Source organism: Lewinella sp. (assembly GCF_050633125.1).
In the GTDB taxonomy this organism is placed as follows: Bacteria; Bacteroidota; Bacteroidia; order Chitinophagales; family Saprospiraceae; genus Lewinella.
On record NZ_JBOEFX010000100.1, the window covers coordinates 4,964 to 62,634 of the forward strand.

Below are 57,671 nucleotides of genomic sequence, written 5' to 3' on the forward strand. Positions count from 1 at the left end.
CAGAGTTTGTTCCTGAGTTTCCAGTAAGGGTAATAGCTCCAGGTTCTAGCATATCAGCTACACCGTCACCTACACAGAAGTTGAAAGGCCCGCCCGCAAGCATTCCACCTTCCTGGCCACCATTACTGTTTATTTCTATAAAGTTAGCAGATAGGGAGTAGCAGCCAGAAGCTAGTTCTGTTTGACTAAGTATATCGCCTACCTCGGCGGTGATTGAACCAATGAGGCTAAAAGTGTAAACCCGTAGTCCATCGCCCAGCCCCGAGAAGTCGATTGTATTGGCGTAATCAATGTGAACGATAACATCATCAGCATTGACAACGACAAAAGCATGAGGTAAACCTGCTGGTTTACCTTTGAAACGAATGAGGATGGGCTCGCTGCCATCATCACAAAAAGAAGCCTCGTAGCCAGGGGCTACGCTGATTTGTCCTGGAAAACACGGAAATTGGGCCTGGACACTCCAAGAAAGGAGTAAGGCGAACCCCATGAATAGTAGTCTTGAAAACATCATTTTTAGGTTTGGTGAAATTATAGGTTTGGTTTTACACAAAACGGAGCATAGGTCAGGCTAACAAATACTTGACGGAAGTAAGTATTTGCAGGCTCTTTGTACGCCCAAGAAATATTTAGATCAGGTGTAGAAAAAGAATAATGCCTGAAAAAGCTTTCAGAACCAATTCTTTCTTGCTGCGAAATAAGCGTATAGCTATCACAGAAGTATCACAGTAACCTTGCTATAGTATAACATGGCTACAATTACTGGGGAAATGTAGGTATTGCCGTATTATTTTAGGCTTTTTTGTCGTTTGCAAAACAAAGTTTTATAAAAAGGTGGATTATTAATGCGTTGCCTAATTATTATCGTTGAAACAAGAAAAGTCTTACTTTTGTGGTGCCCAAATTTCAGGCTTCTGAAAACCTGAAGTTTATAACCACTGTTTAATAGCTGGGCCTTATGTGGCTCAACTAACCAAGTAACCAAATTCAAAGTAACCGTTTTATGGCGCAGGTAGAATTGATAATGCCCAAAATGGGGGAGAGCATCATGGAAGCTACCATCCTCAATTGGGTCAAGAAAGAAGGCGATCAGGTAGAGATGGACGAGACGATCCTGGAGATTGCTACGGATAAAGTAGACTCTGAGGTTCCTAGTCCGGTTGCCGGTACGATCAGTAAGATCATGTTTCAGGTAGATGATGTTGTAGAGATCGGTAAAGTCATTGCGATCATTGCAACAGAAGGCGAGAACGCTACACCGCAAGCCAGTCCTAGTGTTGCAGAAGCTGCTCCTGCTAGTACTCCTGCATCATCTAATGGTGCAAGTACTAAGGTAGCCGCCCCCGCACCTGATTCCACTCCTCAACCCGCTACTGCTACAGTGAGCGTTAGTTCTGGAGATCGATTTTACAGTCCGTTGGTGCGTAATATTGCCAAAGAAGAAGGTGTTTCACAAGCAGAACTAGATGTCTTACCCGGTACCGGCAAAGAAGGACGGGTAACAAAAAAAGATATGCTGGCTTATTTGGAGAACCGCTCTTCTGCTCCGGCAGCTGTTGCTACTCCTCAGCCTGCTACTGCCAAGTCCACTTCACCTGCTATTGATCAACCGATTGCTAGCCCTATGGTGGATGCCTCTGGAAGTGGTAATGTAGAGATCATTGAAATGGATCGGATGCGCCGTCTGATCGCTGATCACATGGTGAGCTCCAAGCATACCTCTCCGCACGTAACCTCTTTCGTAGAGGCAGATGTAACCAATATCGTCAATTGGAGGGAGAAGAACAAGCACGCTTTCCAGCAGAAATTCGGAGAGAAAATCACCTTTACGCCACTTTTCATCGAAGCAATCGTACGGGCAATTCATGATTTCCCGATGATCAATGTTTCGGTAGATGGAAAGAATATTATCCGCAAAAAGAATATCAATATTGGTATGGCTGCGGCGCTGCCTACGGGCAATCTCATTGTACCTGTTATAAAAAATGCGGATCACCTTAGCCTTATCGGACTCACCAAAGCGGTAAATGACCTCGCTAACCGAGCACGGGGTAATAAGCTGAAACCAGAAGACATTCAGGACGGTACTTTCACAGTGACCAATGTAGGTACTTTCGGCAACGTTATGGGTACGCCTATCATCAATCAGCCTCAGGCCGCGATTATGGCCGTAGGTGCTATCCGTAAGCGCCCGGCGGTAGTAGAGACAGAATTTGGCGACCTCATCGCCGTGCGGCACATGATGTTCTTGTCTATGTCTTACGATCACCGTGTAGTAGACGGGATGTTAGGTGGCTCCTTCATCCGCAGAGTAGGAGACTACCTGGAGGCGTTTGACGCGAATAGAAGCTTGTAATAGTGTAAAAGTTGGACGGGTGTAAGCGTGTAAAGGTTAATAACCCTTACACCTTTACACTTACCCAACTCTTACACCTTCGCTTGGTCATCTCAGCATAATGCTAATCAAGCCCAGCAGGCAGCCGAGGACAAGCCAGAAACGGAGGTCCCCCAGAAGTTGGTTTTCTTTCATATCAACATCCTTTTAATGTTTGTTCATCTCTTGTATACCAAAAAGGATGCCAACACAATTTTTTATAATATGTTATGACGAAGGCCGTTGCATTACCCAAGGTTGAGCTTCATGTACACCTGGACTGTTCACTCAGCTTTGAGGTCGTAAAGCGGTTACTTCCCGGAATAGATGTTGCCACCTACAAAAAACAGTTTACAAGTGGTGGCAAATGCACCGACTTGAAAGCCTACATAGAGTTGGCCATCAGTGCCATTAAGCTGATGCAAACGAAAGAAAGCTTGATCTTGGTGACCAACGATTTAGTGATGCAGTTGGTTGATGATCAAGTGATTTATGCCGAAATAAGATTTGCCCCTTTACAACACCTGGAACAGGGGTTAAGCCCGGAAGTAGTAGTAGCAACGGTCTGTGAAGCGCTGGCGAAGGCTAATCAAAACCATCGAATAAAAGCTAACCTGATAGTCTGTACGCTACGTCATTATTCGGAAGAGGAAAGCATGGCCACCGTTAAGTTAGCAGAAGCTTTTCGCAATCAAGGTGTAGTTGGCTTCGATCTTGCTGCCGACGAAGCGGGTTATCCCATCGACGCTCATCGGGAGGCTTTTGCTTATGCTAAAGAAAATAATATCCCTTGTACTGCTCACGCTGGTGAAGCCTGTGGCGCAGAGAGTGTAAGTGAAACCTTACAAGTATTACGCCCTCAGCGCATTGGGCACGGCGTACGTAGTGTAGAGGATAAGGAGGTCGTACAAGCATTACTTACCCAGGATATTCATCTCGAAGTTTGTCCGAGCAGCAATGTGGTCACCAGTGTAGTTGATTCGCTAAAAGACCATCCTGTCGACCAACTTTATCGCCAAGGGATATCGCTGAGCATCAATACCGATGGCCGTGCATTGGTTGATGTTGATTTGGCCCACGAATATAAGCAGTTGACGCAGATTTTTGGCTGGGAAAAAGCACATTTCCTACAGTGTAACCTGGAAGCAATACGGCATGCTTTTATCTCTGAAGCAGAGAAGGAGGGGTTGCGTGAGCAAATTTTAGAGGCGTACGGTGAATGAGTTTTTGAATCGTCAAAGGGCACTTAAGAAAAATCGCGGTTTATTTTCTGCGCAATACTAAGGCATTTAACCCTCCCGCAAGAAGTTCCACAACAAGCCTAGCGCCCTACTGCTCGCATACTGAATGTTCTTTTCCCTGTCTTTGGTGCCATGCAACAAGAAAGTCTCTGTTTTTTCATGATTCCCTACAGCGAGCCAAATGGTGCCAACCGGCTTGTCGGGGGTGCCCCCACCTGGGCCAGCAATCCCGGAAATCGCAAGCGCTACGTCTACATTCAACGCTTTTAAAGCACCTGCTACCATTTCTATGACAGTTTGTTCACTTACCGCGCCGTGATCATTGAGAGTTGTAGGACTCACGCCCAAGAGGTTTTCTTTTACCTTATTATCATAGGCGACGATACTCCCTTGGAAATAAGCCGAGGCACCGGAGATAGAGGTGATACGATGGGCCACATAGCCGCCTGTACAACTTTCTGCTGTGGCCATCGTGAGACCTTTTTCCAAAAGCAAACGACCTACTTCTGCCTCAATGGTAGTGGTGTCTTCACCGAATACAAAACCCTGAAGACGCTCGAGAAAAGCATCGCCATAAGTTTGCAAATCGATTTGTAGTTGCTCGGCATCGTCTGCGCGCCCTGTAAGGCGTAGTCTTACTTGCCCTAAACTGGGTAGGTATGCCAGGCTGAGGTGAGAAGGTAGTTGATCTTCCAGGTCTTCGATTTGGGCAGCCAGGCGGGATTCTCCTTCGCCTATCGTCAGGATGGTACGATGGGCAATAGGCCTAATTTTGTGTCGCTTACGCAAACGAGGGATAACCTCATGGGTAAGCAGGTATTCCATCTCGAAGGGAACACCAGGCATAGAGACAACGATCTTGTCGTCTTGCTCCATCCACATACCGGGGGCAGTGCCCATTTTATTGGTGAGTAGCAGCGCATTTTCTGGCATGTAGCACTGCTCACGATGAGCTGGTGTAGTGCTGCGGCCTAATCGTTGAAAAAAGTATTCGATCCGCTCCCAGGTAACTTCACTAAAGGCCATCTCTACGCCGAAGTAGGTCGCTAAAGCCTTTTTTGTTACATCGTCTTTGGTGGGCCCTAGGCCTCCTGTCATCAACACAATATCACTGTGATCTAGCGCTTGTTTAAGATTGTCGATGATTTCAGGAAGCGTATCCGCAATGGTTAACTTGCGGAAGACTTCCATACCATGCAAGTTGAGCTCGCGGGCCATGAAGGCGGAGTTCGTGTCGATAACCTGACCAATCAAAAGCTCATCACCAATAGTGAGAATGGTAATTTTAGGCATAAAGGGTAGTTTATAAGAATGCGACTTCTTTGAGATCAAAGTACTGAACATGCGTTTCCGGCATTTGGATCGCCAATTTACCGGTTTCTTGTACACCAATGATTTGTCCTGTGAAAATTCGTCCAGAATCAACCTCTTGGAATGGATGCCATTCTTGGTAGCGATATAGGTTTTGAAGGTAGTCAGCACGGATGATTGCCGGATTGCTTTTGAGCTGTAGATAACGTGCTTCCAATCGTTGAAAGAGAAGGTGTTGAACTTCTTCCCTAACTACCTTTTTGCCAAGGTATTCCTGTAAGGAGCCTGGTCTTGGAAGCGCGTCAGGGAAGTTCATTTCGTTGATATTCAGCCCTATACCCACGACGCTGGATTGTAGCAATAATCCAGAAAGGCTGTTCTGAATAAGGATGCCTGCTAGCTTTTTGTCAGCCAGGTAAACATCATTGGGCCATTTAACAAATGCTTTCGCACCGGCGAAATGGCTGATGGTGTCTGCAACAGCCAGTGCTACCGCCTGAGAGAGTGAAAATTGCTGTCGCGCAGCCAGCCAACGGGGCCGGAGAATGACACTCAGAAGCAGGTTTTTGCCAGGGCTGGCGTACCAGCTACTGCCAATTTGTCCTCTGCCGGCAGTCTGATAGTCCGCTGATATGACAGTTCCTTCACTTGGTGTGGTTTTTGCTACTTCTTCTAATGCAAGAGCATTGGTTGAATGAACCTCCGTAAAGTGGTGGACAACATTTCCGACGAAAAGGGTGTTGAATTTCAACTAAAGGGATTTTTTTTGCTAGCTTTATTGTTGTAAAAGTAATGTACCGTTACGATAATAAATAAACTATTCAATAATTTGAGTCAAGCCGTTCGATTAAACCAGCAAATTAGCTGGACCCAAGAGGAACTAAATGATATAGTCATTGACGCGATCCAGGATATCAAAGGTAAGCATATCGTCAAGTTGGATTTACGTCGTATAGAGGATGCTCCTACTGATTTCTTTATCATTTGCGAAGGAGATTCCAATACTCAAGTAAAAGCTATTGCGGATAATGTATCCATGCGACTCAAAGAAGAGTTGGGGACTTTTCCTTCTAACGTAGAAGGGGTAGGAGCCAGTAATTGGGTTTGCCTGGATTATTTTAATACGGTGATACACGTCTTTTATCGAGAGACTCGCGCATTCTATGAGTTAGAAGACTTGTGGGGTGATGCGCAGTTTACGGAGTACGAAACACTTTAAAGTCTTCCCAAAAAGCCCCTGTGACGGGTATACAGCTCTTTTTGTCGATTGACGTTAACGATTTTCCTACTTACGCGTTAAAGTTAAGGAGTAGGAAATCAAAGAAAACTATTTGCCAAGAATGGAAAACGAAAATAAAGGCAATCCAAATGAAGGTGGGCCGAAGTTTAGCTCTTATTGGATTTACGCAATAATTGCGGTATTTCTGCTGGGGTTGAATTTTTACACGATGTCGGAAGGCAGCCGTGAGCCTATCCAATATGATCGGTTGGAGGAAATGATAGCAGACAATGCTATAGAGGATATCATTGTGGTAACCAACCTCAAGCAGGCTCAGATTTATCTTAAGGAAAGTAAACTTACCGAGGAGCGCTATAAAGATGCTGCACAAGGTAGCTTTAGCCGCGATCGCTTTCACTACCGTATGGTCATTGGATCTACGGATCAATTCAGCGATGATTTAAAAGAAATTCAAGAGGCCGAGGGCATTCCGCGCGAAGATTGGATACGCCCTACCTTTGAAACTCGCCAGGATTACATTGGGAATATTCTTAGCTGGTTATTGCCGATTGTAGTGATTGTTGCGATCTGGATTTTCATCATGCGCCGCGTGGGCGGTGGTGGTGCAGGACCGGGCTCTCAGATTTTCAATATCGGAAAATCAAAAGCTACTCTGTTCGATCAGAATAGCAAGGTCAATATCACTTTTGCAGATGTTGCCGGCCTTGATGAGGCGAAAGAAGAGGTGATGGAAATTGTTGATTTCCTAAAGAACCCGAAAAAATATACCGTCTTGGGAGGTAAAATCCCCAAAGGCGTATTACTGGTAGGCCCTCCGGGAACAGGTAAAACCCTTTTGGCGAAAGCTGTAGCTGGAGAAGCAGCCGTGCCTTTCTTTTCGATTTCCGGATCGGATTTCGTAGAAATGTTTGTCGGTGTTGGTGCTTCCCGTGTACGTGACTTGTTCAAGCAAGCCCGCGAAAAAGCACCGTGTATCGTCTTTATTGATGAGATCGATGCGATTGGTCGTGCCCGTGGCCGTGGAGGAATGCAAGGTGGTAACGATGAACGGGAGAACACCCTGAATCAGCTATTGGTGGAAATGGATGGCTTTAGTACCGACAAAGGAGTTATCCTAATGGCGGCAACCAACCGTCCGGATGTTCTTGATACGGCATTGCTGCGGCCTGGTCGCTTTGATCGCCAGATTGGTATTGATCGCCCGGATATCAAAGGCCGGGAAGCTATCTTCAAGGTACACCTCAAGACCATAAAAACTGCTCCGGAGATAAACCCTGCTGTCTTGGCTGAAATGACACCTGGTTTTGCTGGAGCTGAAATTGCCAATGTCTGTAACGAAGCAGCCTTGATTGCCGCTCGACACGAGAAGGTGGCTGTTGAGTTGGAGGATTTCAATTACGCTTTGGATAAAGTTATTGGTGGATTAGAAAAGAAAAACAAACTTATTCCACCAGACGAGAAAAAAATAATTGCTTATCACGAAGCTGGCCATGCCCTTTGTGGATGGTATCTGCCTCACGCAATGCCTTTGGTTAAAGTTACAATTGTACCCCGAGGAGTAGCTGCACTAGGTTATGCGCAGTACCTGCCTAAAGAACGTTACATTACACGTACAGAGCAGATGCTGGACCAGATGTGTATGACTTTTGGTGGCCGTGCAGCGGAGGAAGTCGTGTTCAAGAAAATTAGCACTGGTGCCCAAAATGATTTGGACAAAGTGACGAAGATGGCCTATGATATGACGACCATCTACGGGATGAACCCGAAAGTTGGTCAAGTGAGTTTCTATGGTATGTCCAAAGACGCTTACCAAAGGCCCTACAGTGATGATACGGCTACCCTCATTGATGATGAGGTACGTAAACTCTTAGATTCTCAATACGAACGTGCCCAAAGTTTACTCCATGAGCATCGCGATAAGCTCGAACTGCTGGCTCACGAGTTACTTGACAAGGAGGTTTTATTGAAAAGTGACCTTGAAAAGCTAATTGGGCCACGCCCAAGCGATGCTGATGAAACGGAGGCACAAGAATGGGTAGGTGTTATCGATAATGCAAATTCTACGGAGTTGCCAGATCAAACTCCACCTCCGCCTCTGCCTCCGACAGGAGAGGACATTTAATATTGTCAGAGAATCACCTCAGACGAGTGGTTACTCAACTAAGTATTGGCTGTAAAAAGATTTTTTATCATCTTTGCAGCATATAAAGTTAACCACTAAACAGATTGACCATGTCTGACGAAATAAAAAACGTAGGTAGCAAAGGCTATTTCTTCTTATTCATGTTTATCACATTTTTACTGTTTATCGTACTTGTGGTAAGTATTTATAACTACAACTTTAAGTTTTTGAACTAATTTTTTAGCTCAAAACAACCTGCTCCGAGCAGGGAATATAAATGGGGTCATTGTTGCAATTTGCAGCAATGACCCCATTTTTTAATGAATGCCTTGTTTTTAAAAGACCTTACGCTTTGTGGCAAGTATCCTTATTTACACATTGTACATCGTCTCAATCTCTTTGGCGAACTTCTCCAGGATAACTCTCCTTTTTAGCTTCATCGTAGGCGTTAATTCTGCAGTAGAACCATCTTCCTTGGTCGCATCCCATGTTGTTGGAAGGAGCGTGAATTTCTTGATTTGTTCGATCTTGCTAAAGCGAGGATTCATACTGTCAATAATCTGTTGATAGTGGGCTATGACCTTACTATTGCTCACCGCGTCCTGAAGGTTGGTCCATTTGATGCCATTGTTTTCGCAATAGTTTTCTAAAGCTTCCGGAGAAGGCACAATAAGCGCCGAGACAAATTTCCGTTTGTCACCAACGACCATCATTTGTTCGATGAGGAAGTCTTCTTTACAGAGACTTTCTATCGGGGCAGGGGCCACGTATTTTCCTCCGGAGGTTTTGAGAAGTTCTTTTTTACGATCCGTGATTTTAACAAACTTATTTCCCTTGGCGCTGGTCACCCAAGTGCCAACATCGCCGGTCCGGAACCAGCGTTCTCCGTCAACCTCTTCGATGACTTTTGCGGTTTCATCAGGCTTGTTGTAATAACCCATCATGATATTAGGGCCTTTGGCCATGATTTCTCCTTCTCCTTCCCGGTAGTCTCCTGAAGTATCAATGCGGATTTCCACATCAGGGAAAGGCATACCCACGGTTCCCATATAGGCCCCGTCGGCTTCGTAGCGATTAAAAGTAAGCCCCGGAGAGGTTTCTGTAAGGCCATAAGCTTCGCGTATGGGAATGCCCGCAGCAGAGAATACTCGCATGATTTTTACTGGACAGGGGGCAGCGCCTGTGAGAATGCCTTTTACTCGTCCGCCCAGGGCTTCCCGCCATTTGCTGAAGATGAGTTTGTCTGCAATACCCCATTGCATCCCCGTTAAACCACTGAATTGTTTGTCATAATCGTAGGTGTCGGTTAGGCCAAGTGCCCAAAAGAAAAGTGTTTTTTTGAGGCCGGTAAGATCTAGCCCTTTGTTATAAATTTTTTCGTACACTTTTTCTAAAAGACGAGGTACTGTGGTGAAAAAGTGAGGTTTGATAGCTTGCAGATCCCCCGTTTCGCCACCCAGATTGTCTGTGCCGGTAAAGACAACGTTGATCCCGTTATAGACAAAAGAATAGGAGGCCGTCCGTTCAAAAATATGGCAGAGCGGTAGGAAGCTCAGTGCAATTTCTCCGGTGTTGATTGGTAAGTATGCTTTAACGGCCTTTACATTACTGACGATATTGTTGTGCGAAAGCATAACCCCCTTCGGGTTGCCGGTAGTACCACTGGTATAGATAATAGTGGCCATTTCTTCGGGTTGAATGGCAGCTTTACGCTGTTCGACCTCTTCTTGTCCTTCTTCTGTGAAAATATCCTCCCAGTAAGGGCGCCCTTCTTGCCGATCCAGGGTGTATATGTTTTCCAAGGTGGAAACATTAGGCTTAGCCGAAGCTACTTTATCGTAAAGGTCGCCTTCGCCAGCGAAGCAGAGTTTGACCCCAGCGTCATTGAAAATGTATTCGTATTCCACCGGACTGATAGTAGGATAAACAGGTACATTGATGGCACCGATCTGTTGTAAACCAATATCCATGATGGTCCATTCCGGTCTGTTTTTATAAACAACCAGTGCTATTTTATCACCGGGTTGTATTCCCAATGCGATTAGGCCACGGCTTACCTTATTGGCCTTTTCAATGACTTCGTCCGTACTGTAGTAGACCCATTCTCCACTGGCTTTACGACCACCTATTGCTTTCGCCTGCGGGAAATGTTCTTTTTGATAATGGATAAAGTCAAATAATCTAGTGGGCTCCATGTTCACTGTTTAGAATTTTGATAAAAACATACGACTATCGAAATAGTTGGAATATTAGTCTGGCGAAAATAACTAAAAGCAAATAAAAGTAGGAGATATGGGTTAGAAATCCTTTTTCATTAGCTTTAAAACTTTTTCAAATTTACTAAATCGATGCCCGGCACCGGGAAACCATTGTACGTGAGATTGGGTAAATTGTTCGGGTATTTGTTGGTGATCAAGTACTTCGTCATCATTGGCCAAGAAGAAATAAAGCAGTTTTTGATTTTGCTGATGATCGGCCTCCGATTTCATTTTTTCCAGTATTGTCAGATAATCTCGCTTAAAGTGATATGCACGACCTTGTGTCCATGTTTTAAAAACACCAATTCCTCGATCATCAAGTGTAATGTGTGGCTTTAAAGAAGGGTTGAAAAGTAAAGCCTTTAGCTGATGAAGAGCGCTGTAATAATAGGCATAAAACCCTCCTAAAGAGGTGCCCACCAATAGCGGAGGTTCGTTGCAATTGGCAATACAGGATTCAATAACTTCCTGTACTCTCAAGGGATGAGCAGGTAGGTCTGGCGCATGTACGTTGGCCGTCGGGAAGTGCTTTCGGAGGGCTGTAGCCTTCCAGCCTTCTCCGTCACTATTAAAACCATGTAGGTAGATAATATCCATGAAGGTGATTTTTGTCACTAAGGTCACGGCAAAGATCATTACATTTCCTCACTTTTTGTTACAAATGCGTGACACGGAATCTGGCTTGCTTTTTTACCTTTGCCCAAGTCGTTGAAGGCCTTACTTTATGCTGCTACAATACAAAATTCTTACTGTAACTCATCGCCATACGAACCTTAGTCGTATTGGTGATTTTTCATTGCCTGCTGATAACCAGGAGGTAATGGGTAGTTTGTTACAAGGACTCAAACAGCAGTTTCAGTTGGATGAGCTTTTTTATGTAGCTACGTGTAACCGAGTATTGTTTCTGTTTGTCACAGAAAAAAGCCTTGATGAGCATTTTGTTGAGCACTTTTTTCAATCGATAAACCCATCTTTGGAGACTAAGGCGATCAAAGAAAGTGTGCGAGGGTTTGAAGGAATGCCAGCAGTAGAGCATTTTCAGCAAGTAGGCTGTTCTATTGATTCGCTAGTTGTAGGCGAGCGCCAGATATTAGGCCAGCTTAGAGAAGCTTTTGACCAAGCTAAGAAGCGTGGCCATATAGGAGATTATTTGCGGTTATTGTTTCAGCGTATGGTCGCTGCATCTAAAGATGTTTACTCCAATACCCGTATCGGAGAAAAGCCGGTTTCCATTGCTTCGTTAGCTGTGCGCAAGATGCTAAGCTCCCACCTAAGTGCAAACTCAAGAATAGTTGTTATTGGTGCTGGCCAGACAAATACCCTGGTAAGTAAGTTTTTGCTTAAGCATGATTTCAAAAATGTAGTGGTATTTAATCGAAGTCTGGTGAAAGCCGAAAAGCTGGCGAAAAAATTTGCTGGCGAAGCTTTCCCATTGACAGAATTAATCAATTACCGGGAAGGTTTTGATTGCCTAATCGTCTGTACAGGAGCGAAAGAACCTATCCTTAATAACGTCATTTATACCAGTCTACTTAACGGAGAGGACGCCAATGGTAAAGTCATTGTTGATTTGGCTATTCCTCATAATACCGACCCGGAAATTTTCAGAACTTATCCCGAGAGCCTTTATATCGAAATAGAAGGCCTACGACAGTTGGCTGATGAGAATCGTTCCTTTCGGGAAAAAGAACTCGCTACCGCTGAGCAACGATTGCAACACCATATCGAAGCTTTTCCACTCAATCTACAACAGCGGCAACTGGAAATAGCTATGCGTGAAGTTCCTTCTGCTATCAAAGCGGTGCGTGTAAAAGCCGTTAATGAAATCTTTCGTAAGGATATCGAACAGATGGACGATAGTTCTCGTGCCCTCCTTGAAGAAGTCTTGAGCTACATGGAGAAGAAATGTATAGGTATCCCTATGCGTGTTGCACGCGAAACGCTGATTAACTAAAAATCTTAGAATTAGAGCTGTTAGTATTAGCCACGAAGGCGCTAAACACAGGGTAGAAAGAACCGCTATGCTTAACACCTCCATGACTAGTGGTTTGTCAAGTTCAAAAGTTTTGGTTGCCCAAAGTACCTTTGATTTGATAGACGATTAGGTATTCCTTACTTCAATGTAAAGGCTACCCGTGCAAACAAGAAGCGGCCACCAAAGCTAAATTGGGGCGAGCGACGAGAGTACACAAAGCGTCCATCCGACTGGAAACTAGGATCAGCCTCGTCTGGATAAACATCCAACAAGTTGTTAGCACCAACAGTAAAGTTGAGGTTGTTCGCAACTTCATAACCTAATGATAAATCAGTAATGACTTTGCCTGCATTGTAAGGATCAATACTTTTGTCCGTCTGATTTAGATCAGCATCAAAGATATTAGCATTGGTCGCCTCGGTAGTTTCTCCGAAGTACGTATTACGCAGGTAAACAGTCAATTTGTTCAGCGTTAAAGTATTACCTAAGCTAACTTTTACGCGAGGGACAGCTTGCTCCAGATAAATACGGCTGGTTTGATCAAAGTAAGTGTCTACCAATCCTTTTTCTCTTAGTAAGTCTGATGCATTGATGCCATCTTCCTGATCCCAAGTGGTCTTCGAGATAGTAGCAGCAAGATCACTTCGCAATGTTTTTCCTCCAGTACCAAGGCTAGCAGAATGTGCAATGACAATATCAATACCCTGTGAAGTGGTGTTGATTGCATTGGCAAAGAAAGCAGCCTGTGTAGCACCAGCTTGGTTGAAGATAGACTGAAGTTCAGCATCACCACCAGGGCCAAACTGCCCTGTCAGGATCACACGATCATCAATACCTACCTGGTAAGCATCAATAGTAAAACGAAGGCTGGCTACAGGAACCTTGGCGGTGAAACCAAGACTTACACTTTGTGAAGTCTCTTCCTTCAATTCAGGAATGCCCAGCAACTTGGCTGCACGGGAGGTGTTGGCAAAAATACCTACTTCCTGCGGAACAGAAACACCATCCACCAAGTTGAAGATAGTAGAAGTACGACTAAAGTGAATCTGGTGTAAAGAAGGTGCACGGAAGCCAGAGCTGGTACCCGCACGGATGGCAAAGTTGTCGCTAACCTTGTAGCGTCCTGTTAATTTGTAATTGAACGTAGAACCAAAGTCAGAGTAGTTCTCAAAACGTACTGCACCACCAAGAAGGAATGCTTCACTCAGGTCAAATTCTGTATCCAGGTACAGCGCCGCACTAGAACGATTGGCATCCACAGCATTGGTAGGAAGGAATCCTGCAAAACACTGGGCACCAGAAGGACGGTTACGACCAAAATAATCCAGCACCAATAGCTCGTCTGGTGTAGCTGGAGTTACCAGGTTGCCATTTTGATCGTAGTTGCCGTAAGATTGTTCAGAACCAGCAGTTACATTATAGTTTTCGAGGCGATATTCTCCTCCAAAAGCAACATTAATGCCTTTACCCGCTGCACCATCAAAATACTGAGAAAGATCAAAATTAGAGGTAGATTGGGAAAAGCTATGACCACCAGCATCGAATTCAGTTGGAGAACTACTCCCTAACGTAGCATTGTGAGTATCGGTTATGTTGTAAAGAAATTCATTGTAGCCATACACGGTGCTAAAGTCAGCATTCCAATCACCAACCATTCCCCGCAAACCTACACCAAAACTACGATCAATGATATTAGAATTAATCTTGGGCACAGTACCATCAGCGTAGATGGAGGTAGTAGTACGATTTTGAGAAGGAAGACGATAGAAGCAGCCAGAACAACCCCGGCGGTAGCCTACGCCTGCAAAGCTGTAGAGCTCGGCATTGTCGCCAACAGGAAGCTCCATGTTCGCAAAGAAATTACCACCACGTACTTCCGACTGACCGACCAGCATATTGTAGTCACTACGTTCTTGATTTCTTGCACCTAACTCTTGAGTGGTTGCATCAAAATCGAGGACACCTGCTAAACCACTGATGTCGGTGAGATCATTTAGTGCCTGCAGGGTTCCACCGTCAAGGTAACTTACGTCTTGTGCGTAGGTCTGGATTTGCTCTAGCGTTAGGTTGCTTATGTCAGCGCCATCGGCAGCGGCTACTCGCTCAATGCCATTGTAGGCATTAAAGATTTGGCCAGAGAATTCCTGCATTCTGCTCGTCTTTCCCCGATAGTTGAATTCACCACTGAAGTTGATAAAACCACCCTCAGTGCCTAAAGGTAAACCGTAGTTCATCCCCAAGTTAACTACTTCACCATCCGCACTTTTGGTTTCGCCACCAAAAGGTCCGATACCATCAGAAAAATTAGCACCAGTAGTAAGGCTAAGTGCCAATTGGTTGACATCCTCACGTAGTTTTACATTGATAACACCCGCAATAGCATCTGTTCCATACTGTGCTGCCGCACCATCACGAAGAATTTCAATCTTCTCAATGGCTGAAGCGGGAATAGCGTTCAAGTCAGTACCTACATTACCACGACCAAAAGTACCATTCACGTTCACAAGGGAAGTTGTGTGACGTCTTTTGCCATTAACCAATACCAAAACCTGGTCTGGCCCCAGGCCACGTAGAGAGGCTGGGTCAATGTGGTCAGTACCATCCGAAATGGTCTGTGTGTTAGAAGAAAAAGAAGGCGCCGTCTGACTCAATAGTTGATTGATGCTCACCTGTGGTGCTTTCGAAGCCAACTCGCTTACATTAATCACATCAACAGGCACCGCAGATTCAAGGTTGGTACGGTTAGATGCCCGGGTGCCAGTAACGACCACTTCGTCGATCAGTACACCACCTGCAAGGTTGAAATCAGCCGTAGCTGTTCCTCCTGCTGCAACAGTCACCTGCTTGGTTTGGGTAGAATAACCTACGTAGCTTGCTACAACCTTATAAGTTCCAGGGTCTACGGTAATGCTGTATTTGCCATCAAAGTCAGTTACTGCACCTTTTAAAGTGCCATCAAGTCCGACCGAAACACCATATAAAGGCTCGTCTCCATCAACGATAGTGCCGCTGATGGTGCCTTGTTGGGCAAAACTTATGACAGAAAAAGCCATAAGTGAGAGAAGTAGATAAAACGGTTTCATAACTAATTGATTTAGTGAATAATAAGTTTGTACTAATTATAGTAACGTCACCAGCTAAGCTGGCAACTCAAAAGACAGTGTGTACCCCAGACGCCAAATTGCTGAACGTAGCGGCTGTATTGAAAGACGCCATTGTTCGTGTTTGCACTGTGTTGATGCCGATCTGGGTAAATGTTGAAAATGTTCCGGGCGTGAAGCCCGCAGTTAATGTTTTGCCGAGCTTGCCAGCTTAGCGATAGGTCAGTGATCCATTTGGCACGAAAAGTCTGATCACGACTAGCTGGTTGTTGAGAATCGTAATTGACGACCCAGTTGTCTGGCGACCCGTCGTTAGGATGGTGGTAGGTGACCGCACCGAAGCGGGTGTTTTGTATACTGAACTGCCAGTTTTTAACGGTCCAATTGGCCTGCGTAATGATCTTGCTATCGGGTTGGGCGTGCTCTAGACGGGCGCGATCTTCTCGATTAAAAAGGACTGTTTCCAGGCCCGCTAATCCTTCTGGGAGTGTTATTTTAGTCAGGCGGGTTCGGTTTAAGCTTGCAGCAAGACGTACTTTTAGAATACCAGTTTCCCAATGCCAGCTGCGAACCAGGCCCAGATCCAAACCATAAGTCGTTGTAGCAATAGCATTAGAGAAAAATTGTACCCGATCAAGTCCATTGGCATCGAGCATAGCTGCTAACATTGGGTGGTTTTGCCCAGTGAGCTGACTGCCCAGTACAATTCGATTTTGAATATCTACCCGATACCCAGTGAGGCTTACTGTTCCTCGATCTTGAATAGGCCAGGAGACTTGTAAGGAGGAATTGTAAGAACGCTCTGCCCGTAACTGGCCAACACCGAGTGCACGCGTCAAAGGGTGTTCACTGTTGAGTTGAGCGATCTCTGCACCTACTAGTTTGTCTTCCTGTGGTACAAATTGTAAACTTTGACTACTGAAGTAAGCTTGTGCCAATGAAGGAGGGCGTAGGCCCGTGTTTAGTGCTGCACGAATTTTAGGACCATTATTCAGACGATAAGTGAGGGCTGCTTTTCCCGTTAGGAAACTGCCATTGTCAATCCAGGATTCACCGCGCAACGCCAATGCATAATGCCAGCGTGGATTTATATATTGGTGAAAAAGAAGATAGGCCGACCAAGAGCTACGCCAGACACGGGCTGTGTTTTCGGGGCGATAACCAGGAAAAACCTGGATGCCTCCTTCTTGTGGATCTTCTGTGTCGGTATTGTAGTTTTTCCAACTCCACTCTTCACCGGCGGCTTGGTGGAAGAATTCGTTACGCCATTGAATGCCTACTTGCCAAGCAGATTGCTTGTCTGCACTAGTTCGGCTGGCATCACATTTGGTAATCAGCTGGCTATACAGCAGGCTTCCGGCCCTGGCGCTAGTAGGCGACTTGAGCCCGAGAGAAGCATTGTTGGAGTTCTTAATTAGGAAGTTGACTTGATTGAGGCCAACGTTTTGATTTATGTCCACCTGCCATACACCCAAATGTCGTCGCCAACCGCTGAGCCAGGAAGCATCCATGATGCGTGGATGGATTTCTGGTGAAAACCCCCAAGGATACAGGCCAGATTGTTTGTGCTGCTGGTAGGGGAAACGATAGAATCCCCGAGCAGTTCCTGTACGGAAATTGGCGCCGCCAAATTGATAAAACTGCCCATGGTTGCCAATTTCTCGTTCATGGCGAACGAAAAAGCCATAGTTGCGAATGGCTGCGCTGCCTACTTCCATAACGCGTTGCCCTGAAAATCCGGTCTGAGAAAAAAACGCTGCTACCGAATCCGGATGTTGATCACGGCTGTCACCAAAAATACTGCCGTTGTAGTTACCGGAACGATTGACAGAACTCCGTGCATCGACGCGCCAACTCAGATGGATGAAGTCCCGTGGTGTTTGCCGAATTTGCCAATGACCATTGATCCCTGTCTGGAAACCATCACCAGCAGTGGTAATGCCACTCATAAAATGTACAGATGAGGGAGCAATGCTGTCTTTAAGGACAACATTGATAACTCCTGCAATGGCATCAGATCCATACTGAGCGGTGGCGCCATCAGGTAATATCTCTACGCGTTCAATGGCCGATAAAGGAATGGTGTTTAGGTCTGTAGCTACGCTGCCCCGACCGATGGTGTTGTTGACGTTGACGAGGGCGGAACTGTGCCGTCGTTGCCCATTAATCAATACGACCAATTGGTCAGAACCCAGACCTCGGAGGGTTGCTGGATCAATATGATCTGTACCATCACTGAGGGTTTGGTAGGTTGAATGAAAGGAAGGGGCCGCGTATTGCAGTAATTGCCCCAAGTCAGTAAGCAGGAGATTGCCCATTTCTTCTGGTCCCAATTGTTCCGCATCTGTATTGGGAGACAGGTAGGCCAATGAGTGAGGTGCTCCTCCGAGTACTACCACCTCGGTAAGGTCAACACTACTCTTTAACTTGATATTAAGCTGTTGTTTTTGCCCAAAAGGCAGCCAAATTAAGGTGTCTACTGTTTGATATCCTATATAGCTGACTTGTAATTGGGCCTGTCCAGCAGGAATCCAAAATTCAAAAAGACCAGTTGGGTCGGTAGAGGCTCCGCGTTGACTGCCAGGGTGAAAAACAGAGGCTCCTGTCAGTGGTTCCCCGTGGTCATTGTATACGTATCCGCGAATTTGACCATAAGGATGACGAGCTTGGATAGCCCAGAATCCATCGTCTATTTCTGTAAATGTAAGGGAGGTTTCCTCACTCAATTGATCGAGAACATCTTCCAGGTGCTTGAAGGATGTTAGCCAATTAGGATCGAAATACTGGCCACGAACAAGCTGTGTTTCGTAAAGGAAAGCACATTGGTATTTTTCTTCCAAGAGCTCAAGCCCATCGGTTAGTAGCAGTGGTGTCCGGCTACCATACTGAGCACGAAGAAGGTCGGCATTGCCTAGCCCTGATAGCAGTAAGCAAATTAATATCCATCGCAGCCTTGTACCTTTTCGAGCTACCATTGCTGGCAATTATTTAGAATATTGGTTTTAGGCATAAAATGCTTCCTTTATGGCATTACACCACAAGCCCAAAACAGTGATTAATCTGTTGTGCAATTGTTGCTTTCGTTGCTTTTAAGGCTGTGGGCTCGAAGGAGAGAAACGCTTTTTAGCTTGTTCTCTCCTGTGGCGATAGCCTACCCTAAGCCTGTATGCGATCTATTGAGGTTGTTTAGCGGAGAATATAATCCGTTCTCCGTCTATTTGAGCACTTATGCCCAATGACACGGAAATAGCATTGATCAGCATTTTTAGATTTTTTGCTGGTGCTGTTCCGCTTAAACTATGTTGTTGCAATTCGCCATTTGCTATAATGACATCTTTGCCGTAGTGTTCTTCAATCCGCAAGGCAATTTCCGACAGAAGCATTTGATCAAAATGCCAGCGGTCATTACGCCAGTCGGTGAAAATTGCTGTTGTAACTTCTCGAATCTGTGAGGGCTCATTGGCCTGCCAATAGTATTGCTGCGCTGGGCGTAGTACCTGGGATGATTGACCTTGATCCACGATAGAGACACTTCCTTCAACGAGGGTAACCTGGCGCCTATTCGAGCGATTTACAACATTGAACTCCGTTCCCATTACTTTTATGCCGAGTGTATTTGCTTTTACGACGAAGGGCATACCTGCATGGCTCTTGGCGGGGCTTACGGCGAAATAGGCCTCTCCTTCGAGGTGAACTTCTCGGATGCCTTGGGCAGCCCATTCATCTTCCCACCAAAGGTGTGAATTAGCACGAAGATTTACCGTAGTACCGTCTGGCAAGGTCAGTTGTTGCTGTTCTGCAAAATCAGTACGAAAATCGGAGCTGTTTGGCCACATAAACCAGACGGCTAAGCCTATCAGTAAAATAGCAGCAGCTTTTTGCCAATGTCGGTACAGTAAATATGTTCGCTTTGGTTTTTCCTGAGTAAGTTGGTGCTGGAGTTTCTGCCATGCTGCGTCAGCAGTTGCTGCGGGTTTCACATCTTGGAAATCTAGCTCTTGGAGCATCAGTTGTGCTTGACGCGCAATCTCTTGATGTTCGTCAGCTTCGTCCAGCCACGCTGCCCAGTAGGCCTGATGCAGCTTGCCTTCCGACATGCTCCACGCTACAAAGCGATCATCTACCAATAAGTCTTCCGGTTTTAGCATAATATTTGTTCCCTTTTGGGGGAAAGTATTTCTTGCTGAGGAGTCATAGTGCTATAAACTTCCATCGCGCCTACTATACCCTAATGACGGATAGCTTTCTATTTTGTACTCAGCTGGGGATAATTATTTTTTCGGCAAGAGTTGGATTCGTAACTTTTTTAGAGCGCGATGTGCCGAATTGCGAACCGATTGGTACTTCATTCCCATGATTTCGGCTATTTCAGTATAGGCCACTTTATTATAAAAACGTAGATAGATAATTTCTTTCTGAACAGGGCTTAGCTGTTGTATTGCTGCTTGTAATTTTTCCTCTGCTTGTGTTTTTCTTTCTTGTTCCCGCTCATCCAGAGAGCGTGATTGGACGATTTGGAGGGTTAGCAAATTTTGGCGCTGGGCTTTAGCCTGCCTTAAATGATCGATAATGCCAAAGCGTAAAATTTGAAAAAGGTAGGGCTTTACCTTAACGGCAAGCGGCAATGTTGCTCGTTTTTCCCATAGTTTAAGGAAGCATTTTTGGAGTTGGTCCTGAACAGTAGCGTGATCGCTAAGCATGGTAAAAGCGTACTGGTACAAATCACGATAATGGTGTTTGAAAAGATAGGCCAGTGCTTTTTGGTCTCCGGTACGCAATAGTTGCCATTGTCGATCCGTCTCGCTCAAGTTTCAAGTTGAATTATAAAGTATTAAAACCAAAACAAGTTGAAAAATAAGCATTTTTTTACTGACCCAATGAGCTCAAAACAAAAACAGCCATAGTAGAATATACCATGGCTGCTAATAAAAATCCAACTTCAAAAGGGGATTTCGCGAATCTTTATGTTAGAACTCTCATCAAGAGAGCAAACAATATGTCTTTTAAGCTACTGTAGCATTAGATCAATTTATTCTGTAGTAGCAGAATTTGGGGGGAGCTAACTTCGCTGTTCGGTAGCAAAACTAGGCAAAATGTGCATTATTTGCAAGGAAGCGGTAGTTTTTTATTCTTTTTCGGTAGAAATGTGTTTGGCGTACTGGTCAAGTTCGTCATAAAAATCAGCACCATATTTGCGGATGAGCGCTTCTTTCGCAAAGCGATAAACGGGTAATTTAGCAGCTTTGCCTTTGGTGCAGGCTGCTGCACAAATGTCCCAACGATCGTAGTTTAAGGCTTCAAAGTTCGTTGATAAATTTTTGGTGATCCGTATTGGGTAGAGATGGCAGGAGATGGGTTTACGAAAAGAAATATCTCCTGCTTGCCAAGCTTGTTCGATACCGCATTGGGCTTTTCCTGTATTGTCAAGGGTCATATAGGCACAGGGGGCATCGTCAATTAACGGCGTACGATATTCTCCGTCTTCGTCGTCGATGAGGTAGAGGCCTTGACTGGCAATAGCCGCACGGCCAGCTGGGCTTAGGTACCGGCTGACGGTTGGATAGGTCTCTTTGAGCAGGGCAAGTTCTTCTTCTTCGAGAGGAGCGCCTGCGTCTCCTTCCCAGCAGCAAGCACCTTTGCAGGCGTCAAGGTTACAGAGGAATTGTTCTTCTACCAGTTCGTCACTGACTATTTTATCTTGAATGATGATCATTGTCGGAATTATTGCTTATCAACTGCAAATATGCAGAACAATTGGACATTGTTCCCTACAATTGTCGTACTTTAGCCACCATTAGTATAGTACAGTAAAGTTTGATAAACTATGAAAATTAAGATGTTGCTCTTTTTTCTCCTGTTGGGAGGAATTGTTAGTGCTCAAGAACGCTCAGCCGCAGTAGAACAAGCGGTACAAGAACAGACAGCCCGCTATAATTTGAGCGCCGAGCAGATTGTTCAGATGTATGTTGTTGAAGAGCGCCGGGAACGTAACCTGCAGGAAATTGAAGTGTTGCGCGAATCTAACTACCGCTTGTATTTGGAGAAAAAGCAATCTGTGCGTAAGAATAGTGAAGGTACTATCCGCCAGATTCTGAATAAAGAACAGCGCTTTACCCTCGATCAGGAACAGGCTACTTATCGTCAGGCAACTTCTAACCTCATTCAGCAAATGCGCCAGGATGGGAAGTCCAAAGAGGATATTGAGTTAGCGTTGCTGGAAAGAGGCTAACCGTAATAGCTTAAACGGGTAAACTTGCGAAGAGGCGGTAGTCGAATAAAATCGGAAACTGCTTTTATTATTAGGAACTAAAAAACGCTAAGAATTATAAATGGATCCTCTCAAACAGAGATTTTACGAAAAGGCCTCAGCCCTTGCCACAGAAATGAAAGCCCTGCTCAAGGAGCATGGTAATACCAAAATTGATGAAGTAAAGCTAAGCCAGGCTTTTGGCGGAGCACGCGGCATCAAAATGATGATTTGGGAAACCTCCCAACTAGATGCTCACGAAGGTATTCGCTTTCGGGGTTATTCTATTCCACAATTAAAAGAACTACTGCCAACTGGGCCAGACAATGAGCCAAAGCCAGAAGGCCTTTTTTGGTTGATGCTGGTAGGTGAAATACCTACTGCCGAGCAGGTGGATTGGTTGACTGGTCAATTGCGTGATCGGGCACAAGTGCCGGCTCATACTTTTACGATGTTGGATAGCTTGCCAGCAGATACTCATCCTATGACCCAGTTTATTCTGGCCATCACGGCGATGCAGACGGACAGTGTATTTGCTAAACGTTATGGCGAAGGCATGTCCAAAGCGGATTACTGGGATCCGGTCTACGAGGATACACTTAATATGATTGCCCGTCTACCGCGGATAGCTGCATATATTTATCGCCGTTCTTTCCATGATGGCAAGCATATTGAACCTGATCCACAATTGGACTGGGCTGCTAATTACGCTCACATGCTGGGGATTCCTGACAAAGGGTTCCAAAGCCTAATGCGTTTGTATCTTACGATTCACGCGGATCATGAGGGCGGTAATGCATCAGCTCATACTGCTCACTTGGTTGGTTCTACGCTTAGTGATCCTTATTTGTCTTTTGCCGGAGGGATGACTTCCTTGGCAGGTCCGCTTCACGGATTAGCCAATCAAGAGGTAATTAAGTGGATTTTCGATATGCTCGAAGAATTAGGGACACGTACCCCTACGAAAGAGCAGATTGCTGACTATGTGAACAAAACGCTTTCAGAAGGTAAAGTTATTCCTGGTTATGGTCACGCTGTATTGCGTCAACCTGACCCTCGCTTTACAGCGCAGAAGCGCTATGCGGAAGAGCATCTGGCAGACAGTGATATTGTACAGGTAGTCTGGAAGGTATTCGAGGTGGTGCCTGGTATTTTGGGTGAATTAGGAAAGGTGAAAAACCCTTGGCCTAATGTTGATGCTCATTCAGGAGCCATTTTGGTTCATTACGGATTGACAGAGTATAGCTACTATACGGTACTTTTCGGGGTGTCTCGTGCACTGGGGGTACTTGCAGCTGGTTGTTGGTCGCGTGCTTTGGGTATGCCACTGGAACGCCCGAAATCACTCACTACCGAATGGGTGAAAGATTTTTTAAAAAAACAAAACGAAGCATAATATTTACCAATGAATATTCCTAAGGAACTCCTGTATACCGAAGACCATGAGTGGATTCGGGTAGAAGGTGATGTTGCCTATGTCGGCATTACCGATTTTGCACAAAGAGAATTGGACGAGTTGGTCTATGTGGAAGTTGAGACCGTAGGGGAGACACTAGACGCTGGCGAAGAATTTGGAACAGTAGAGGCAGTGAAGACAACCTCTGAGTTACTAATGCCGGTAGGTGGTGAAATTCTTGAGTTCAACAAACAAATTGACGATTCGGAAGGAGATGACCCTACGTTGATCAATAGTGACCCTTACGGGGAAGGCTGGATCGTTAAGATTACGATCAATGATAAGGCTGAGTTGGACAACCTGCTTTCCGCCGAGGACTATACAGCCTTGATAGCGGAATAAATAAGCGCTTAAAAAGTGAAAAAAATATTGATCTACCCACCAAAATTATTTGGGTATGCATCTTGCACGGCGTAGTTCTTTAATTTACATCGTTTTTACGCTTGTTTGGGCGGTGGTTATTTTCTACTTGTCGACGATGCCGGGGCCACAATTACCCCGAATCGATTGGTTAATGACCCCAGACAAGTTTGGACATGCTGCTGTTTACGGTATTTTGGCAATGGGAATATTCTTCTCAATAAAGTCTTGCTATACAAACAGCAAAACTGTTTATCGCTGGTCTTTTTTATTGGCAAGCGGTTACGGAGCAGCAATGGAATTGATACAATTTAGCTTTTTTCCTGATCGCTATTTTGAATTATGGGACATTGTTGCTAATATTATCGGTGCTTTTGTAGCACTATGGCTATTGAAAATTATTTATCATTAATAAACCCTTTTTCGCATGACTATGCTATTATTTGCAAAGGGCGGTTTGGGATTACCCGTTTTTCTGCTTGATATTCAGGCAGGATTCGATGGTGGCTTCTGGGCAAACAGTTCAGCTTTATTGCTGATGCTGGTTGTACTGATCGTAGCCCTTGTCGGTTTGGGCATATGGATGCGTTCCTACTTTCGTCAGCAGACGGAGAAAGGATTGACTGGAAATCTGGCAGCGTCCGGAAGTCCTTACGCAAACCGTACCAAGTACGAGAAGGTCGACGCTTTCAAAATGAGCGGAACGTTTTTCAACCTAGGACTAGTGGTAGCTATTGGCCTTTCGGTCATGGCTTTTGGTTGGTCTAATTTGGAAGAAAAAATCGATATTCCGGAAGGCGCCCTCGAAATGGAGGACGACATCATTATGGAAGAGCCTCCCCGTACTGCTGAACCACCTCCACCACCTCCGCCACCACCACCGGTGATTGAGGAAGTACCTGATGATACCATCCTAGAAGATGATACTCAGACGGACAACAGTACAACGGTTGATGACAAAGCTCCTCCTCCGAATATTGACAAGGGGCCTCCACCGCCACCTCCACCTCCTCCACCACCACCTCCGCCACCAGCAGTGGAGGAAATTTTCAAGGTGGTTGAGCAAATGCCACGTTTCCCTGGTTGTGAAGACAAAGGGTCTGAAGACGAGAAAAAAGCATGTGCTCAGACGGAACTATTGAAGTTCATTTACAAAAACATCAAATACCCTGCAATAGCACGGGAAAATGGCGTGGAAGGAACTGCTGTAGTAACCTTCGTTATCGAGAAAGACGGTAGCGTAACAGATGCTCGAGTTGTACGTGATATTGGCGCCCAGTGTGGCGACGAAGCACTACGAGTTGTTCAGCTGATGAATGCACAAGGCCTTAAATGGACACCGGGTAAGCAGCGCGGTCGCGCGGTGCGTGTACAGTTCAACCTGCCGGTGAAATTTAAGCTTGAGTAAAAGAATTAAGAAGTGAATCAAAAAGTAAGAAAAGTACTATGCTTTTCTAAGACTTTTTTTCGAACTTCTGTTTTTTTAGAATGGCTAAGTTGCTTTTGGCAGCTTAGCCATTTGTCTTTTTGTAATCATGGAAATGAGAAAGCAACTTTTATAGCTAGGTACCGTTTTTATTAATGCATAGCGATCTCTACCTTGCAGAACGCAAAGGACCTGAGAAGAATACAAGTTAGACCACAATGACACGATACCTGATAATACTGATCGTAAGCTTAATAAGCCTAACCATTGGTAGTACCCAAAACGCTCGATTGGCGCAGCAGTATTTTCAAAATGGAGAATACGAAAAAGCAGCGGAGTTATATGCTGATCTTTACCAGAGTAATGGTAATAATGATTTTTTCTTTGATCGGTATTTTGATTGTTTACTGGCGTTAGAAAATTACGATGAAGCAGAAACAGTCATTAAGCGCCAGATTCGACGTAATGATGGTAATGTACAACTCAATGTCTCTTATGGCACTTTGTTGGAGCGTTTGGGGCGTTATGAGGAAGGAGAAGAACAGTTTCGAGCAGCCATTGATAACATTCCTGCCGATCAATACTCGGTAACTCGCCTTGCTAATGCCTTTATTCGGCAAACCAAGTACAATTTTGCAATTGAGACCTATGAAAAAGGTGCCGAATTGCTTCGTGATGAGCGTATTTTTTCCTACAATCTAGGAGATCTTTATCGGCGAATGGGGGAAAGCCAACCGATGATTGGCGCTTACCTTAATGCAATGGACGATAATCCTGATCGGATAAGTCAGCTGAAAATAATTTTTCAACGCTACCTTTCGGAAGCTGATTATCAGGAGTTACAAACACAACTTTATGAAAAAATTCAGGGAGGAAATGAAAACCCTGTTTTCCCGGAGTTATTAGCTTGGGTGTTTGTCCAACGCAAAGATTATCGCAATGCCCTACGTCAGGTGAAGGCGCTTGATCGCCGACTTAATGAGAATGGCCTACGGATTTATGAGTTGGGGGAGATCGCCATAGAGGATAAAGACTACGATGCGGCGATCCAGGCCTTTGATTACTTGGTAGAAGAAAAAGGCCAGACCTCTACGTTGTATCTCGACGCTAAACGGCAAGCCTTGCGCGCTCGTCGTGCGAAGCTGGTAGAAGGGTATGCTTATACCCAGGAGGAACTAGCAGAATTGGAAAAGCAATACCTGTTCTTTTTAGAAGAATTTGGCAGTAACCGTGCCACGGCGGCGATTATCCTCGAGTTGTCGGAATTACAGGCTATTTACATGGACAAACTGGATAGCAGTATTGTATTACTGGAAGATATGACTACTTTCCCTGCTACAGACCCTAATGTACAGGCGCGCGGAAAATTAGCTTTGGCTGATTATTACCTGATGAAGGGGGATATTTGGGAATCGACGCTATTGTATTCACAGGTAGATAAAGCTTTTAAAGAAGATATCTTGGGGCATGAAGCTCGTTTTCGTAATGCGCGGTTGGCCTATTATAATGGCGACTTTCAATGGGCTCAGGCTCAATTTGATGTCTTGAAGGCGTCAACCTCAAAGCTTATTGCTAACGATGCGTTGGATTTGTCGGTTTTCATCATGGACAACCTCGGGTTGGATACCACGACGCAAGCACTACAAATGTATGCAGATGCCGATTTGCTGGTTTTTCGCAACCAGTTTGATGCAGCCTTTGCTAAAATGGATAGCCTCTTAGTTGCATTCCCTGATCATTCTTTGCAAGATGATATTATGTATCTGAAAGCTGGTGTATTCCGTAAAAAAAGAGAATATGAGGCTGCTGCTGAATTGTACGAGCAAATTGTTGAGAAATTCCCTGAAGATATCCGCGCTGATAATTCCCTTTTTGCCTTAGCAGCATTGAACGAAAAATTCTTGGGGGATACGGAAAAAGCAATGACTTTGTACGAAAATCTTTTTATTGACTATTCGGATAGCACTTTTGCAGTAGAAGCACGTAAGCGCTTTAGGGCTTTACGCGGGGATAATATTTAGTGGGATATTGGTAATCCCGTTAGTCTTTCTTAAACACAAAAAGCGCTTTCAGCCAACGGCTGAAAGCGCTTTTGCGTTAGAAACAAAAGGAAGTGAAATTACTTCGAGTGTCTCTGATCGCTGACGGTCAGTTTATGACGGCCCTTGGCCCGGCGGCGTGCCAGTACCTTGCGCCCGTTCTTGCTGCTCATGCGCGAGCGGAAGCCATGCTTATTGCTGCGTCGTCTGCGGGAAGGTTGAAATGTTCTTTTCATCGCTTTTATATTTACTAGCAGCGAAAGACTGCCGCTTTTTCCAAAAGTGTCGCAAAGGTAAGGGGAATAATCTAAGTATCCTAACCTTCAAGTGATTAAATGGTGAGAATATCGCCCTCTTTGTGCTCTATGTGGGCGTCTACTTTTGTTTCGTAGGATTTTACCAGCTTCTGGGCCTCGTCTTCCGCGCGTTTTCCTGCATCTTCAGGGTAGCCGTTTTTGACTGTTTGCTTGATACCGTCCATTAATTCTTTGCGGACACTGCGGATACTTACTTTGGCTTCCTCCCCTTTTTCTTTGGCGGTTTTAACCAGCTGCTTACGGCGATCTTCGGTAAGTGGCGGAATAGAAATGCGAACCAATTCACCATCGTTTTGTGGTGTAACCCCCAAGTTGGCTTCAAAGATTGATCTTTCAATAGGGGGGATCATCGTCTTTTCCCAAGGTTGGATCGTGATAGTGCGGGCATCAGCCACAGCAATATTGGCCACTTGGCTCATCGGCGTTTGAGAGCCATAGTAATCCACGAGCAAGCCTCCAACGAGCTTGGGGTTAGCTTTGCCGGTGCTTATCCTTGATAATTCTTTTTCAAGGTGCTCTATACTATGATCCATGCTTTCTTTAGCTAGGGAAAAGTATTCATCAATATCTTCTTGCATAATAAGTCATTCAAGGTAAAAAAAGGGGAAAGGGGGTATCCCTATAAAATGCTCCCAAAGATAAACAGCAGCGCATCAATATCAAAATACTTATTTTTTGCGCAATACTAACGATGTAATTAGTCGCGACCAGCTAGGCTCATGATGAGGTACAATAGTACGACCAGAGAAGATAAAGCTGCTACCACATAGGTGGTTGCTGCCCACCAAAGTGCATCTTTAGCACCCTCGTGCTCGCTACCACGGGTGTAGTTGCTTTCTTCCAACCAAGCCAATGCCCGGTTACTAGCGTCAAATTCTACCGGCAAAGTCACCAAACTGAAGAGGGTTGTGATTCCAAAAGCGGCAATAGTGAGGTACAGCAAAAAGTTGCTGCCTGCAACGCCAAACATCCCTAAAGCAAACAACAAGAGGTACTGTTGGGCCTTAGATGCTAAGCTTACAGCGGGTACCATAGCCGAACGAAATTTTAACCAGGCATAAGCCGTGTTGTGCTGTACGGCATGCCCACACTCGTGTGCTGCAACAGCTGCAGCTGCTACGTGTCGGCCATGAAAGACCTCGGGGCTGAGGCTTACGGTCTTTGTAGCAGGGTTGTAGTGGTCGGTCAGCATTCCTTGTCCTTGCGCGATTTTTACGTCGTGGATACCATAGTGCTCTAGCATGGTCTGCGCAACCTCGGCTCCTGATCTCCCATTGCTAAGAGGAACATTGGAATAACGTCTGAATTTCGACTTGAGTCGATTGCTTACCAACATGCCGATAAAAGAAAAGATGCCAACGATGACAATATATCCCATTAGTCAAGTTTTTTTAAGTTTAGATCATGCTGGGCTTTACTTTGAAAGGAATGCGATCAAAATAAGTCCCCAGCAGAATCTTAGACGTAAGACCTCGCGAAAGGTTACGTTTAAATGGTCGTGAAGCCTGTGTAGCTATGCAAGACTTTTGGTAAAACAATACCATCATCAGTCTGGTTGTTTTCCAATAAAGCTGCATAAATACGGGCCAAAGCCAGCGCGCTACCGTTAAGGGTATGGGCGAGTTGGGTGCCCTTGTCTGTGCGGTACCGAAGCTTTAGGCGGTTGGCCTGGAAGTCTTCAAAGTTAGAGACAGAGCTTACCTCCAGCCAACGGTCTTGAGCTGCAGAATACACCTCGAAATCAAAAGTCAATGCAGAGGTGAAACCAAGGTCTCCACCACATAAACGCAAGATGCGGTAGGGTAGTTCGAGCTTTTGCAGAATGCCTTCTACGTGCTTAAGCATTTCCATCAGCGTCTCGTAAGACTTATCAGGGTGCTGAAGTTGAACGATTTCGACCTTGTCAAACTGATGCACGCGGTTCAGACCACGTACATGTGCGCCGTAAGAGCCTGCTTCCCGTCGGAAACAAGGCGTGTAGGCCGTCATTTTAATCGGGAAGTCTTCTTCATTGAGGATGACATCACGATAAACATTGGTAACGGGTACCTCAGCGGTGGGGATTAAATAAAGGTCATCCTCATTGACGTAATACATCTGCCCTTCTTTATCAGGCAGTTGTCCGGTGGCTGTGGCCGTCTCTTCGTTGACCAGGTGTGGAGGTATGATTTCTTCATAGCCGGCAGCAGCAGCTTCGTCAAGGAAGAAGTTGATTAAGGCACGCTGAAGGCGTGCACCTTTTCCCCGGTACAAAGGAAAGCCAGAACCAGTGATTTTTACACCCAGTTCTAGGTCAAAAAGGTCTTTCTCTTTGGCGAGCTCCCAGTGTGGACGAGCGTTTTCTGGTAGTTGAGGCAGCGGCCCATCCCAAGCTTTGAATACTTCATTGTCTTCATCAGTATTGCCAGCAGGCACTGATTCGTGAGGCATATTGGGAATAGTATATAGGGCTTGGCGCAACGCTTCCACTGTATTTTTTAAATCCTGCTCCAGGATACCTGCTTTTTCTTTAAGTTCCGAAACTTCTTGGCGCAACTCAGTGGCTTTGTCTTTTTGACCAGACTTGAAGAGGTCGCCAATCTGCTCGGAGAGCTGATTGCGCGTAGCAAGTGTACTGTCCAGTTCTGTTTGGAGCGCTTTGCGCTGATCATCGAGGACTAGTGTCTGGTCAACAATCTGCAAATCTTCTTCTTTGAAGTTGCGTTTTAGTAAGCCAGCTTTAAGCTGGGCAAGGTTTTCGCGGATAAATGAAGTTCTGAGCATCTAACTTTTTGCTTGTTTGCCTTGTTAATACAATAGAAAGCAGGAAAAAATTACCGAAAAGCAGTATTTTTTGCAAAGATAGTATTTGGATTAAAAAAAATAACGCTATTTTTGCGCTGCAAACATGCCAAGCTACTCTTCCACCTTTGTAGTCCCTACAATCCTTGGGTGAGCATCTTTACAGCAATTCTTAGTTTTCCCTGGTTGACATGATGTCATTTTTTAATTCCTCGAATGCTGCGGGGAGCTTCATGTTGAATACTAGTCAGTAAGAAAAGCCCTTTACGCATTATTGCACCCTACAATTTTGGGACCTCCCAAAATAATCTACTCTCCTAAACTTTCCGTACAAGAAAAAGTAACATTACTCTATATGTTTGATATTTTGCAGTTGAATGACATGCTCGTCCCCGAGCTGAAGGATCTGGCTGAGAAAATGGGCATGACCAGCTACAAGCGCCTCAATAAACAAGAACTTATCCTCAAGATTCTGGACCATCAGGCCGTCGTTGGCGCTGCTGGCGGTGTGACCCCCGCACCTAAGAAAGAAGCGAAGCCTAAAAGTACAGCAACAGCTAAAGCACCTGCTCAAAAGCCAAGCCGTAGTCGTACCGCTCCTAAAAAGGGCGATGACAAGAAAGCTGACGATAAGAAAGAAGAAAAAGAATCACAGGATAATCAGCGGGATTCTGAAGAAGATCGCGCTGCCCGACGTGCCAAAGCAGTACGTAAGCGTGGTCGTCAAGACGAAGATAAGAAGGAAGAAGGAAGTGATGATCGTCGTGACCGCCGTGATAGCCGTGACCGTCGTGATGATGATCGCCGCGACAATCGCGACCGCCGTGATAATCGCGATGATGACCGCCGTGATAACCGTGACCGCCGCGACAATCGTGATGATCGTGATAATCGCCGTGATGGAGATGATCGCCGCGATAACCGCGACCGCCGTGATAATCGTGATGATGACCGCCGTGATAACCGCGACCGTCGCGACAACCGCGATGATCGGGATGATCGCCGTGATAACCGCGACCGCCGTGACAATCGTGATGATGATCGTCGCCGTAATAATGATAGCAAGGATGATCAAAACAATGATCGCCAAGATCAGGAGAATGGAGCAGATCGTGATGATCGTCCACGTCGCGACGACAAGCCTCGTCGGGAGGAAAAACCTCGTCGTGAGCCTAAAGAGAAGCCCGAAGATGTATTCGATATCGAATTAGATGGTATTATCGAAGGAGAAGGTATTTTGGAAATGATGCCTGATGGCTACGGTTTCCTGCGTTCTGCTGACTATAATTACCTGACCTCTCCGGATGATATATACGTTTCGCCTTCTCAGATCAAATTATTTGGTCTGCGTACGGGAGATACGGTACAAGGTGCAATTCGCCCTCCGAAAGAAGGAGAAAAGTACTTCGCTTTGCTGCGAGTGTCCAAGATCAATGGTCTAGACCCTAGAGAAGTGAGCGAGCGTGTACCTTTTGACTACCTCACGCCTTTGTTCCCGACGGAGCGTTTCAAACTGACGACTTCTCCTACAGGTCGTGATTTTGGTAATCGCCTGATCGATATGTTTACGCCCCTTGGTAAAGGACAGCGTGGCTTAATCGTAGCACAGCCAAAATCTGGTAAGACCTTCTTGTTGAAGGATATTGCCAATGCTATTTCTAAAAATCACCCTGAATCTTACCTGATTATCCTACTCATCGACGAACGTCCTGAGGAAGTAACAGATATGAAGCGTAGCGTGAAAGCAGAAGTAATCGCCTCTACCTTTGATGAACCTGCTGATAACCACGTACGTGTGGCGGGCGTGGTGCTCGAAAAGGCAAAGCGGATGGTAGAATGTGGCCACGATGTAGTGATCCTGTTGGATTCTATCACTCGTTTGGCCCGTGCTTACAACACCGTAGCTCCTGCCAGTGGCAAGGTACTTTCCGGTGGTGTAGAAGCCAACGCGCTACAGAAACCTAAGAAGTTCTTTGGTGCTGCCCGTAATATCGAGCATGGTGGTTCACTCACCATTTTAGCGACCGCGCTTACGGAGACCGGCTCTAAGATGGATACGGTGATCTTCGAAGAATTCAAAGGTACCGGTAACATGGAGCTTTCACTGGATCGTAACCTCGCTAACAAGCGGATGTACCCAGCGATTGACCTTACTTCTTCTAGTACTCGTCGCGAAGACTTGCTTATGGACAAAGACACCCTACAACGGATGTTTATCCTGCGCAATCACCTTTCTGACATGAAGCCGGACGAAGCGTTTGATTTCTTACGCAAAAACATGATCCACACTTCTAGCAACGATGAGTTCCTCTCTTCGATGAATGGATAAGAAGTACTGGGTATTAGGATTTTGATCCACCCGGAACATTATGAATAAAAAAAACAGGCTGCTCCGAGCGAATCGGGGTGGCCTGTTTTTGGTATAGGGTATCTTTTGGGTTGTGTGGGTAATGGTGTTGTGGGGGTAAACGCCATTATGATACGGCTGTCCACCGCTTCTTCGTGCAGTGCAGGGTAAGATATCCTGCTCTACGGAGCGATTATCTCATAGTGAAATCGGCTTAGTATCTTCTTGCTTTAACTTTGCTGATCGTTTTATTTCCCCTAGAGGTTCAGGGTTGACCAGGCCTAGCGATGTGGAAGGGTAGCGCCGCCTTGAAGCGGTGCTAGACGGCCTACTGTTTGCTGTGCCGAAGGCCAGTAAGCAGTAGGCCGGCCGAGCGAATAGCGAGCCCTGCAACGTAGCGCCCCCGCAAAAAGCGGGGGAGGCTCCAAGGAATTAAAGAACTCGTTGTTCAAAAACTCATTTCAATCTAAACCGGACCTCTCTCCCTAGTGGAATCTGATTCAAAGCAGCTAAATGCCGCTCCCGCAAGTAAGCAATGCGTGGATAACCTCCGGAGATTTGACCATCTTGGAGAAGGACGATAGGTAAACCGCTGGGTGGCAACTGGATGAACCCAGGCAAGACGGGCAAGCTGTGCTTCAGTTGGTAGCTTGTGCTTTCGAGCCGTTCTCCCCGTAAGCGGAGGCCCATGCGGTTGCTGTCGCTGCCGATGGTGTAGGTGATGTCTTGCAGCTGACGCTGGGCTGCATCACTTAATAAGGCAAACTCTGGCCCTGGGAGGATGGGGATGTATTTCTTTTCGACGTTATGTTCTTTGTTGCTTTCCCATTCGATGATGTCGCCTTTTTTGAGCATCCGGCCTTGGTAACCTCCTATGCCTGCGTTGAGGTAGGTGGCGTAGGAATTGTAGACCTTGTCAACTTGCAAAGTGCCGTTGATGGCAATGTAGCCCCGCAAACCATTCGTGGCCATTTTTCCACTGAGGATATCCCCAGGCTGGATGTCGATAAGGGTATGCAGCACCACTGGGGTATCGTTGAGCGCCCACTGGAAATCGGCTCCGCTGATGGCGATCTGCGCAGTATCGTGAAACTTTATCGTTGGTGCTACGGAAGTACATTCGATGAGGGGAATATCTTCGGATAGGTTCAATAAAAGGAGGGCGATCTTGGCCGCATTGCGATCCATAGCACCCGACGGGGGGATGGCGTAGTAGGCCAAGCCTTTCCGGCCTGCATCCTGGATGGTGGTGAGCAGGCCGGGTTTGATGATCTCGAAGTTAGGCATTGTAGGCGATGAGGTTGAGTTGTTGAGCATTGATTTGGGTAAACTCCTCTGAGGTGATTTGGACACACTGAATCCGGTCTTGCAAATTCAGCGGGAGGGGAGGCAATTGTGGGATTTGCAGGATCGAAACGGGTACCTGGCCAATGACGTGCCAGCCTCCGGGGCTATCGAGCGCATACAAGCCCAGGTATTTGCCGCCAATGGCCACGGAGTTGGCTTTTACGTATTTAGCGGGCACTGACTTGCGGGGGACGTGCAAGGTTTTGGGTAAACCATCCAGATAAATGAAGCCGGGTAAGAAGCCGAACATAGCTACGGTGAAATCTGTCGCCAGGAGCTGGTGGATAATTTCTTCTTTGCTTAACCCTGTGGTTGTGCTTACGCCTTGCCAATCTTCGTGATCTGAAAAATAGATGGGTAGGCGGTAGGTCTTGGTGGGTTGTTGGCTGGAGGCTTGGAGGCTTGTGAAGCGGTCAATTTTGGAGTCGTCAAAAAGAGCATTTAATTTTAAGCAGATCTCTTGCTCGGTGACGATGACCTCGTCGATAAAGTCGAACTTTTTTTCGTAGATGAGCTTACCCAGCGTGGCTAGGGTTCCTTCCTCTGTCGGATGAATGAGCAGGAAGTCATTGTTGAAATTTTGAACTTTGAATTCCGAATTATGCAGGTGCAGTGATCTTGACGTCATTTTCTCTCAAGTAATTATAAATGGTTTGGCTCAAACTTACGGCTCCTGGCGTGTCGCTGTGGAGGCAGATGGTGTCTACCTTGATTTTTGCGATCGTTCCATCGGTCAGGCGGACTTCTTCCTTTAGAAAGCCTTTTACTTGTGTTAACACGTCCTCGGGGGTATGAAGGACGGCATCGGAGTAGGCCCGGCTTCTAAGTTGGGTTATTTGCTGGTAGCGGCGATCAGCGAAGCCTTCCTGGATGACGCCGACCCCATGAGCTGCACAATAACCAACGATGTTAGCATTGGCTAAAGTTACAATTTTCAGGACAGGGTCGATGGTTTTGACGGTGCTTACGAATAGCGCTGCCAATGTATCGTTTACCAATAAATCATTGTAAAGTGCCCCGTGGGGCTTTACGTGATGGAGGCGTTGGCCGTAACTTTCTACCATTCCTTTGAGGGCACCTATTTGATAGACTAAATCTGCCATCAATGTCTCCGGATCTATTTTTAGCGACTTCCTGCCAAAATTTTCGCGGTCATTGTACGAAGGGTGCGCTCCGATTTTGACACGGTGTTTAATGGCTGCCCGAACCGTTTGGGTCATGAGTTGCGGCGTTCCGCTATGGAATCCACAAGCGATGTTGCAGGAGGAGATGAAGGGCATGATTTCTTCATCATAGTTGCGATTTTGCCCGTCTTTTAGTTCGCCCGTGTCGCAATTGAGGTCGATGGTCTGCATGGTGGAGTGTAGGTCTGATTTGGTGGAAGTGAAGTTTAAAGTTACTGCTTTTGGGGTTGTTTGTTTAGGTGCGGGGTGCGGGGTGCTGGGTGCGGGGTGCGAAAAAACTTCCGACTTTAGGTGCGGAGTGCTTGAAATAGATTGAAAAATGCCTCAGGATAGTGATGTTTCGAGGCGTTTTTTTAGTGGGTAGGCCGGGATTCCGATCTTCTATCGGAACAAGCACAAGTGGATAGTAACGGTATGCGCGCAATGGCTCTGCCATGAGCTGAACAGCCCGTCCCGACTAGAAAAGCCGGGACGGGAGACGGCATGACTCTTAGTCAATGCAAATCACTCTCGATAGATCCGATAGAATTATTAGGAAGTGGAAAAACAACTGTTTTTCGTTGGTCTAAATCGGGGCGATCTCTCTATTTTCGCCTCAATTTCTAAGTAATCAACCTTAAATAAAGAAAAATTCACCATGGCTAAACCATCTTCTACTTCCATGACTATGCGCGTTATTCACCGATACCTGGGCTTTTTCCTGGTGGGTATTATGGCTGTTTACTCGATGAGTGGTATCGTGCTGATATTTAGGGATACTGATTTCCTTAAATTAGAACACCACTTTGATAAGCAGTTGGAAGCCAATATTAGCCCTGAAAATCTGGGGCAGGCGCTTGATCTGCGCAAGTTAAAAGTAGACAAAACCGAGGGTGGGATTTACTATTTCAAAGAAGGGACCTACAATAGTGCTACTGGTGCTGCAAGCTATAGCTTGAAGGAGTTGCCTACGATTCTGAAAAAAATGACGCATTTGCATAAGGCAAAATCATCGGAGCCGTTGTTTTTTCTCAATATCTTCTTCGGCTTGTCGCTCTTGTTTTTCGTGATTTCTTCTTTTTGGATGTTTATGCCCAAGACGGAAGTTTTTCGAAAAGGCTTGTACTTTACGCTGGGTGGGATTGTGCTGACGCTGATTTTGCTGTTTGTGTAAAAGGGTGTAAAAGTTGGAAGGGTGTAAAGGTGTAAAGGAGCGTTCAACCATCGGGTATTTCAAAGCCGGATGTGGAAATGTATCTACACTCTCACCCAATTCAAAGTGACTATGCGGTGAAAAAATCCGCACCTTGTATTCAGTACTTTTTTAGTATTTCGATGATTTACTAGCTGATATGAGAACTGTAGCACCCTTTGCAAAGTGTAATTTTACTGTGTTAACCTGCACCTTATTGGCTAACTTCGCGTTTAGAGCTTGTTTGGGACTTGATTTTCGCTACGAAACTGGCCCCAAGCTCTAGCAAGTTAATCCCATAAAATTACGCTCATGGCTCGTTATAGCATTGTACTGCTGCTCTGTTTGACTTTTCAGGTGACTCAAGTTTCACTTACTGCCCAGTCTTCTGCTTTTGTTGCGGGAGAATTGTTGGTGCAAATGGAAGAGGGATACAGCTTCCCATCTTGGTTGCGCGACTGGAATCGTACACACACTGATCAGCAGCAGTTGACGTTGGTAAAAGAAGTGTCTCGACCGGTGAATATATGGTTGGTGCGTTTTGATGAAATGACTGTTTCAGGAGAGGAACTGATCACGGTTATTCACCCCGATCGCCGCATACGTGCTGTTCAGCATAACCATAGTGTTACGTTGCGTGCCGTGCCGACGGACGCCCTTTTTGATAGTCAATGGCAATACAACAATACAGGCCAAAGCGGGGGTACTATTGATGCCGATATTGATGCCGTAGAAGCCTGGGATGTAACTACTGGCGGCAATACACTTACGGGAGATACCATCGTAGTGGCGGTATTAGATAACGGTATCGATATCACCCACCCTGATTTTCAGGCCAACCGCTGGTACAACCACGCTGAAATTCCAAATAATGGGATGGATGATGATAACAACGGCTACGTAGATGACTACGAAGGGTGGAGTACCGTGAGTAATAACGATAATATTGCGGGCGGATCGCACGGTACTGCTGTTTCGGGTATCATCGGTGCCGATGGCAATAACGAACTGGGCGTAACAGGGGTGAATTGGCACGTGAAGGTGATGCACATTCGTAATAATTTCAATTCCTCAGAAGCGAAAGTGATTGAAGCTTATTCTTATGCATTGGAGCAACGCCAACGTTACAATGCTTCCGGTGGGGCAGAAGGCGCTTTTGTGGTAGCTACCAATGCTTCTTGGGGAGTAGATGAAGGGCAGGTGGCTGATGCGCCGATATGGTGTGGATTTTACGATGTACTTGGTGAAGCTGGAATCATCAATTGTGCAGCCACCGCCAATGACGATATAGATGTTGAAGTATTCGGGGATTTACCTACGGCCTGTCCGAGTGATTATCTCATCGCTGTGACCAATACGGATCATAATGATATAAAAGAAGTAGAAGCAGGCTATGGTGCCATAAGTATAGACCTGGGCGCGCCTGGAACCGGGGCTTACAATATTACGAATGGTGGTGCTTATGGAGGTTTTGGCGGTACTTCTGGAGCGACGCCTCACGTAGCGGGTACGGCGGCATTGTTGTATAGTTTGGACTGTCCGGCACTTTCGGCTCTTACCCAAGCTGACCCGGCGGCGGCGGCATTGCTGATCAAAGAAGCGATCCTGGCGGGGGTGGACCCTAATGCCTCGTTGGCAGGAATCACCACTACGGGAGGAAGATTGAATGTGGCCAACAGCATCCAGTATCTGCTGAATTTATGCGATGGCTGTATCCCTGCTAGCTCGGTTCAATTGGCTGACTTTAGTGTTTCAACAGCGACGATCATTTGGAATACCAATGACAGTCTGGAGTCTGTTGATTTGCGCTGGCGGGCTATTGGTGAGATGAATTGGACCTTGGTAACCGATGCCCAAAGCCCGTTGGTGATCTCTGGACTGACGGCATGTGGAAGTTATGAATACCAGGTGCAATCGAATTGTGCCAGTGATGTGATTCCGTTTGGCAATAGCCGGTTTTTTACTACTGATGGATGTTGTACTGCTCCGGAAAACGTGGAGCTTACGCCTTTGTCGGACGAGGTAGTTTCTTTTGTTTGGGCCCCCGTTACAGCTGCTCAAAGTTTTGAACTTCGTTATCGCGTGCAAGGAACCAGTCCTTGGACGGTACTGTCGAGTACGGTGCCTCAAAATACCGTTGATGGCCTAGAACGCTGTACCATTTACGACTACCAGTTGCGCACCGTTTGTGCCGATGAAGTAACAGCCTGGACCGCTTTGACTACTTTTATTACAGGCGGCTGTGGCCCTTGTTTAGACCTGGATTACTGTATGCCAGAGAATGTTTTCTCTACACAATATGAGCATATTTCACAGATAGAAATAGGAGGTTTCTTTACCAATGCGTCGAGTGCAGAAGCCGGAGGGTATGCTGATTTTGGGCAATTGCTTGCAGCACCAGTATTAGAAGCAGGGGTAACCTACCCGATCTTGCTTACTCCTGGATTTCCTGAAACAGGGGCAGCTTCGGAAGATTGGCGTATCTGGTTAGACCTTGATCACAATGGAAGTTTTACAACCAATGAGATCATTTTTGATGGTGACCCTTCTTCTGATCCGGTCAATGGATTTATTACCATTCCTGCCAATACCAACCTCGGAGTAACCAGGATGAGAATCATGATGCAGTTTAGTTTGGCAAATTCTAGCCCTTGCCCGTTTGTTGGTAGTTTTGGTGAAATAGAGGATTACTGCGTAGATATCATCGCCATCGAAGAATGTGTTAACCCTTTGGGTTTTGTAAGGGAGTTTATTGATGCGAATAACGTACAAATTATTTGGGAGGCCGTTCCCGGAGCGCTAGACTACCAGGCGGATTATCGCTCGGCAGGTGGTGTTGATTGGCTACCAGCTATGGTGACAGGAAATCAGGTGTTACTCTCTGGTCTGGACAGTTGTGCAGAGTACACCTTACGGGTAAAAACGTTGTGCAACGGATCGGAAAGTGAAAGCTATAGCTTTTTTGATTTTGATACCTGCCCGGTAAATGCAGTTGACTTGTTAGAGAATGAAAAAAGTTGGGTGCTAGCTCCAAATCCGTTTAATGATCAACTAGAAATAAGGGCTTTGAACTTCCCGACCAGCGGAGATATGACTTTGGCGATAATAGATGGTCTGGGCCGACCATTGGTAAAAGCAAATTGGCCATTAGGGCAGGGGAGTAGCAAGATTAATATGACTGATTTTCCAGCAGGTTTGTATACCGTTGCCTTGTACCGGAATGGTCAATTGTGGAGTGTGAAGCGAGCGGTAAAGCAGTAGAATAAATGAAAAACAAAAACAAAGTATTCATCGCCACCAGCCTCGACGGCTACATCGCTGATAAAAATGGCGGCATCGACTGGTTGTTTTCTATCCCTAACCCAGATCAAATAGATATGGGTTACAGCGCATTTACGGCCCAGATAGATGCGTTGGTGATGGGGAGAACCACCTTTGAAACAGTTTGCGGCTTTGATGTAGATTGGCCTTACAAAAAGCCAGTGTTTGTTTTGAGCCGTACCTTGACAGAGATACCTGCAGCGTACAAAGACAAAGTTTTCCTGGTGAAGGGTACTTTGACAGAGGTTTTGGCACACATTCATGAGCAGGGTTTTCATCATCTTTATATTGATGGAGGGGCGACGATTCAGAGCTTTTTGAAAGAAGACTTGATTGATGAGATGATCATCACTACGATTCCTGTATTGCTGGGCGGCGGTTCTCCTTTGTTTGGGGATCTATCAGCGACATTGGCATTTGAGTGTACGGGGTCCACGATTTTCTTGGATAAGGTGGTACAAAATCATTACCGAAGAGTTCGGGAAACGCATCAATAGCTGGTCTCATCTAGCTCTACCTTTCCTGCAAAAGTTTTGTAAACGAAAAAAGTATAACCACTGACGAGCGGTATTCCAATTGCGGCAAAAAGCAGCATAATACCCAGCGATTTCTCTGAAGAGGCGGCATTGTACACATCCAGGCTATAGGCTGGATCAGTGGTTGATAAAAGAATGGTCGGGTAGACTTCGATGGCTACCAAGATCAGCAAAAAAGCGATGCTGAGTGCCGAAAAGAAAAAGGCTTGCCGAAACTTGCGCTTACTGGCCAGACGAGGGATGTTGGCGATACTCAAAAAGGCTAAAATAGGAACGATAAACAATGCTGGGTTTCCACGGAAGTCATCGGATAAATGCGGGATGTAAATTAAGGTGTATAGACTGGTAATACTGAACAAAACAATAAAAGCAATAATGCCCCGCTTGAGCAATATGGTGAGTTTGGCATACAGCCGCCCCTCTGTTTTCATCAATAGGTAGATGGCACCGTGCATCATGAACAGGGCTAGGGTAGTAAGCCCCATTAAAATAGCATAGGGATTGAGAAAGGCCAGCCAGTCACCTGAGTATTCTTTGTCAGCCCCAATGGGCATTCCTTGCAATACATTACCCAATACGACACCTAGCGCTATTGCCAAGGTGATACTAGCTATGCTGTAGGTAATATCCCAGGTTTTTCGCCACCACAGCATGGGTTCCTTACTTCGGAACTCAATACTGATAGCGCGTAGAATCAAAAACAGGAGAAATAACATAAACGGAATATACATGGCCGAAAAAAGGGTGGCATAAACGTGCGGGAACCCTGCGAAAAGTGCGCCGCCACCAATGACTAGCCATACCTCGTTACCGTCCCACACCGGGCCGATAGCATTGAGGGCAATCCGACGACTTTGTTCCTTACGGAAAAACAAATGCCAAGCACCGGCACCAAGATCAAAACCATCGAGAATAGCATAGCCGGAAAAGACGGCTCCTACTACCAAAAACCATAAAGTGGGATAATCAAAGCCAAGAAAAGTTGCCATAAGGAGAGGAATTAGAATTGTTGTTGGAAGAGAAGGTGCATGATATCATTGATTATCCATCAATCATGGCTTTTTGTTTTGGGCGTTGATCTATGAGGTCGTGGTCATCGGGGCCGTGTTTGATCTTCTTATTGAGCAGGTAGATGAAAAGGGAAAAGAGCAATAAGTAGACAATGCTAAACATAATGAGCGAGAAGAGGACCTGGTTGGCAGTGACAACCTTGGATAAGGCATCGGAGGTCCGCAAGTGGCCATACACCACCCAAGGTTGTCGGCCCATTTCGGCAGCAAACCAGCCTACCTGATTGGCCACTTGGGGAAGCAGTACTGCCCAGGCAAAAATGGTGAGTAGCCAGCGGTGTTCGAAAAGCTTGCCACGCCACCATTGCCACGAAGCGTAGAGTGTGAGGCCGATCAGAGCCATTCCAATGGCGATCATCAGATGATAAAACTGAAAGATGGCATTAAGTGCCCCAGGGCGATCTTCTTCCGGGAAAGCATTGAGCCCCGTTACGGGTGCGTCGAAGTCAAAGTGGGTAAGAAAGCTGAGCCCGCCAGGGATTTTGAGGCCTGTCACCTGTTGTTTTTCTTTATCTACCCAGCCGAATAAGTACATATCTGCAGGTGCCAGCGTATCAAAGTGGCCTTCTAGCGCCGCCAGCTTGGCCGGTTGATTTACAGCGACACCATCAGCTGAGCGGTGTCCGGTAAATAACTGAGCCAGCGAAAAAACGGTAGCGACACCCAGCGCAATCTTGAACGCTTTTTTAGATAATTCTACGTGTCTCCCTTTAAGGAGGTAGTAGGCGTGGACACTCATGACCAAAAAGGCTCCTGCCAGAAAAGCTCCAATCCATACATGGGAAAGGCGATCGACACTGGAAGGGTTGAAGACCATGGCCCAAAAATCGGTAATCTCTGCTCGGGCTTCCATCCCTTCTCCTACAATGTGATAGCCTGCTGGGGTTTGTTGCCAACTGTTGGCCACTACGATCCATACGGCCGAGAACATGGAGCCCAGCCAAACACCCAGCGTAGCAATGAAGTGAACCTTGGAGCTCACTCGGTTCCAACCAAAAAGTAAGACGCCGAGGAAGCCGCTCTCGAGTGCAAAAGCAAAAATGCCCTCGGCGGCAAGCGCGCTACCAAAAACATCACCGACGTAGCGGGAGTAGGTCGCCCAGTTGGTACCAAACTCAAATTCCATGACAATGCCCGTAGCAACACCAATACCAAAGGTGAGCGCGAAAATTTTCGTCCAAAAACGAGCCATTGTCTCGTAAACTTTGTCACCCGTACGGAGATACTGCCCCTCCATGATTACCATAATCAAGCCCAGCCCAATGCTGAGAGGGGGGTAGATATAGTGAAAAGAGATGGTGAAGGCAAACTGGAGTCGGGAAAGAATTTCAACATCCATCAGCACTTGTTTTGAGCAATTAAGAATTTGTTAGTCTTACTATTTTAAACAGTATAGAGCTACGTTTTAATAACACCTCTTGAGGTTTTTATTCTTGTTTAGAGTCATTCTATATAGAATGTAAAATACCTGAAAAAACTTGACTTTCTAAGTGATCAAGGTCACGATTGGGGAAAAGGAACAGCGGAACACTTTAATATATGAACACATTTTCATACTTTTATCCGGTAGCAAGCAGTTCTGCCGGAAGAAAATAGAGAAAATATGATCATTGAGCAAATTTACACGGGGTGTTTGGCCCAGGGAGCTTATTATATAGAAAGTGAAGGAGAAGCCGTTATTATTGACCCTTTACGGGAAACGCAGCCCTATTTGGAACGTGCCAATAAGAATGGTGCCAAGATCAAATACATTTTTGAGACCCACTTTCATGCGGATTTTGTTTCCGGTCATTTGGATTTAGCAAAGAAGACGGGGGCGGTCATTGTTTACGGGCCAACTGCGGATACTGCTTATGAGAAGCACCTTGCTACCGACGGCGAAGAATTCAAAGTAGGAGCGCTCACTTTCCGGGTTTTACATACCCCTGGGCATACGCCAGAGAGCACAAGTTATCTATTGCTGGATGCCAATGGGAAAGAGCACGCTGTCTTTACCGGTGATACATTATTTATTGGTGATGTAGGGCGCCCTGATCTGGCTCAAAAGAAAGGAAGTCTAACGAAGGAAGATCTAGCGGGATGGTTGTACGATAGCTTGCGAAATAAAATAATGACCCTGCCCGACGAGACGATTGTTTATCCGGCACACGGTGCCGGTTCGGCTTGTGGTAAAAACATGAGTTCAGAAACCTGGAGCACTTTGGGTGAGCAAAAAAACTCGAACTATGCCCTGCGTGCGGACATGACCAAAGAGGAGTTTATTAAAGAAGTAACGGATGGCTTGCTACCACCGCCACAGTATTTTGCTAAAAATGCAAAACTCAATAAAACAGGCTACGAAAGTATTGATGAGGTGATGGAGAAAGGTGCGAATCCTTTGAGTCCGCGAGAATTTGAAGCGGTAGCAGAGAGCACTGATGCGTTGGTTTTAGATGTGCGCAACCGCGAAGATTTTGTACAAGGTTTTATTCCTAATTCGATTTTTATAGGTTTAGATGGCAGTTTTGCTCCTTGGGTAGGTGCATTGATTGCTGATTTGCAGCAGCCGATTTTACTGGTTGCGCCAGCAGGTCAGGAGGCCGAAGCCGTAAAGCGACTCGCGCGAGTGGGTTACGATAATACCTTGGGCTACCTCGAAGGAGGAATGGCCGGCTGGAAGAAAGCAGGAAAGGAAGCAGACGAAATTGAAAGTATCAACGCATCGGAGTTTGCCAAACAGCAACAAGCGGGTGAAATCCACATACTGGATGTACGCAAACCCGGTGAATGGTCGGGAGAGCATTTGGAAGGTGCGCAGCATTTTCCTTTGGATTTTCTGAACAACCACATGGGGTCCATCGATCCGAAGCAAACTTATTACGTACACTGCCGCAGTGGTTATCGATCTACAATTGCGGCCTCTATCCTGCGAGCACGAGGCTACAAAAAACTCATCAACGTGCAGGATAAGTTTGAAGCTTTTGGAAAAGCCGGAATGGCGGTGACTGATTTTGTTTGTCCAACTACTCAAGTGAACGGCTAGTTAATTCAATGCTATTCCTAAGCTCTTAGCCAAAAAAGAAAATTTATGAAATACGGTTTTGTCATAGACAATCGGAAATGTATTGGTTGTCATGCTTGTACGACTGCTTGTAAATCGGAGCACAATGTACCCGTGGGCGTCAATCGTACCTGGGTAAAGCAGGTAGAAAAAGGTGAATTTCCCGATTCCCGGCGCTTGTTCTCGGTGATGCGTTGCAACCATTGTACGGATGCACCCTGTGTGGAAATTTGTCCGACGGAGGCACTCTTTGTAAGAGAAGACGGTATTGTGGATTTTGATAAGGATCGCTGCATCGGGTGTAAATCTTGTATGCAGGCCTGTCCTTATGATGCGCTTTACATTGACCCGGAAACAAGTACAGCGGCCAAGTGCAACTACTGCGCCCACCGCATAGATGTAGGGTTGGAGCCCGCCTGTGTAAACGTATGCCCAGAGCATGCGATCATCTCTGGTGATATGGAAGACGCTGGTTCGGAAATAGCCCAGTTGCTAGCTCGCCAAGCCGTGAAAGTTCGAAAACCTGAGAAAGGTACTCAACCCAATCTCTTCTATATAGATGCGGATGAAGCGTCGCTCAACCCATCGGCAACAGTGGATACAGGGAAGTATCTCTGGAACTCGCAAACAACAGGCGTAGGGCATTTTGCCAAAGAAGCTGAAAAACTGGCCTTCAGTAATGGTGATGTAATAGCAGCGGTACTAGAAGCCAATAACCAATACACGAATGCTGGAGAAGTAGCCAAGGATGGCCCCAAGAAATCGGTAGAAGTACTGATGGGCAAGGAAGCCCGCCGGGTTTATGATACACCCAACAAAGGAATTCTTTGGGGCTGGGAAGTATCGGGTTACGTATGGACCAAGGCCATCTCGGCAGGCGTGCTGCTGGTGCTCTTTTTGGCCACGTTTTTTGGTGATGTGGTGCCAACGGTTGCTACCCAGTGGTGGACTTACGGTCTGGGCCTGGTGTTTTTGTCACTGACCGGTTTGTTGCTGGTGATGGATTTGGACCAGCCGAAGCGCTTCCTTTACGTATTGCTGCGGCCGCATTGGGGCTCATGGTTGGTTAAAGGTGGGTACACGATTACCGTTTATGGCGGTTTGTTGACGCTGTTGATGGCTGGGCTGTTTTTTGGATGGGAAAGCCTAAATGAAATAGCGACCTGGATTACAGCTGCCGTGGCGGTTGTGGTAGCCGTATATACTGCTTTTCTATTTGGACAAGCGAAAGGCCGCGATTTTTGGCAAAGCCCGACGCTGGCTATCCATATGTTGGTACATAGCTTTATGGCGGGGGCGGCAACCTTGGCGCTGGTTGCTTTGCTGACGAATGACAGCTTGGGTTGGACTGACTTTCTGGCAACGGTAATGGCTGTGGGGATTGGGGTGAACCTGCTGACAATGGTCGTAGAATTGACGATGACGCACCCTACCGTTGCGGCCCATGAAGTGGTAAAGATGATAACCAAAGGCCGCTACGCTACGACCTTTTACCTGGGAGCAGTACTGCTGGGGAATATCATTCCACTGGTGTTATTGCTGATGGGGGCTAGCCAGATGATGATTGCTTTGGCTGGTATAATGGTACTGGCTGGTATTTATTTCACTGAAAAAATATGGGTGGAAGCGCCACAGCGGATTTCGTTGAGCTAAGGAAGTAGTCTCCAAAAACGCGCAAGCTGCCTGGAGGGCCTGAACGAAGTGAAGGGCCACGCCCATAGAAGGGCGGGGCGGAGCAAAGCGAACCCCAGAAGGGAGCGACCCGAAGGGATGCGCCCAAAAAGAAAAAAGTAAGAAGCATGACCAATAAGCAACCAAGTTTTATAGAAAGGATGGCCGAAAAGCTGGGCCTGATTCCTGACTTACAACAAAACCGGGAACCGGATTTGGAACGTATCGCTCCGGAAGGTGAGCTCACCCAATTTCCACCGATGGAGCAGTGGGATGACTGGACAGAATATGAAGCTACCGAGCACCCCAAGCGGGTAAAGCGCAACTATACGATAGTGCCGACGACCTGTTTTAACTGCGAAAGTGCTTGTGGCTTGACGGCCTATGTAGACAAGGACAGTCATGAAATTCGCAAATTTGAGGGCAACCCTCACCACCCTGGCAGCCGGGGGCGGAACTGTGCCAAAGGACCAGCGACGATCAACCAGATTACCGATCCTGACCGGATCTTGTACCCCCTGAAGCGCGTAGGTGAACGCGGCGAGGGCAAGTGGGAACGCGTGAGCTGGGACGAAGTGCTGGACGATATTGCTGGACGAATACGCAAAGCGCTACAAGAAAAACGCAACAATGAAGTGGCCTACCATGTGGGTCGCCCCGGACATGAAGGCTATGCCAACCGGGTGATTCAGGCCTGGGGCGTAGACGGGCACAATAGCCATACGAACATCTGCTCGTCGGGTGCTCGCTTTGGTTATAATCTGTGGTACGGCTATGATCGGCCTTCGCCAGACCATGCCAATGCCAAGTTTATCCTTCTGATTTCGGCCCACCTGGAGAGTGGCCACTATTTTAATCCGCACGCTCAGCGTATTATAGAAGCCAAGATGAAAGGGGCTAAGCTGGCTACGATGGATCCGCGCTTGTCGAATACGGCCAGCATGTCGGATTATTGGCTGCCTACCTATCCGGGCTCGGAAGCGGCGGTGATGCTGGCGATGGCAAAAATAATACTGGATGAAGGCTTGTACAATCGCCCTTTCCTTGAAAATTGGACCAATTGGCAAGCTTATTTACAAGCTCGCCACCCGGAGGCACCGCTGACCTTTGAGACTTACATCGAAAAAATGCGGGAAGAATATGCCGAGTATACGCCCGCTTTTGCGGAACAGGAAAGCGGTGTGCCAGCGGCAAGGGTAGAAGAAGTGGCGCGGGCCATTGGTGCGGCTGGCGAGCAGTTTGCCTCTCACAATTGGCGCAGTGCAGCGAGTGGAAACCTGGGGGGCTGGTGTGTATCGCGCGCGCTGCACTTTCTGACTGTACTGACTGGAAGTGTAGGTACCAAAGGAGGAACTTCCCCGAATAGCTGGAACAAGTTTTCGCCGCAGTTTGTCACGACGCCTCCGGGGCAAAAATTCTGGAATGAGCTGCATTTTCCGAACGAATATCCGCTCTCGTTTTTTGAAATGAGTTTCTTGTTACCCCACTTTCTGAAGGAAGGCCGCGGAAAGATGGACGTGTACTTTACGCGAGTATTCAACCCGGTGTGGACTTATCCTGATGGCTTTAGTTGGATGGAAGCGTTGATGGATAAGGATTTGGTAAACATGCACATCGCGTTGACGCCTACCTGGAACGAGACGGCCTTCTTTGCCGATTATGTGCTGCCGATGGGGCACTCTGCCGAACGGCATGACCTGAACAGCTATGCGACCCACTCGGGCATGTGGATAGCATTCCGGCAACCTGTACTGCGTGAAGCTGCGCGGCGGGCCGGTAAGGATGTGGAATTCACCTATGAAGTGAACCCTGGTGAAGTATGGGAAGAAGATGAATTCTGGATTGAATTGAGCTGGCGGATTGACCCTGATGGAAGTCTGGGCGTGCGCGAGCACTTTTTGTCACCTTACCGCAAAGGAGAGAAGATCACCATTGACGAATACTACCAGTACATCTTTGAACGTACCAAAGGGCTGTCTGAAACAGCGAAGAAAGAAGGCTTGACCGAGCTGGACTATATGCGTAAATATGGTGCCTTTGAGGTAGAGAAACACAGCTACTCGAAGCATATAACCGAATTGACGGCGGAGCAACTTGAAGGAAGTGTAACCGAAGAGGAAACGGGGCTGATCAAGAAAAACGATAAAGCGATAGGTGTATATGTGGATGGCAAAGCCGTGGTAGGCTTCCCGACGCCTTCGCGAAAGAACGAATTTTATTCGCAGACCATGGTCGATTGGGGTTGGCCTGAGTATGCTACGCCTACTTATATCAAGAGTCATATCCACCCGGATACTTTGGACAAAGAGAAGGGCGAGTACTGCTTGGTACCGACCTTCCGTTTGCCGACATTGATCCATTCGCGTTCAGGTAATGCGAAATGGTTGACAGAAATATCCAACCGTAACCCTATCTGGATGCACCCGGAGGATGCTAGCCGTTGGGGTTTTCGGACGGGTGACTTGGTACGATTGAATACCGATATTGGCTATTTTGTGGATAAAGTATGGGTAACCCAAGGGATGAAGCCGGGCGTGATTGCGTGTTCTCACCACTTGGGGCGTTGGCGCCGTAGGCAGGATGCCGGCAACCGCTGGGCCACCAATACGGTAAACATCAACCACGATGGGAAAGGCGGCTGGAAAATGTCGACCCTTTCCGGTGTGAAGCCCTTTGACAGTAAAGATGCCGATAGCAAACGGATTTTCTGGACAGACGGCGGGGTGCACCAAAATATTACTCATGCAGTACACCCTGATCCGATCAGTGGTATGCATTGTTGGCACCAGCGAGTACTCGTTGAACGCCCCCATGCGGATGACAACTACGGCGATATTTTTGTAGATACTGCCAAGGCGCACGAAAATTACAAGGAATGGCTGAAGATGACGCGCCCTGCACCGGGGCCTGGAGGACTGCGGAGGCCATTGTGGTTTAAGCGGCCATTGCGACCACAGGAGGAGATGTACTATCTCGATGAGTCGGGGGGAGAGTAGTGTTTTTATCACATAGACACATTAGGGAGTGCTTTTATCACATAGGCATATAGTTTCTTGCTAGGTTTGAAAAGGCTCTGTGTCTATGTGTTGAAAATTGGTAGTGTTTTGTTTTTCATCATATAGTCACATAGTTTTTTTGAAATTCTATATGTCTATGTGATGAAAAAAATCTTAAGTGCCTTTGGTGGTTCAAAACTGAGTTAGATGTTGAAACTTAATGACGCCTATGAGTGAGGATTGTAAAATCAAGCGCTGGGACCTGCTGAAGACCCAATTGCATAATGTGAAGGCAAAAGAGGCCATTGACTTACTGGCGGCACACCCTGGTATGATGGTCATTGATTGTCGGCAACCGAAGGAATACAGTATGGTACGCTTACCTCAGGCGATGAATATAGATTATTTAGAAGTCTCTTTTTGGGAATATGTGCGAAAGCTGCCCAAAGAGGAGCCCTACTTGGTGTATTGCAATACTTGCCGCAGAAGTACCCGTGTTTGCACTTTGATGAAAAATGGTGGGTTTGAGAAAGTCTACAACCTGGACGGTGGCCTGAAGGCCTGGATAGAAGAATGTGGGGATGGCGCATTGCTGAGAGGAGAATGATAGGAAGTGACTGGCCCTTTGAAAATCAGAACCTTATTCTTAAAAAGAACCTTAAGTGCCCTTAGGTGCCTTTTTTGGTTAAAAAAAAGCATCTCAAATGCCCTTCTAATCCCTTACATGGTTCAAAAATCTATGTGGTAAAAAAAACAAAAACCCTTAAGTGCCCTTAGGTGTCTTATGTGGTTCAAAAAAAAACAGCACCTGTGATCCCCATCACTGACAAGCTGCTGAAAAGGCCGTTGTTTTGTATTCGTAATCAGAAACTAGCAAACCTTAATAATTACGAATCATGCAAGTAGAACAAATATATACCGGTTGTTTGGCGCAAGGAGCTTACTATATTGAGAGCCAAGGCGAAGCCGTGATCATTGACCCTTTACGGGAAACGCAACCTTACCTGGATAAGCTGGCGGAAGCTGGTGTTAAGTTGAAGTACATTTTTGAGACGCACTTTCACGCTGATTTTGTTTCAGGTCACCTTGATCTGGCGAAGAAAACGGGTGCCAAGATCGTTTATGGCCCTCAAGCGGCCACTACTTATGATATTTACAGTGCTAAAGATGGCGAAGAGCTAAAAGTAGGAGCACTGACCTTTAAAGTACTGCATACCCCAGGGCATACGCTGGAAAGTACGACTTACCTGCTCCGTAATGAAGCAGGCGAAGACTACGCTATCTTTTCAGGAGATACGCTCTTTTTAGGCGACGTTGGTCGCCCGGATTTGGCTATCAAGCAAGGTGAAATTACCAAAGAAGACCTGGCGGAGATGCTTTTCGAGAGCCTGCGTACCAAAATCATACCGTTGGATGATAAAGTAATTGTCTATCCTGGACATGGTGCTGGCTCCGCTTGCGGGAAAAACCTGAGTACCGACACCTGGGGCTATTTGGGCGATCAAAAAGCGACAAACTACGCTTTGCGCGCAGACATGACCAAAGAAGAATTTGTAGAAGAAGTGACTTCTGGCCTGCTTCCTCCGCCGCAGTATTTCGCTAAGAATGCGATGATGAATAAAGCGGGGTATGACAGCTTCGATGATGTATTGAAAACAGGAGCTGTAGCCCTTACTCCCGAGGAATTTGAAGCGCTAGCCGAAAGCGAAGAAGCCCTGATGTTGGATACTCGCCACCAGGATGAATTTGCCAAAGCTCACGTACCTAATTCGATTTTTATCGGTATTGATGGCAGCTTTGCCCCCTGGGTAGGTGCCTTGATTACGGATATCAAACAGCCTATTATCCTGATCACGCCAGAAGGGCGGGAAGAAGAGGTGGTGACTCGCTTAGCGCGGGTAGGTTATGACAATACCTTGGGCTATCTGTCAGGAGGCCTCGAAGCTTGGGCCAAAGCTGGTAAAGAGATTGATGCAGTCGATAGTATTACAGCTGAAGAACTGGCTGGTCAGATGGGAGAAGGCCTGAAAGGCGAGTTGTTGGATGTACGCAAACCCACGGAATACCTGGCACAACACGTAGAAGGGGCGACAAACTTCCCGCTGGATTATTTGAATAAGAACATGGAACGCCTTAGTCGCCAGTCTACCTACTTTCTGCACTGTCTGGGAGGGTACCGCTCGATGATTTTTGCCTCGATTCTGCAAGCTCGTGGATTCCGGAATTTGGTAGACGTACAGAAGGGCTGGCGTGCTATTGAGGCCAGCACGGTACCTGTGACAAACTATGCTTGCCCAAGTACATTAACACAAGAAACGATTGATCAAGCGGTTGCGGCCGTTTTGTAAGATATATGGGTGATTTTATAGGTTTTCAGTACGGCATTGTTACAAAATACAATGCCGTACATTTTTAAAAAAGAACAATGAGTTATTTTCTTATCACCATAATCGCCATACTGGTGGTTATATTATTCCAGAAATTTATGCAACAGTTTAATAGCCGTGGCAAATATGAAAATATTGATGCTGGCACGTTTATCGGTTTGAGCAAGGAGCCTAATACCGTTATTTTAGATGTACGCCAACCCGGCGAAATAGCGGAAGGCAAGATCAAAGGAGCCAAAGCGATCAATGTATTGGCAGGTAACTTTATGGAAGAAGTAGACAAGCTCCCCAAGGACAAAACTTACCTCGTTTATTGTCGTAGTGGTAACCGTAGTGGCATGGCTTGTGGTAAAATGGCAGGATTAGGTTTTGCAAAACTTTATAACCTGCAGGGGGGCTATGGTGCTTGGCTCCGCGCAAAGTAAGCTTGACAATGAGATAAGGGAGGAATAGTCCTCTAGCCTGGTTGTTTTAAGAAGGGAAATAGATTTATATTATCTGTCCTTAAGGAAAAAACAAATTGCTAAATAACAGTACTTTTGTAATATGTCTACTCGGGATTACAAAAGACTACCTCCCTTATCTATCCTTACTTCTAGTTGGTTACTAGGAGTCTTTTTGCAGCTATTGGCGGTTTCTCTTCCTGCTCAGGCTTGGTCTACTTATCCTCGTCATTTTACAGTAGACGACGGCTTACCTACCCTTGATGTTTACCATATTCAACAAGATAAAGATGGTTTCATCTGGATCGGTACGGATGTAGGCATGGCCAGGTACGATGGTTATGATTTTGATGTGACCACAACGAGGGATGGCTTGCCCAATAATGATGTTATTCGCATTGTTGAGGATCAGCAAGGGAAGCTATGGGTTAGCTCCTTTGGCCCTTTGTGTATTATTGATGGAGCACATAAGGAAATTATTGACCTACCTGAATTACGGGTTCCAAAGACTATTTTTGAAATAGTCAATTCTTCAGAAGATGGAATGTGGATGAATTTTGGTCGAGATATTTTTTATCTCGATCCCAACTACCAATTAAAGCCGTTGCCAGCACCAATAGCAAGGCCCAGAACCTACTCGCGTCAGGCAATGACCAAAAGTATCAAGGACACGGTTTTAATCTATTCCGGGGATTATATTTATCATACTCATAACGAATTGGTAGTAGACTCCATACTGCTGCCTCCTGTTTTTCGTGATGTATTGGAAATCGTATATACCTACCATGCAGGAAATTATTTTTTCATTACAGATGATGGCCTTCAGGTATGGAACCCTAGGAGTAAGGAAATAAAACTTATAGATAGCGAAATAAAGAAGGGGGTTGTAATGCATATGGAGGGTGATCAACTTTTTGCTTTACACTCTAATTATGGCCTTCGGATCTATGAGCAAGAAGGCGGTTCCTGGAAGTTGAGGCATGAATTGTATCCCTCTGACTATTGTAACTCCTATTTGTTGGATAGAGAAGGGAATTTGTGGATTACGACCTTAGGGAACGGGGTGTATTTTTATCCTCGACAAACAATCCCTTCTTACATCACGGTATTACCTGAAGAGCATCAGCGGGTTAATAAACTATTAGGTGTTAATAATCGGTTGTATCTGGGTACTTACAACGGGCGAATCTATTCCTATGACCCTATGGACCATCGTGCTAGCCTCCTGGTGGAGTCGAGTGCACCCAAGAACGATATTTTTGACCGGGTCATGTCGATGGTGAGTTTGAGTACAGGAGAGTTGTTGATAGGAAAAGATACAGGTTTGTACTTATTAGAGGGGGATTCATTGAAGCTTTTGGTAAGGCTGGCAATAAAGTCACTTTTTATAGATAAAGACGATGGCCTACTGATAAATACGCAAAGAAACTGCCTGCAGGTTTCACGTAGCTTATTAGAAAAGTGGCGCAAGAATGTTGAATTTGACTATAAAAAATTTAAAGAAAAAGCCAAGATTATTACTGAGGGCCGTGGCTATACTTCTTTTGTCAGTAAGGATGGAACGATATGGACAGACAATACAGCGCGCGGATTAATTTCCTATCGTAATGGGGTAACCACTTACTGGCAGGATCGGAGCCAGATATTTAAGGTGCAGATTAATGATATTGAAGAATTACCAGATGGTACCTTGGCGTTGGCTACCCAAGGGGAGGGGCTTGTTTTTCTAAAAAACGGAGATTTTTGGGTCGTCGATGAATTACTGCAACTGCCCAGTACTATTGTGAATAGCCTCTACTTATCTGGAGACAGCCTGTGGGTTGCTACTAATAGGGGGGTAGCCTTGGTAAGTGCGATCGATATTTCGCGCAGACAGGTAACGGTTAATGTGTACAATCAAAACGACGGCTTGCTGACGGAGGACATTGCAGATGTGGTGGTTTGGCAAGACGAACTGATATTGGCTACCGAAAGAGGTTTGCTCCGTTTGCCTTTAAAGCAAGGCCCGAAGGAAGAAGTATACCCTTGGGTTTTAATCCAATCCTTAAAAGTGGATGGAATGGATTTGACGGTCGTTGATGATATCGAACTTCCTAATCATTTAAATAACCCAAGGTTTTCCTTTTTGGGGATATCTTACCGTAGTCAGGGCAAAATTCGTTATCGATATCGGTTGGAGGGTTACGATCAGGATTGGTTAAATACAGCTAATCGTGAGGTTAACTATCACAATCTCTCGCCCGGAGCTTATACATTTATGGTGCAGGCTATTGACTACAAAGGGCAGTTTAGTGAAAATGTTGCAAGCCTGTCTTTTTATGTACGACCTCACTTTACTCAGCGGCGAGGTTTTTGGTTTTTGCTAAGTTTTCTGATAATAGGCCTGCTTGGTGCTGCGGGGTATAGTTACCTTACAATTCGGCAGAAAAATATATTGACCTTGTTGGTGAAAGAGAAAACCGCTAACCTTGACCAGCAGGTGGCCGAGTTAGCCAGGTCCAATGAAGAGTTGGAACAATTTGCACGAGCAGCTTCGCATGATTTGAAATCGCCTTTACGGAATGTCGCCAGTTTTGTCCAGTTGCTTGACCGTCGGGCGAATGACCGATTGAGCAAAGATGAAAAAGAGTATATCCAATTGGCTGTGAATGGCGTAAAAAGCATGGAGCGAGCCATTGACGATTTGCTCACCGTTACAAAGGTTGATCAGCAGGATATGAATAAGGTTCCGCTGAACTTTATTTCTGTTATTAAGGATATAGAAAAAGCTAATCAGCACATACTGGAAGAGCAGGAGGCAGAGATCATTATTGATAGTGAGTTTCCTGAAATTATCTTTAGCAAGATCAATGCTTATCAATTGTTTCAAAACCTAATCATCAATAGTATCAACTATCGATCAGAAGATGCTCCCCGGATTCATATTGGTTGCGAAGAGGCGGGTTCCTTCTGGAAGTTTTATGTAAAAGACAATGGTATTGGTATTGAAGAGGAGTTTCAGGAGCAAATCTTCGCTCTTTTTCAACGTTTGCACCATAATGATGAAATACCTGGAACGGGAATTGGTTTAGCACTCTGTAAGAAGATTATAGAACGCAACGGCGGGAAATTAAGTGTTGATTCTATACCAGGACATGGTGCAACCTTTTATTTTACCATTCCGAAGGAATAAGGGAATGTATCGCTTTGTTAATGAGATGTTAGCAATCTGCCTTGAATGACTTTTTTATTTGGTGGGAATTGAAAAAATTCTACATTTACGCCGAAATTAATTAATTAGAGTGAAGCAAATAGTCGACAAACAATTGGGTGACGGCATAAGACTATCGATGGTCTTCAGCCCACTCTTTGCTATTTGCTTGCTTTGGTCTAATGTTTGTTTTGCGGTTTCTGCTTCGGATTACTACCCCTCAAGCCAAGAAGATGGGGTGGTTCTTAAAGACCAATCTTCAAAGCTTGGCCAACTCTATTTTTACCAAGCGGAAGAAATCGAGGAAAAAGAGTCTGAAGAAGACCTTTCCAAGGATTGTACAGGTTACAATTCCTGTATTTCGTGCCTAGCTATTTGCCCTAGCCATATTTTATCGCTTTACGATAGTGCTCTACTATCCTCGCCACCACTAAAGCGTTATCTCCTATTTCATGCCTTGAAATTGGACTGCTAATTCTCCCTCTTTTTTAGCTGTAGCTACAGTTGTCAAGCTCCAATTAGTCATTGCTAATTAGGGTCTTGTCTTTTCTCTTTTCCAAATTGGCTTTCTGATGGTTGCTGTTTCTTATGAACAGTTGCATAGCAGTATTGGTCAAAATTCAATCTCTTCTCTGATAATTTTGGGTGCAAAAATGTCAGAGGATCATTTAATCTAAGTATGCAAATCGACGATAAAGCGCCTTCTGTTCCAAAAGATGGATGGGAAGGCCTTAAACAGAATTTCGTGGCAGATCTTACTGCCGGGTTTGTGGTGTTTTTATTAGCCCTCCCTCTCAGTTTGGGTATTGCTAAAGCTTCAGAGTTTCCTCCCGTAATGGGCCTCGTGACGGCAATCATTGGTGGCCTTTTGGCGACATTTTTCACAGGGTCTAAACTGACCATCAAAGGCCCTGCTGCCGGGTTGATTGTGATTGTTGCAGGGGCGGTCACGGAACTGGGAGGTGGGGTAGAAGGCTGGCATCTAGCACTGGGCGTGATGGTAGTGGCAGGACTACTACAAGTGCTGTTCGGAGTATTGAAGCTGGGTAAATTTGTAGATTTTTTCCCACTGTCAGCGATTCACGGTATGTTGGCGGCCATTGGGCTTATCATTATTGCCAAGCAAATACCGGTATTGCTCAATGTTGACCCAGCCCTTATGGCGGGTAAAGGCCCTTTGGCTCTGTTTGCTGCAATTCCGGAGTTTTTTGCCAATCTTGATCCACAGGTGGCAATCATTGGTGGCGTTAGTTTAGCAATTATGCTGGGTTGGTCACTGGTGAAGCATCCTTTGCTTAAACAAATACCAGCACCTTTATTGGTCTTGCTATTTGCCATCCCCGCAGGGATGTACCTCCAGTTGGGTACTACAGCACCAGCTTATACCCTGGTGAAAGTAGGTGTATTGACCGATCAGGTAGGCTATAATGTGGATTTTTCCGGTGTTGCTAAATTGGGCATCTTCCTGAAATACGTGGTTATGATCACGCTGGTGGGAAGTTTGGAGAGCCTTCTGACTGTAAAAGCGGTTGATCTGCTAGATCCATATAAACGCAAATCAGACCCCAATAAGGATATGATTGCGGTAGGTATAGCCAACACGCTGGCCGCGTTTGTTGGTGGTATGCCGATGATTTCCGAGGTGGCTCGTAGTTCTGCCAACGTCAAGCAAGGCGCAAAAACGAGGTGGTCGAATTTTTTCCACGGGGCCTTCTTGTTGTTATTCGCTATGCTGGCTTACCCTCTTTTAGAGCAAATTCCAAATGCGGCACTGGCCGCTATGCTGATCACCGTGGGGATTAACCTGGCTCATCCTAAAGAGTTTATCCACACCTATAAAATTGGCACGGAACAACTGGCTATTTTTATCACAACGATCTTTTTTACCCTGTTTGAAGACTTGTTGATCGGTATTGCCGCAGGGATGTTGCTGAAGATGGTTATCCATTTATTCCGCGGTGCGTCTTGGCGGTCATTGTTTAAATCTGATGCTGAAGTAATCATCGAAGACGATGGAATCGTAAGGCTTAGGTTAGGGGAAACAGCCCTCTTTACCAATTACATTAGCCTGAAGAAAGAATTAATGGCTATTCCTCCTGGAAGAACAGTTTATATTGAAATAGAAGAAACAAAAATTATCGACCACTCGGTGATGGAAAATCTTCATCACTTTGAAGAAGATTACCATGCCACAGGCGGAACCGTCCATTTTGTAGGGCTGGAAGCCCTGAGCCCCGTTTCTGATCACCCACTGGCAGCGAGAAAAAGAGTAGGAGTTACTGGTCGCCGAGAACCTGTAGGTGCGGTAGCAGCAGGAGTGGGAACAGCAGCACCTTTCGATGAAAAACACCTGTTGCACCAACTGAAGCACTACTTGCCTGCACAGGCGGCATTGAAGGATTTTGTGCATCATAATTCTTTACATGCTTTTCAAGAGAAGGAATTCTTTGAAGGCATCTTCAGTGCTGCAAAGATTTTTGGCATTCAGGTTACCTTCAATATCGAAGAATATCGGGGGCTTTACCGTCAGGGACGCATCCGGCCGGAAATGCTCGACCGTATCATTGTGAGCCACAAAGGAAGAGAGAATCTTATCCTTTATCGGCAGAAAATGCTTGAGGAAAAATACGGAAGTGCCTACGCACCACGGATCGGGCGGCTACGGGCACAATGGAAAGAGCAGTATAAAATTGATCTTGATAACCTGGTACAGCCATTGC

General features: G+C 46.0%; 42 protein-coding genes and 1 pseudogene (1 of these 43 cut by a window edge). 24 read left to right on the plus strand and 19 right to left on the minus strand.

Annotated elements, in window-relative coordinates; all coding sequences use genetic code 11:
• Window positions 1–490, minus strand: a pseudogene (locus ACRBG0_RS20435) (hypothetical protein); the annotation flags it as partial.
• A 513-nt stretch (window positions 491–1,003) separates the two neighbouring features.
• Between ACRBG0_RS20435 and ACRBG0_RS20440 the strand changes: the two are divergent.
• Together ACRBG0_RS20440 and add are read left to right on the plus strand one after the other, a co-directional pair.
• A complete protein-coding gene (locus ACRBG0_RS20440; RefSeq protein ID WP_431488703.1) occupies window positions 1,004–2,356 on the plus strand; it encodes a dihydrolipoamide acetyltransferase family protein in 1,353 nt (450 codons plus the stop codon).
• 248 nt (window positions 2,357–2,604) lie between these two features.
• Window positions 2,605–3,597 (plus strand): adenosine deaminase, encoded by a 993-nt coding sequence (add, locus tag ACRBG0_RS20445; RefSeq protein ID WP_431488704.1) that lies wholly within the window; start codon window positions 2,605–2,607, stop codon window positions 3,595–3,597.
• A gap of 66 nt (window positions 3,598–3,663) precedes the next feature.
• On the opposite strand, the gene ACRBG0_RS20450 is transcribed toward add, so the two are convergent.
• Together ACRBG0_RS20450 and ACRBG0_RS20455 are read right to left on the minus strand one after the other, a co-directional pair.
• Complete coding sequence (locus ACRBG0_RS20450; RefSeq protein ID WP_431488705.1) at window positions 3,664–4,908, minus strand: CinA family nicotinamide mononucleotide deamidase-related protein; 1,245 nt, start codon at window positions 4,906–4,908, stop codon at window positions 3,664–3,666.
• 10 nt (window positions 4,909–4,918) lie between these two features.
• Window positions 4,919–5,677, minus strand: coding sequence for a biotin--[acetyl-CoA-carboxylase] ligase (locus ACRBG0_RS20455; RefSeq protein ID WP_431488706.1), 759 nt, complete (start codon window positions 5,675–5,677; stop codon window positions 4,919–4,921).
• Window positions 5,678–5,755: 78 nt separating this feature from the next.
• Here ACRBG0_RS20455 and rsfS point away from each other — a divergent pair, with 78 nt between their 5' ends.
• Both rsfS and ftsH read left to right on the plus strand, forming a co-directional pair.
• Window positions 5,756–6,145 carry a ribosome silencing factor gene (gene rsfS, locus ACRBG0_RS20460; RefSeq protein WP_431488707.1) on the plus strand — a complete coding sequence of 130 codons (390 nt, stop codon included), beginning with the start codon at window positions 5,756–5,758 and terminating at the stop codon, window positions 6,143–6,145.
• 121 nt (window positions 6,146–6,266) lie between these two features.
• Window positions 6,267–8,288 (plus strand): ATP-dependent zinc metalloprotease FtsH, encoded by a 2,022-nt coding sequence (gene ftsH, locus ACRBG0_RS20465; protein ID WP_431488708.1) that lies wholly within the window; start codon window positions 6,267–6,269, stop codon window positions 8,286–8,288.
• 371 nt (window positions 8,289–8,659) lie between these two features.
• On the opposite strand, the gene ACRBG0_RS20470 is transcribed toward ftsH, so the two are convergent.
• Window positions 8,660–10,483, minus strand: coding sequence for an AMP-dependent synthetase/ligase (locus tag ACRBG0_RS20470; RefSeq protein WP_431488709.1), 1,824 nt, complete (start codon window positions 10,481–10,483; stop codon window positions 8,660–8,662).
• A 102-nt stretch (window positions 10,484–10,585) separates the two neighbouring features.
• Window positions 10,586–11,143 carry a YqiA/YcfP family alpha/beta fold hydrolase gene (locus ACRBG0_RS20475; protein ID WP_431488710.1) on the minus strand — a complete coding sequence of 186 codons (558 nt, stop codon included), beginning with the start codon at window positions 11,141–11,143 and terminating at the stop codon, window positions 10,586–10,588.
• A 127-nt stretch (window positions 11,144–11,270) separates the two neighbouring features.
• Here ACRBG0_RS20475 and hemA point away from each other — a divergent pair, with 127 nt between their 5' ends.
• A complete protein-coding gene (hemA, locus tag ACRBG0_RS20480) occupies window positions 11,271–12,500 on the plus strand; it encodes a glutamyl-tRNA reductase (protein ID WP_431488711.1) in 1,230 nt (409 codons plus the stop codon).
• Window positions 12,501–12,658: 158 nt separating this feature from the next.
• On the opposite strand, the gene ACRBG0_RS20485 is transcribed toward hemA, so the two are convergent.
• From ACRBG0_RS20485 to ACRBG0_RS20505, 5 genes are all read right to left on the minus strand, one after another.
• Window positions 12,659–15,604 carry a TonB-dependent receptor gene (locus tag ACRBG0_RS20485; RefSeq protein ID WP_431488712.1) on the minus strand — a complete coding sequence of 982 codons (2,946 nt, stop codon included), beginning with the start codon at window positions 15,602–15,604 and terminating at the stop codon, window positions 12,659–12,661.
• Between the two features lie 47 nt (window positions 15,605–15,651).
• Entirely contained in the window at window positions 15,652–18,597 is a 2,946-nt protein-coding gene (locus ACRBG0_RS20490) for a TonB-dependent receptor (RefSeq protein ID WP_431488713.1), read from the minus strand.
• Between the two features lie 198 nt (window positions 18,598–18,795).
• Window positions 18,796–19,770 (minus strand): FecR family protein, encoded by a 975-nt coding sequence (locus ACRBG0_RS20495; protein WP_431488714.1) that lies wholly within the window; start codon window positions 19,768–19,770, stop codon window positions 18,796–18,798.
• A gap of 123 nt (window positions 19,771–19,893) precedes the next feature.
• Window positions 19,894–20,430, minus strand: a complete 537-nt coding sequence (locus tag ACRBG0_RS20500; RefSeq protein ID WP_431488715.1) for an RNA polymerase sigma factor — start codon at window positions 20,428–20,430, stop codon at window positions 19,894–19,896.
• 317 nt (window positions 20,431–20,747) lie between these two features.
• On the minus strand, window positions 20,748–21,335 hold the full coding sequence (locus tag ACRBG0_RS20505) for a DUF3109 family protein (RefSeq protein WP_431488716.1): 588 nt from the start codon (window positions 21,333–21,335) through the stop codon (window positions 20,748–20,750).
• A gap of 111 nt (window positions 21,336–21,446) precedes the next feature.
• On the opposite strand from ACRBG0_RS20505, the gene ACRBG0_RS20510 reads away from it, so the two are divergent.
• The 6 genes from ACRBG0_RS20510 (at window position 21,447) to ACRBG0_RS20535 (ending at window position 27,132) form a co-directional block, all read left to right on the plus strand.
• Entirely contained in the window at window positions 21,447–21,851 is a 405-nt protein-coding gene (locus tag ACRBG0_RS20510; RefSeq protein WP_431488717.1) for a hypothetical protein, read from the plus strand.
• A 100-nt stretch (window positions 21,852–21,951) separates the two neighbouring features.
• On the plus strand, window positions 21,952–23,265 hold the full coding sequence (locus ACRBG0_RS20515) for a citrate (Si)-synthase (protein WP_431488718.1): 1,314 nt from the start codon (window positions 21,952–21,954) through the stop codon (window positions 23,263–23,265).
• Between the two features lie 9 nt (window positions 23,266–23,274).
• Window positions 23,275–23,667 carry a glycine cleavage system protein GcvH gene (gene gcvH / locus ACRBG0_RS20520; protein WP_431488719.1) on the plus strand — a complete coding sequence of 131 codons (393 nt, stop codon included), beginning with the start codon at window positions 23,275–23,277 and terminating at the stop codon, window positions 23,665–23,667.
• Between the two features lie 55 nt (window positions 23,668–23,722).
• Window positions 23,723–24,097, plus strand: a complete 375-nt coding sequence (locus ACRBG0_RS20525; protein WP_431488720.1) for a VanZ family protein — start codon at window positions 23,723–23,725, stop codon at window positions 24,095–24,097.
• Window positions 24,098–24,112: 15 nt separating this feature from the next.
• Window positions 24,113–25,093, plus strand: coding sequence for an energy transducer TonB (locus ACRBG0_RS20530; RefSeq protein WP_431488721.1), 981 nt, complete (start codon window positions 24,113–24,115; stop codon window positions 25,091–25,093).
• 236 nt (window positions 25,094–25,329) lie between these two features.
• The gene (locus ACRBG0_RS20535; RefSeq protein ID WP_431488722.1) at window positions 25,330–27,132 is read left to right on the plus strand and encodes a tetratricopeptide repeat protein; all 1,803 of its coding nucleotides are present in this window, start codon (window positions 25,330–25,332) and stop codon (window positions 27,130–27,132) included.
• 98 nt (window positions 27,133–27,230) lie between these two features.
• Here ACRBG0_RS20535 and rpmH read toward each other — a convergent pair whose 3' ends face one another.
• The 4 genes from rpmH to serS all read right to left on the minus strand — a co-directional run bounded on the left by rpmH (window position 27,231) and on the right by serS (window position 30,230).
• Entirely contained in the window at window positions 27,231–27,386 is a 156-nt protein-coding gene (gene rpmH / locus ACRBG0_RS20540; protein ID WP_071596869.1) for a 50S ribosomal protein L34, read from the minus strand.
• A gap of 95 nt (window positions 27,387–27,481) precedes the next feature.
• Window positions 27,482–28,045, minus strand: coding sequence for a ribosome recycling factor (frr, locus tag ACRBG0_RS20545; protein ID WP_431488723.1), 564 nt, complete (start codon window positions 28,043–28,045; stop codon window positions 27,482–27,484).
• A 119-nt stretch (window positions 28,046–28,164) separates the two neighbouring features.
• Entirely contained in the window at window positions 28,165–28,845 is a 681-nt protein-coding gene (locus tag ACRBG0_RS20550; RefSeq protein ID WP_431488724.1) for a zinc metallopeptidase, read from the minus strand.
• A gap of 110 nt (window positions 28,846–28,955) precedes the next feature.
• Complete coding sequence (serS, locus tag ACRBG0_RS20555; protein ID WP_431488725.1) at window positions 28,956–30,230, minus strand: serine--tRNA ligase; 1,275 nt, start codon at window positions 30,228–30,230, stop codon at window positions 28,956–28,958.
• A 373-nt stretch (window positions 30,231–30,603) separates the two neighbouring features.
• Here serS and rho point away from each other — a divergent pair, with 373 nt between their 5' ends.
• Window positions 30,604–32,577, plus strand: a complete 1,974-nt coding sequence (gene rho, locus ACRBG0_RS20560; RefSeq protein WP_431488726.1) for a transcription termination factor Rho — start codon at window positions 30,604–30,606, stop codon at window positions 32,575–32,577.
• A gap of 474 nt (window positions 32,578–33,051) precedes the next feature.
• Here the strand turns inward: rho and ACRBG0_RS20565 are convergent, their stop codons facing one another.
• Genes ACRBG0_RS20565 through ACRBG0_RS20575 form a run of 3 tightly spaced genes read right to left on the minus strand, consistent with a single transcriptional unit; the run spans window position 33,052 to window position 35,297 of the window.
• A complete protein-coding gene (locus ACRBG0_RS20565) occupies window positions 33,052–33,882 on the minus strand; it encodes a biotin-dependent carboxyltransferase family protein (protein WP_431488727.1) in 831 nt (276 codons plus the stop codon).
• Window positions 33,875–34,570: a carboxyltransferase domain-containing protein gene (locus ACRBG0_RS20570; RefSeq protein WP_431488728.1), complete on the minus strand. Its 696-nt coding sequence runs from the start codon at window positions 34,568–34,570 to the stop codon at window positions 33,875–33,877. The genes ACRBG0_RS20565 and ACRBG0_RS20570 overlap by 8 nt, the downstream gene beginning before the upstream one ends.
• The gene (locus ACRBG0_RS20575) at window positions 34,542–35,297 is read right to left on the minus strand and encodes a 5-oxoprolinase subunit PxpA (protein ID WP_431488729.1); all 756 of its coding nucleotides are present in this window, start codon (window positions 35,295–35,297) and stop codon (window positions 34,542–34,544) included. Before ACRBG0_RS20575 ends, ACRBG0_RS20570 begins: the two co-directional genes overlap by 29 nt.
• A 466-nt stretch (window positions 35,298–35,763) precedes the next feature.
• On the opposite strand from ACRBG0_RS20575, the gene ACRBG0_RS20580 reads away from it, so the two are divergent.
• From ACRBG0_RS20580 to ACRBG0_RS20590, 3 genes are all read left to right on the plus strand, one after another.
• The gene (locus tag ACRBG0_RS20580) at window positions 35,764–36,279 is read left to right on the plus strand and encodes a hypothetical protein (RefSeq protein ID WP_431488730.1); all 516 of its coding nucleotides are present in this window, start codon (window positions 35,764–35,766) and stop codon (window positions 36,277–36,279) included.
• Window positions 36,280–36,609: 330 nt separating this feature from the next.
• Window positions 36,610–39,558: a S8 family serine peptidase gene (locus tag ACRBG0_RS20585; protein ID WP_431488731.1), complete on the plus strand. Its 2,949-nt coding sequence runs from the start codon at window positions 36,610–36,612 to the stop codon at window positions 39,556–39,558.
• Window positions 39,559–39,563: 5 nt separating this feature from the next.
• A complete protein-coding gene (locus ACRBG0_RS20590) occupies window positions 39,564–40,115 on the plus strand; it encodes a dihydrofolate reductase family protein (protein WP_431488732.1) in 552 nt (183 codons plus the stop codon).
• On the opposite strand, the gene cydB is transcribed toward ACRBG0_RS20590, so the two are convergent.
• Entirely contained in the window at window positions 40,109–41,143 is a 1,035-nt protein-coding gene (gene cydB, locus ACRBG0_RS20595; RefSeq protein WP_431488733.1) for a cytochrome d ubiquinol oxidase subunit II, read from the minus strand. The two genes, ACRBG0_RS20590 and cydB, sit on opposite strands and share 7 nt — an antisense overlap.
• Window positions 41,144–41,195: 52 nt before the next feature.
• A complete protein-coding gene (locus ACRBG0_RS20600; protein WP_431488734.1) occupies window positions 41,196–42,563 on the minus strand; it encodes a cytochrome ubiquinol oxidase subunit I in 1,368 nt (455 codons plus the stop codon).
• A 264-nt stretch (window positions 42,564–42,827) separates the two neighbouring features.
• On the opposite strand from ACRBG0_RS20600, the gene ACRBG0_RS20605 reads away from it, so the two are divergent.
• The 9 genes from ACRBG0_RS20605 to ACRBG0_RS20645 form a co-directional block, all read left to right on the plus strand.
• Window positions 42,828–44,246 carry an MBL fold metallo-hydrolase gene (locus ACRBG0_RS20605; RefSeq protein WP_431488735.1) on the plus strand — a complete coding sequence of 473 codons (1,419 nt, stop codon included), beginning with the start codon at window positions 42,828–42,830 and terminating at the stop codon, window positions 44,244–44,246.
• A 45-nt stretch (window positions 44,247–44,291) separates the two neighbouring features.
• Window positions 44,292–45,917 carry a 4Fe-4S dicluster domain-containing protein gene (locus tag ACRBG0_RS20610; protein ID WP_431488736.1) on the plus strand — a complete coding sequence of 542 codons (1,626 nt, stop codon included), beginning with the start codon at window positions 44,292–44,294 and terminating at the stop codon, window positions 45,915–45,917.
• A gap of 146 nt (window positions 45,918–46,063) precedes the next feature.
• The gene (locus tag ACRBG0_RS20615) at window positions 46,064–48,931 is read left to right on the plus strand and encodes a molybdopterin-dependent oxidoreductase (RefSeq protein WP_431488737.1); all 2,868 of its coding nucleotides are present in this window, start codon (window positions 46,064–46,066) and stop codon (window positions 48,929–48,931) included.
• Window positions 48,932–49,160: 229 nt separating this feature from the next.
• The gene (locus ACRBG0_RS20620; RefSeq protein WP_431488738.1) at window positions 49,161–49,538 is read left to right on the plus strand and encodes a rhodanese-like domain-containing protein; all 378 of its coding nucleotides are present in this window, start codon (window positions 49,161–49,163) and stop codon (window positions 49,536–49,538) included.
• Window positions 49,539–49,827: 289 nt separating this feature from the next.
• A complete protein-coding gene (locus ACRBG0_RS20625; protein ID WP_431488739.1) occupies window positions 49,828–51,279 on the plus strand; it encodes an MBL fold metallo-hydrolase in 1,452 nt (483 codons plus the stop codon).
• 77 nt (window positions 51,280–51,356) lie between these two features.
• Complete coding sequence (locus tag ACRBG0_RS20630; protein WP_431488740.1) at window positions 51,357–51,743, plus strand: rhodanese-like domain-containing protein; 387 nt, start codon at window positions 51,357–51,359, stop codon at window positions 51,741–51,743.
• A 121-nt stretch (window positions 51,744–51,864) separates the two neighbouring features.
• Window positions 51,865–54,933 (plus strand): ATP-binding protein, encoded by a 3,069-nt coding sequence (locus ACRBG0_RS20635; protein WP_431488741.1) that lies wholly within the window; start codon window positions 51,865–51,867, stop codon window positions 54,931–54,933.
• 109 nt (window positions 54,934–55,042) lie between these two features.
• A complete protein-coding gene (locus ACRBG0_RS20640; protein WP_431488742.1) occupies window positions 55,043–55,426 on the plus strand; it encodes a hypothetical protein in 384 nt (127 codons plus the stop codon).
• 204 nt (window positions 55,427–55,630) lie between these two features.
• Window positions 55,631–57,671: the start of a putative inorganic carbon transporter subunit DabA gene (locus ACRBG0_RS20645; RefSeq protein WP_431488743.1), read on the plus strand. 2,141 nt of this gene lie beyond the right edge of the window; the window shows 2,041 of its 4,182 coding nt (coding positions 1–2,041); the start codon lies at window positions 55,631–55,633; its stop codon lies off the right edge, out of view.

Excerpts from the sequence above, each read along its gene's own strand:
- ACRBG0_RS20510 (WP_431488717.1), top strand. The coding sequence starts at position 21,447 with ATGAAAATTAAGATGTTGCTCTTTTTTCTCCTGTTGGGAGGAATTGTT.
- ACRBG0_RS20590 (WP_431488732.1), top strand. The coding sequence starts at position 39,564 with ATGAAAAACAAAAACAAAGTATTCATCGCCACCAGCCTCGACGGCTAC.
- ACRBG0_RS20570 (WP_431488728.1), bottom strand. The coding sequence starts at position 34,570 with ATGACGTCAAGATCACTGCACCTGCATAATTCGGAATTCAAAGTTCAA.
- ACRBG0_RS20530 (WP_431488721.1), top strand. The coding sequence starts at position 24,113 with ATGACTATGCTATTATTTGCAAAGGGCGGTTTGGGATTACCCGTTTTT.
- add (WP_431488704.1), top strand. The coding sequence starts at position 2,605 with ATGACGAAGGCCGTTGCATTACCCAAGGTTGAGCTTCATGTACACCTG.
- ACRBG0_RS20475 (WP_431488710.1), bottom strand. The coding sequence starts at position 11,143 with ATGGATATTATCTACCTACATGGTTTTAATAGTGACGGAGAAGGCTGG.
- ACRBG0_RS20495 (WP_431488714.1), bottom strand. The coding sequence starts at position 19,770 with ATGCTAAAACCGGAAGACTTATTGGTAGATGATCGCTTTGTAGCGTGG.
- frr (WP_431488723.1), bottom strand. The coding sequence starts at position 28,045 with ATGCAAGAAGATATTGATGAATACTTTTCCCTAGCTAAAGAAAGCATG.
- ACRBG0_RS20630 (WP_431488740.1), top strand. The coding sequence starts at position 51,357 with ATGAGTTATTTTCTTATCACCATAATCGCCATACTGGTGGTTATATTA.
- ACRBG0_RS20580 (WP_431488730.1), top strand. The coding sequence starts at position 35,764 with ATGGCTAAACCATCTTCTACTTCCATGACTATGCGCGTTATTCACCGA.
- ACRBG0_RS20625 (WP_431488739.1), top strand. The coding sequence starts at position 49,828 with ATGCAAGTAGAACAAATATATACCGGTTGTTTGGCGCAAGGAGCTTAC.
- ACRBG0_RS20575 (WP_431488729.1), bottom strand. The coding sequence starts at position 35,297 with ATGCAGACCATCGACCTCAATTGCGACACGGGCGAACTAAAAGACGGG.
- ACRBG0_RS20525 (WP_431488720.1), top strand. The coding sequence starts at position 23,723 with ATGCATCTTGCACGGCGTAGTTCTTTAATTTACATCGTTTTTACGCTT.
- ACRBG0_RS20470 (WP_431488709.1), bottom strand. The coding sequence starts at position 10,483 with ATGGAGCCCACTAGATTATTTGACTTTATCCATTATCAAAAAGAACAT.
- ACRBG0_RS20620 (WP_431488738.1), top strand. The coding sequence starts at position 49,161 with ATGAGTGAGGATTGTAAAATCAAGCGCTGGGACCTGCTGAAGACCCAA.
- ACRBG0_RS20515 (WP_431488718.1), top strand. The coding sequence starts at position 21,952 with ATGGATCCTCTCAAACAGAGATTTTACGAAAAGGCCTCAGCCCTTGCC.
- hemA (WP_431488711.1), top strand. The coding sequence starts at position 11,271 with ATGCTGCTACAATACAAAATTCTTACTGTAACTCATCGCCATACGAAC.
- rpmH (WP_071596869.1), bottom strand. The coding sequence starts at position 27,386 with ATGAAAAGAACATTTCAACCTTCCCGCAGACGACGCAGCAATAAGCAT.
- ACRBG0_RS20440 (WP_431488703.1), top strand. The coding sequence starts at position 1,004 with ATGGCGCAGGTAGAATTGATAATGCCCAAAATGGGGGAGAGCATCATG.
- ACRBG0_RS20550 (WP_431488724.1), bottom strand. The coding sequence starts at position 28,845 with ATGGGATATATTGTCATCGTTGGCATCTTTTCTTTTATCGGCATGTTG.
- ftsH (WP_431488708.1), top strand. The coding sequence starts at position 6,267 with ATGGAAAACGAAAATAAAGGCAATCCAAATGAAGGTGGGCCGAAGTTT.
- gcvH (WP_431488719.1), top strand. The coding sequence starts at position 23,275 with ATGAATATTCCTAAGGAACTCCTGTATACCGAAGACCATGAGTGGATT.
- ACRBG0_RS20490 (WP_431488713.1), bottom strand. The coding sequence starts at position 18,597 with ATGGTAGCTCGAAAAGGTACAAGGCTGCGATGGATATTAATTTGCTTA.
- ACRBG0_RS20505 (WP_431488716.1), bottom strand. The coding sequence starts at position 21,335 with ATGATCATCATTCAAGATAAAATAGTCAGTGACGAACTGGTAGAAGAA.
- ACRBG0_RS20565 (WP_431488727.1), bottom strand. The coding sequence starts at position 33,882 with ATGCCTAACTTCGAGATCATCAAACCCGGCCTGCTCACCACCATCCAG.
- cydB (WP_431488733.1), bottom strand. The coding sequence starts at position 41,143 with ATGGCAACTTTTCTTGGCTTTGATTATCCCACTTTATGGTTTTTGGTA.
- ACRBG0_RS20635 (WP_431488741.1), top strand. The coding sequence starts at position 51,865 with ATGTCTACTCGGGATTACAAAAGACTACCTCCCTTATCTATCCTTACT.
- ACRBG0_RS20535 (WP_431488722.1), top strand. The coding sequence starts at position 25,330 with ATGACACGATACCTGATAATACTGATCGTAAGCTTAATAAGCCTAACC.
- ACRBG0_RS20450 (WP_431488705.1), bottom strand. The coding sequence starts at position 4,908 with ATGCCTAAAATTACCATTCTCACTATTGGTGATGAGCTTTTGATTGGT.
- ACRBG0_RS20585 (WP_431488731.1), top strand. The coding sequence starts at position 36,610 with ATGGCTCGTTATAGCATTGTACTGCTGCTCTGTTTGACTTTTCAGGTG.
- ACRBG0_RS20610 (WP_431488736.1), top strand. The coding sequence starts at position 44,292 with ATGAAATACGGTTTTGTCATAGACAATCGGAAATGTATTGGTTGTCAT.
- rho (WP_431488726.1), top strand. The coding sequence starts at position 30,604 with ATGTTTGATATTTTGCAGTTGAATGACATGCTCGTCCCCGAGCTGAAG.
- ACRBG0_RS20600 (WP_431488734.1), bottom strand. The coding sequence starts at position 42,563 with ATGGATGTTGAAATTCTTTCCCGACTCCAGTTTGCCTTCACCATCTCT.
- serS (WP_431488725.1), bottom strand. The coding sequence starts at position 30,230 with ATGCTCAGAACTTCATTTATCCGCGAAAACCTTGCCCAGCTTAAAGCT.
- ACRBG0_RS20615 (WP_431488737.1), top strand. The coding sequence starts at position 46,064 with ATGACCAATAAGCAACCAAGTTTTATAGAAAGGATGGCCGAAAAGCTG.
- ACRBG0_RS20605 (WP_431488735.1), top strand. The coding sequence starts at position 42,828 with ATGATCATTGAGCAAATTTACACGGGGTGTTTGGCCCAGGGAGCTTAT.
- ACRBG0_RS20485 (WP_431488712.1), bottom strand. The coding sequence starts at position 15,604 with ATGAAACCGTTTTATCTACTTCTCTCACTTATGGCTTTTTCTGTCATA.